This window comes from Mycobacterium sp. ACS1612 (assembly GCF_001667505.1).
Classification (GTDB): Bacteria; Actinomycetota; Actinomycetes; order Mycobacteriales; family Mycobacteriaceae; genus Mycobacterium.
Window position 1 is genome coordinate 1 of record NZ_LZHZ01000076.1, and the last position, 57,671, is coordinate 57,671.

The following is a 57,671-nucleotide window of genomic DNA, read 5'->3' on the forward strand; positions in this document are numbered from 1 at the left end:
AAGGGTTCGTCCACACCGACGCGGTCCAGCCCCAACACCTCGGCATAGATACCGGCCAAAATCTCCTCGACCACCGTGTCGGGCGCGCGATACCGGTCGAGGTCTCGATAGTCGGGTGCGGGCAACGCGTCCACGTTGACTTTGCCGTTGACCGTCAACGGGATTGCGTCGAGCACCACCACCGCGGCCGGCACCATGTACGACGGCAGCCGATCGGTCAGCGTCGCGCGCACCCCGCCCGGGTCGGCCGTCCCAGTGACATAGCCGATCAGGCGTTTGTCGCGGGCGATCACGACCGCCTGCGTCACACCGTCCAGGCCGGCCAGCGCGGCCTGCACCTCCCCGAGCTCGACGCGGAACCCGCGGAGCTTCACCTGTTGATCTGCGCGGCCGAGGTATTCGAGTTGGCCGTCGGGGCGCCACCGCACCAGATCGCCGGTGCGATACATCCGCGCGCCGGGTGCGCCGAACGGACACGCCACGAAACGCGCTGCCGTCAATCCGCCGCGACGCCAATAGCCGACGCCCACCCCCGCGCCTGCCACGTACAACTCGCCCACCACGCCGGGCGCCACGGGGCGTAGCCAGCGATCGAGGACGAATACCGCCGCACCCGACACCGGCGTGCCGATCGGTACCACGTCCGAATCCGGTGTCAGCGCAGCGCTCATCGTCGCGTAGACGGTGGTTTCGGTCGGGCCGTAGGCGTTGATCATCACGCGGCCTGGTGCCCACTGATCGACCAGCGCGGGCGGGCACGCTTCCCCAGCGACCACCAGTGCCGCCGATTCCAGCCCGCGAGGGTCCAACGTCGCGACAGCGGAGGGGGTTTGACTCACGACGGAAATGCGCTCGGCGGTGAGCAAGGCATGGAAGTCGTCCGGTGACGTGGCCACCGACTCAGGCACCACCACCAACCGCCCTCCGGAGCACAGAGTGCCCCAGATCTCCCACACCGAGACGTCGAACGAATGCGAATGCCACTGTGTCGCCGCGAATTGTGTGGCGGCGGGCCGGGACCCGAAGAACTTCCGCAGACGAAGCAGTTGCGTGACGTTGCGGTGTGTGATCGCCACCCCCTTCGGCACCCCGGTTGTGCCGGAGGTGTAGATGAGGTAGGCGATGTCGTCGGGCGCGGGTCCAGCCAAGCCGGAACACGGATTGCGGGCGACGACCCGGTCGTCGATGTCGATCACCGGCAGTTCATGCCCGGGGAGCCTGCCACGAAGATCAGCGGTGGTGAGCACCGCGACCGGTTCGGCGTCGGCGAGCATGAACTCGATGCGCGATTGCGGTAGGGCCGGGTCGATGGGCAGGTACGCGGCACCGGTTTTCAGCACCGCCGCCATCGCGACGATCGCGTCGGCCGACCGGGGAAACAGCAACGCCACTGAGCTGCCCGGCGCTGCCCCGTAGTGGGAAAGTAAGTGCGCCAACCGGTTCGACACCCAGTGGAACTCTTGGTACGTCATCGAGCGGCCTTGATAGCTCACCGCCACCGCACCAGGAGTGCGCGCCACCTGCTCGGCCAACGCGGCGGGAATCGACACCGCGGCAGGCTTGGGTTGGGTCAAGGTGGCGCGATTACCCCACCGATTGAGTTCGGTGTGCTCCTCATCGCTGACCGGGTCCACCGACGACACCCGCGCCGACGGATCGTCGGCCATCGCCAGCAGCAACCGCTGTAGCCGCTCGACGAGGGTCTCGATGCTGGCGGCGTCGTACACATCGGTGCGGAACTCCACCGTGCCGCCGATTCCCGCCGGTTCACCGCCGGCCGTCCAGCGTTCGGCCAGCGAGAAGGTCAGATCCATCCGGGCCGTGCGGGTGTGCACGGGCAGCGGTGTGACCTGCAGGTCGCCCAGCGTCAGCCCCTGTGCGGGCTCGTTGTGGTGCCCGGGAAAGTTCTGCCACGCCAACATGACCTGGATCAGCGGATGATGGGTCAGTGACCGGGTGGTCGTGAGGCGGTCGACGAGCACCTCGAACGGCACGTCCTGGTGTTCGTAGCCGGCGAGGCTGCGCTGCCGGACAGCGGCGAGCAGGTCTGCGATCGTCGGATCGTCGGACAGGTCGACGCGCAGCACCAGCGTGTTGACGAAGAAGCCCACCAATTCGTCCAGCGCCGAGTCGCGGCGCCCCGCTGTCGGGTAACCCACTGCGACATCGGCGCTGCCGCTCATCTTCGACAGCAGCACCGCAAGCGCTGCCTGGACGACCATGAAACTGGTGGCGTTGTGGTGCCGGGCCAGCTCGCGCACCCGCCGCTGCAGGTCAGCCGAGAAGTCCACTGCCACATGGTCGCCGCGGTAGTCAGCCACCAGTGGGTACGGCCGGTCGGTGGGCAGCTGCAGCCGGTCCGGGATACCGGCCAGGGTGTGTTCCCAATACCGAAGTTGCCGTGCCACGGGACTGTCGGTGTCCTCGATGTCGCCGAGTTGCGCCCGCTGCCACAGGGCGTAGTCGGCGTACTGCACCGGCAGGTCGTCCCAGTCGGGCGCCAGCCCCGCGCACCGGCTGGCGTAGGCCACCCCGAGATCACGCACCAGCGGCGCCACCGACCAGCCGTCTGCTGCGATGTGGTGGGCCACCGCCACCAGTACGTGCTCGTCATCGGTTATGCGAAACAGCTGCGCCCGCAACGGGATATCGGTGGACAGGTCGAACGGGCGCTGCGCCGCTTCGTCGATACGGCTGCGCACCCTGTCCTCAGGCCATCCGGTGGCGTCGACGATCCCCCAGCCGAAGTCGGCCCGTTGCGGTGACAACACGACTTGTTGCGGTGTGCCGTCGACTGCAGTGAACACCGTGCGCAGGGTCTCGTGACGGCTGACGACATCGGCCAGCGCCGCGCCGAGGGCGTCGGCGTCGAGGTGTCCGCACAGCCGCAACGCCACCGCCATGTGGTACATCGGCGACGCTCCCTGGAACTGGTCGAGAAACCACAATCGGCTCTGCGCGAACGACAACGGCAGCACCCCGGGCCGCTCGACGGTCGCCACCGGTTCCAGCCGGGTCGACTCATCGCCGAGATGCAGCGCCAACCGGGCGACGGTGGGCGCGTCGAACAAGGTGCGGACTGCCAGGTTCACGTCGAACGCCTTGTTGGCCGCGGCGATCACGCGCATCGCCGACAACGAGTCGCCGCCGAGGTCGAAGAACGAGTCGTCGATGCCGACAGTTTCGACGGCCAGCACCTGGGCGAAGATGCCCGCCAGGATCTCTTCGGTGACGGTGACCGGCGCGCGGTATCCGTCGGCGTCCTGGTAGTCCGGCGCCGGAAGGGCTGCGGTGTCGAGTTTTCCGCTCACCGTCAACGGCAGCGCGGCCACCACCACGACCGCGGACGGCACCATGTACGGCGGCAGGTGTTCGGCCAGCGCCGCGCGCACCGCAGCCGGATCCGCTTCACCGGTGACGTACCCGACCAACCGGTGCGTCCCCTGGCGGTCCTCGCGAACGACGGCCGCCGCCTGATCGACACCGTCCTGCCCGGCCAGCGCGGCCTGCACCTCACCCAACTCGATGCGGTAACCGCGGACCTTCACCTGCTCGTCGGCACGCCCGACATATCGAAGCTGACCGTCAGCGCCCCACGACGCCAGGTCTCCGGTGCGATACATCCGGGCACCCGGCCCGCCGAACGGACACGCCACGAACCGCGCCGCAGTCAACGCGCCGCGGCGCCAATAGCCCACTCCCACACCATGACCCGCGATGTACAGTTCGCCGACGACACCGGGCGGCACCGGCCGCAACCACTCGTCGAGCACGAACAACGCCGACCCAGGCACCGGAGACCCGATGGGCGCGGCACCCGAACCGGGTGCCAGCGGCGCGCTGAGCGACGCATATATCGTCGTCTCGGTGGGGCCGTATGCGTTGACCATCACCCGGCCCGGCGCCCATAGGTCCACGACGGACGCCGGACATGCTTCGCCACCCACCAGCAGCGCCGCCGACTCCAGCCCCTGCGCCGCCAACAGCCCCAGCGCAGAGGGGGTTTGAGTGAGGACGTTGACGCCCTCGGCGACCAGCAGATCGTGGAAGTCGCCCGGCGCGTGTACCACCGAATCCGGCACCACGACCAACCGCCCGCCGCGCAACAGGGCGCCGAACATCTCCCACACCGAGAAGTCGAATGCATAAGAATGCCATTGCGGCCAGACCTGTTCGGCTGCGGCGGCCAGTCCGGCATCGAACGACATGATCAGCTGGGTCAGGTTGTGATGGGTGATCGCCACGCCCTTGGGCACACCGGTGGTGCCGGAGGTGTAGATGACGTAGGCGATGCCATCCGGGCTTGGGGCCGCCGGTTCCATGCGCGGATACCCCGGTAGTTGCGGATCGTCGACGCCGATCAGCGCCATGCGTTGTCCGTCGAACCGGTCGGCGAAGGCGGCGGAGGTGACGGCCGCCGTCGGTGCGGCGTCGCTGAGCATGAACGCCACCCGTGCTGCGGGTAGCGTCGGGTCGATTGGCAGGTAGGCGGCACCTGCCTTCAGCACCGCCAGAATCGCGACGACGGCTTCTGCCGAGCGATCCAGTAAGAGCGCGACAGTCGCGCCGGCGCCGACGCCTTCGTCACAGAGCTTGTGCGCCAGCCGATTCGATGCTTCGTCGAGTTCGCGATAAGTCAACGACCTGCCACCGCAGACCAACGCGACCGCCTCGGGTGCGCGCCCGACCTGCTCTGCGAACGCGGCGGGTATCGACGTCGCCGCCGGTGCGGGCTTCGTCAGGGCTGCGCGATTTCCCCACGCGTCCAACCGCGCGCGCTCGTCGCCGTCGAGCAGATCCACCGTCGATAACCGTGCGGTCGGATCGGCGGTGACCGACGTCAGGACGCGGTGCAACCGCTGCACCAGCGTTTCGATGGTGGCGGTGTCGTACACATCGGTGCGGAACTGCACGGTGCCGCCGATGCCTGCGGGTTCACCGGTGTCGGTGAAGCGCTCACCTAGATAGAGCGCCAGATCCATTGCGGCCGTGTGCGTTTTGAGCGGACGTTGAGACACCTCGAGGTCGGCGACGGTCAACGCGAGCGAAGCCGTGTTCTGCCAGGCCAGCATCGCCTGGATCAGCGGATGGTGGGTCAGCGAGCGCGGCGGGTTGAGCCGCTCGACGAGCACCTCGAACGGGACGTCCTGGTGTTCGTAGGCGGCGAGGCTGCGTTCGCGGACCTGGGCGAGCAAATCGGCGAAGGTGGGGTCTCCGGCGAGGTCGACGCGCAGGATCAGCGTGTTGACGAAGAAGCCGACCAGACCGTCGAGTGCCGGATCGCCGCGGCCTGCGATCGGGAAGCCAACCGCCACATCAGAACTCGAGCTCAGCCTCGACAACAGCATCGCAAGGGCGGCTTGGACGACCATGAAGCTGGTCGCGTTGTGCTCGCGAGCCAACGCACGCACCTGCTGCTGCAACTGCGCTGTCCAGTCCACCGTGACGCTGGCGCCATGGTGATCGGCGACCGGCGGGTACGGGCGGTCGGTGGGCAACTCCAAGCGCTCAGGCATGCCTGCCAGCGCGTCCTCCCAGAAGCCGACCTGCGCGGCCAGCGGACTACTCGAGTCGGTGAGGTCGCCGAGGTTCTCACGCTGCCACAGCGTGTAATCGGCGTACTGCACCGGGAGGTCGGCCCAGCGAGGCGCACGACCGGCGTACCGATCGGCGTACGCGGCGCTGATGTCGGCGGCCAACACGCCGATCGACCAGCCGTCGCCTGCGATGTGGTGCACCACCACCACCAGCACATGCTCGTCGTCGGCGACTCTGAAAACCATTGCTCTGAACGGGATCTCATCCGCCAGAGCAAAGCCGTCGTGTGCGACGTCCTCGATCGCGCTGTCGAGCCGGTCGGTCGGCCATCCGGTGGCATCCACCACCGTCCAACCGAAGTCGAGGCCGTGCGCCGGTAGAACGATCTGCTGTGCCACCCCGTCGACTGCGGAGAACACGGTGCGCAGGCTCTCGTGACGGTCGAGGACGTCGGTCAGCGCGGTATGCAACGCCACGGCATTCAGGTTGCCGCGCAACCGCAATGCCACTGCACGGTTGTACACCGGTGAGGGGCCCTGCAACTGGCCGATGAACCACAACCGGCTCTGCGCGAACGACAGCGGCACCACTGCGGGCCGCTCGCGGGCCACCAATGGTTTGGCTGCGCCCGCGGCGACACCGATGCGGGCGGCCAGCTCTGTGACAGTGGGGGTGTTGAACAGCGCACCCAGCGGCAAGTTGGCTTCGAGCATGGCGTTGACGGCGGCGACCACCCGCATCGCCGCCAGCGAGTCCCCGCCGAGATCGAAGAACGACTCCCCGACATCCACGCTCTGCACGCCGAGAACCTCGGCGAAGATCTCCGCCAGGCGCTCTTCGATGGCGTGGTAGCGGTCGGCGTCGTCGTATTCGGGTGCGGGCAGCGCGCAGGTGTCGAGTTCACCGTTGGCCCCCAACGGCAGTGCTTCCATCACCACCACCGCCGCGGGGACCATGTACGACGGCAATCGCTCGGCCAGCGCCACACGCACACCCGCCGGATCAACCGTCCCGCAGACCACGGTCAGATAACCCACCAGGCGTTGATCGCCAGGACGATCCTCCCTGACGATCACGATCGCCTGTGCCACCCCGTCCAGACCGGCTAGTGCTGCCCTGACCTCCCCGAGGTCGATGCGATGGCCACGAATCGTGACGCGCTCGGCAGCCAGCCCGGACGGCTTAGGACTCAGAGCCCGCTCCCTGGGCCAGCCTCTCGCGCAGACTCTTCGGCCGGATATCGGGCCAGTTCTGTTCGATGTAGTCGAGGCAGTCGGCTCTGGTCGCTTCGCCGTATACCGTCCGCCATCCGGCCGGCACATCAGCAAACGTGGGCCAGAGGCTGTGCTGCTCCTCGTCGTTGACCAAGACGAAGAAGCTACCGGCGTCGTCGTCGAACGGATTCGTACTCACGCGTTCTCCTAATTGCCTACTAGAGATGGGTCAACGACCGACGCAGCGAGCGCGGCACCGTTCGCGAAGCGGTTATCGTTTCCAATTCACGCACCGGCGACGTCAACATAACACCGCTGACCTCCCCTTCGCGGGCTAAATCGCGGTGCCGGTCATGCGTCGATTCCACCCCGTCGGCGCGGCTACCGATCCCAACAACGAGCGGCCGTGATACGTCAGGGGCCGTCTGTGACAGCAGAACTCGGTCAGCTGGCGATGCACGCTGCCGCGAGGGTGCCCTGACCGCAGTCGAGGGTGCTCGACTGGTCTGGAATGAACGACGAGGCGGGCGGCGGAGGCAGCAGCGGGAAGATGCTCGCGCCGTACACACCCGTCAAGAGCGCCACGATCTGCGCGGGCACGTTGGTCACCACGTACAGGACGTCGATGATCGGCCCCGGCAGCGGCAGTCCCGCGTCGAGCAGGAAGTAGGGAATGGAGGCGAAGATGGTGCGCGCGCTCAGCGCCACGTTGGTGAGGAAGTCGGGGCTGTGGTTCGACGCGAGTTGCGCCTTGAGCGCGTCCTGCAGGTCTGACCGATCGCCGGGATCGACGCCCGCGCCAAGCGATGTCAGGGGCAGACCGTCAAAACTGCGGCGCAGCGGCGCGTCGAACAGATCGAGCACCGTCGGAGTGACGTCGACGATCTCGTAGTCGGTGTTGATGTACCCGTCGTTGAAGTCGGGGCCGCGGGCAATGACGAATGTCGCTGTCTCGTCGGGTGATTGGAAGCCGTGGCCGAAACCTTTCTGCGGCTGATGGCCATGGTCGGTGACGACGATGACAGTCCACTGCTCGCCGGTCGCCGCCTCGCGCGCCGCGACCGCATCCATGATCGCGCCGAGATTGTCGTCGGTGCGCTGGATGGCCTCTTTGTATTGCTCCGACGCACCGCCGAACATGTGCCCGTTCTCGTCCACCTGGACAAGGTAGGTGAACATGAATTCCGGGACGTCCTCGTAACCTTCGGCAGTGCCCAGAATCGACTTGACGGCTTCGGCGGTGACGGCGGCGTCAGTCGCCGACCAGTTGGTGTCGCCCGGTAATTGGGCGACATAGTGGACGTCGTCGGCGCCAATCCCTGAGGCGGCGATGGCGGCGATGACATCCCAGTCGGCGATGGCCTTGGTGTCGATGGCAGAGTTGAACGTCTCGAGTTGGGTGAAGACGGTGGGCCACTTGTCATAGGTCCACGGGGTGTAGACGTTGTTGATCACGCCGGTCTTGTTGTCCCACGCACCGGTCAGGATCGTTGTCCAGGACGGGTTCGAGATCGTGGTGTGCCCGACGATGCTCGGCGCGGAGTTGGTGCTGTCGTCCATCAGCTCGAAGAAATTCTCGTTGGTCGGATCGGCCATCACCCGGCTCAGGTTCGTGCCGTCGATGCCGATCACGAGCACGTGTTGATTGGGCTCGACCGGCTCGAGCAGAGCGGTGGGTTGCTGGGCCGCAACCGGTGAGGTGCGACGGAACAGATTGCGCTCCATCTCGTCTCGCACCGCGGACAACATCGCCCACAGCACCGGAACCTGCAGCGGCGATCCGGTGCCGAAGCTCAGCATCGGCTGCAACACGGTCGCGACGAGGTCGGAGACCACGGTGATCAGGGTCGGGCGGGGCCGCGGCGCCACCGGTGCCACGGCGGGTGTGGACAGCGCCGCGAAGGTGGTGGCCGTCGTCGTACCCGGGTCGTCGGCGGGGGGCTCCGAGAATGTCCGCGCCGTGGTGTCGTCGACCGCGGCGGGATTTTGTGTCTGCGCTCTCTTCTTCTGGGTGACCGTCGTGGTCGCCGCGGTGATCGACGAGCCCGCTTCGGCGGGTGGTTGATTCGGCGACGACCTCCACGTCTTGCGTTTGCCGGCGCCGTCGGTAACCGCGCTATGGTCGTCGTCGTCGCTGGCCGGTGGGGTGTCCGCGGTCGGCGGATCCTCGGTGTCAGCCTTATCGTCGGTGTCGGCCTGGTCGCCGGCGTCGGCCTGGTTGTCGGCGTCGGCCTGGTTGTCGGTGGCCGCCGTCGGCTTCGGGTCGGATGTCTGAGCCCCGTCGTCCCCATCGGGATCCGCCTTCTCGACTACCGCCGCTTTCTTCTTCTTCTTTTTCGGGGTGGTCTTCGCCGATGACGTGGACGTATCGGTGGTGGACGAGGCGGTGGTCTGCGAAGTTTCCCCGGTCGACGAGGGCTCCGTCGGGCTGGCGTACGCGATGCCCGGCGTGGTCGCCATGGCCACCCCCACTCCGAGGGTCACGGCAAGAGCGCCAACTCGACCGATGTGCTTCGCATAACCCATGACGATCCCTTTCGCTCCACTCACCGCAGAGGTGGACGTTGGCGTAAATTACGCCCTTCTCACAGCGGTTTGCCAGAAATCGACGGATTCGGTGTCACCGGCCCGGTGTCCTACTGGTCGCGCTGTTCGCGGTCGTCAGATCGGCCCGCCACCCGGGGAGGGTTGGTGGCGGGCCGACTGATTGCGGGGGTCAGTTCTGCTTCACGAACACAGGGAGCTTGCCGCCGCCGAAGACCGGCAGCCGGCCTGGGTTGCTCACTTTGCCCCCGCCATCGACGGTGCCAACGCCGCCTGTCTCGGCGCGTTGCGGTGCCGTGGTGATCGTGATCTTTCCGCCGCGGCAGCTGACGATCTTGCCGTCGACGAACACGTCCTGGCCGTCATCGATCGGGATAGGGTAGCCGTCGTTGTCGATGTGGGTGCATCCACCGCCGCCGCCGGGGGCCGGATCGTTGTCGGTGGCGAAGGCGGTTGCCGGGGCCATGGCGAGAATGCCGAAGGCGCCGAGGACGGCAGCTGCGTACTTGATGCCGGTCAGCTTGCGGGTCTGTGAAAGCGTCATCGTGGATTCCTTTCGGGAAGTTCGGGTTGGTGACTGTGGTGTTGTTGAGAGGAATCCTGCTGGTCGCGCGGCGCCCGCGTAATCGCCGAGGAGCCAGAATCCAGCTTGCCCAGGGGAAGAATTTCCTAACCGGGAGGTAAGCAGAAAACGCGTTCAGGCTGGCCCGGTGAGATTTCCCCGCCGGACGTCTTCACGGCACTCGACGCGGGGTTTGCCGGTTTGCTGCACGCACACGTCGACCTGCTGCTCGATGCCGGCCGGGTACACCGGATCGTCAGGGCCGTTGGTGACGGTCGGAGTCGGGACCACACCGGACACCAAGGACCACATGATGTCGCCGGTCGTCGGCAGACGCGCGCAGTAGGCCTGTTGACCGCTCTCGGTGACGCCCGCGGCGCCCAGCACCGCGCAATCGGCGCCGACGAGCACCACGGGCACTGCCGGCGCGGGGCTTGCCTCGTCGCGGGGCCGCTCGAACAGCAGGACCGCTGCGACCGCAGCCGCGACCAGCAGGACAGCCACCGCCGCTGACGCGATGAGCCACGGCCGCGCCCAGCGCTTGGGTTCGACCCTGTTGCGACGGTGCGCGACCGCCATCGCGTCCAAGGTCGCGTCGTCGGCGCCGAATTCGTCGAGCCCCACGTCGAGATGTCGGGCGAGGGCTCTGGCGAAGTCCATGCAGGTGGAGTACCGGTCGTCGGGTGACTTGGCCAGCGCTTTGCACAACACCGGACCGAGCGCGGACAGTTCGGGTTTGCGCTCCGCGATCTCAGGGGGCGGTGCGGAGACGTGCCGGCTGATCACCACAGCGGGGTTGGGGTCCAGGTAGAGGTGTGAGCCGGTCAACAACTCGAAAGCCGTTGCGGCGAGAGAGTATTGGTCGGCGCGGCCGTCGAGCGTCAGGCCCATCAGCTGTTCCGGCGCAGCGTAGGCAACGGTGCCCACCGCTATGTTGGTTTCGGTCAACGAATTGGTGTCGTCGACCCGCCGCGCAATCCCGAAATCGGCCAGCATCGCCCGCCAGCCCCCTGAATCAAGTTCGGCCAGAAGGATATTGGCGGGCTTGACGTCGCGGTGCAGCAATTGGCGCTGGTGGGCGTAGTCAAGAGCGTCGGCGACCGCGGCGATGATCCGCGCGACTTCGTCGGGCGGCATGCCCTTGCGATAGCGCTCCTGCAGCAGGCGCGCGGCGTCGGTGCCCTCGACGTAGGCCATCGAGATCCACAACCGCCCGTCGTGCTCGCCGCGATCGTAGACGGCGACGATGTTCGGGTGCGACAGCGTGGAGGCATTCCGCGCTTCCCGGTTGAACCGTTCGCGATATGTGGTGTCTGTCGAAACCTGTTGGGCCAGCACCTTCACTGCATCGCGCCGTGGCAGCCTCGGGTGCTGGGCCAGATAGACCTCGCCCATCGCACCGGAGCCCAGTCGCTGGATGATCGTGTACCCGGCGAACGTGTGGCCGGCTTCTAGCGACATGTCGGGATCCTATCTATGGCCGCCCCCGCTCAATGGTCGCGTCTCGTCTCGGTAACGCGCCTGTCTCGAAATGCCCCGCGCGCTGCATGCCGCCTGCGCCGAGCGGGTAATCGGCGATAGGAAGGACTCACAATGGCTATGTTCGCGAGAATCGCTTTGGTGTCGACGGTGTTCGTCGGCGCACTGGTCGCTGCGCCGACCGCCGCCGCTTCCCCGCAAACCGACTTCTGCCGGAGCATGGCCGGGGTGGGTTTCACGCAGGACTGCGCCACCCTCACCGCCCTGGCCCAGGATGTCTGCACGCAGTACAACCGCGGTGTCGATCTGACCACTGTGCTGCAGAAACTGGATCAGACGACCAAGAACGAGAACCTGTCGAACTACATCATCGCCGGCGCCCAGGTGTACTTGTGCCCTCAGCGTGCCGCGACGACCTGACGCGACTACTGCCGGTTCGGTGGGGCCGCGTCGACGAACCTACGCGCGATCTCGGCGACCCGGGTATTGGACTGCTGAGACAACCTGCGCAGCAGGCTGAACGCTTCGTCGGCGCTGATCTGGTGGCGCTCCATCAGCATGCCCTTGGCCTGCCCGATGATGTCGCGTGAGGCCAGCGCCTCACGGAGTTGGCTCTCGCGGCGGACCGCGTTCCATGCCAGCGCCGCATGCGCGGCATACACCAGCCCGACACGTTCTGCGTCGGCGTCCAAGGAGTGCGGTTGCTCGGCGTAGAAGGTGAGCGCACCCAGGAGTTGGCGCTCAACCACGAGCGGATATGTCAGCGCAGACCGAATCGGGGTCTGCGCCAACGCCTCCCGCTGGAAGTTCGGCCAGCGGGTGTCGGTGGTCAGGTCGTCGACACGGATGGTGTCGCGGTCCCGGACCGCGTCCAGGTAGGGGCCTTCCTGATAGCGCCGTTGAATGGCATCCAGTAGACCGGGATAGCGCCCGACGGTGTTGGCCGCGTCGGCGCCACCGCGACCGTCGGCGACGGTGATACCGGCGTACTGGGCGCCGGAGACGAATTCAAGGCCGCCGACAGCGAGTTCGTCGAGCAACCTGCCGCTTGACCGGGCGTGCCGGGCGTGTGCGTCGCGAATCGACTCCGCGAGTCGCACGTGGATGTCGGCGTCGGAAGCCGGCGCGGAATGTTCGTTGATGAGCCGAGACGCCACATCGGAGACCGGCAGCTGGTCGTGGGCGGCGGCGGCATCGATCTCCCGGGTCAAGAGCTCGACGGCGACGGTGACCCTTTCGGTACCAGTTGGGTCGCAACCGACTTCTGGTTGTCGCCGTATCCGCATTGTCAGCACTTCCTGTACCTAAACCGCTATCACGGGCACTACAGAATCTGTAGCTCACGATATAGATTTTTGGATAGTATCGCCTCAAAGCTTGTACAAGATCAAGAGCAGATGTTTACTGGTGCTCGCCAGATGTTTCTGCTGTCTAGCACTGAGTATTGGGGGCCGTCGCCTCGATGACCACAGACGACCGCAAGGTCGGTCCGCCAGCGTCTGACCGCGGGGTCTACCCGATCTCAGTGGTTGCCGAGTTGTCCGGCATCCCCGAGCAGCCATTGCGTTTGTATGAGCGCCGCGGCCTGCTGACCCCGGCGCGCAGTGCAGGCGGAACCCGACGCTACAGCGCCGACGATCTGGTCCGACTGCAGCGCATCAGCGAACTTGTCGCTGATGGGGTGAACCTCGCGGGGATCGCTCGAATTCTCGAACTCGAGGACCGCAACGAGGCGCTCGACGACCGCAACGTTCAGCTGGAAGGTGACAACGCCGCGCTACGGGCGAACCAGAGCGATTGATGGGCGTCCCTTCTGAGTAGTTGGGATCGGTAGCAAGCCGGCCCGGCTGTACTTGCCGAGACAACGACGCCCACCCGCGGCGCCTCAGAAGGGAAAACAAAGTGAAGATCGTGCCCACCGCCCTCGAGCAACAGATCAACCGCGTCGACCGCCAGCCGAGCCTGGCCATCGGGATCAGCGCCGGACTGGTCGCATTCTGGTCCTTGTACCGGGTGCTCTGGTCGCTGTATCTGGCAGTGACCTACAACTTCCTGTTCGGCTCGCTGGTTTTTTCGATCGTGCTGTGGGGCGTTATCGGCGCCGCGGCGGCCATCGTGGCCATCGGATTCCTCATCCGATACAGGGAAGGCGCCGCGGACACCGACGAGACGCACCACTCGTGATCCGTTGCGCGCCAACAAGACAGGCGTCGAGCGGCGCGTAACTTCAAACGGATCCATGTCGGCGCGCTGCTCTCAGGCTGGCAGTGAGCCTGGCGCAGGCACAACCCTTGCCCGGTGTCGGGCAGAGTGGAGGTCGGAAGGCCTCAACACGGCGACCGGGCATGGCGCGCCGGGTGTGCCGGTGAACTGGCACAGGATGGTTTGCCACACGTGGTATGGAACCAACTACGGCTACGAAAACATCACTGCCCGCCGATCGCATTCATGTGCCCAAGAGACGGCGACTCGGCGATCAGACGGGGATGCGATATGGGTACACCGTGGTCAACTGTCTTCGGAGAGGAATCGGTGAGTGATGGGTCAGGGTCCGACGAAGGTGTTGATCATCGGCGGTGGGTTCGGCGGACTGTTCTGCGCGCGCAGGCTCGGACGTGCCGACGTCGAGGTGACGATCCTGGATCGCGCCGCTTGTCATGTGTTCCAACCCTTGTTGTATCAATGCGCGACGGGGACGCTGAGCATCGGCCAGATCAGCCGGTCGCTGCGTGAAGAACTCGCGCGCCACGGCAACGTAACCACGCTCCTGGGGGAAGCGTTCGACCTCGATCCCGACAACCGCCGAGTAACGGCCCGCCGACCCGATGACACGACGTTCACCGTCGACTACGACGTCTTGGTCGTTGCCGCCGGTATGCGTCAGTCCTACTTCGGCCACGACGAATTCGCTCAATGGGCTCCAGGGATGAAGACACTCGATGACGCAGTGACCGTGCGTCGGCGATTATTCGGCGCGTTCGAGATGGCCGAGACGCTGCCTGCGGGTCCCGAAAGAGAGGCCTGGCTGACTTTTGCCATCGCCGGCGGGGGACCCACCGGCGTCGAATTGGCCGGGCAGATCCGAGAGATGGCCACCCGCACGCTCGCCAATGAGTTTCACAGCATCGCGCCCGAAGACGCCCGCGTGCTCCTGTTCGACGGGGGTCACTGTGTGCTGGACAGCTTCGCGTCCGATCTCACCTCCAGTGCCACCAAGACGTTGGAGAAGTTGGGGGTCGAGTTGCACATGGGTGTCCATGTGAGCGATGTACGGCGTGACGGCGTGACGGTCACGCCGAAAAACGGCGATGCGCCAGTCGAATTTGCCGCCCGGACGGTTCTGTGGACCGCAGGCGTCGAGGCGGTGCCCTTCGCGCGACGCGTCGCCGAGGTGCTGGGTGCAGAATCCGATCACGCCGGACGCATCGCCGTTGACCCCGAATTGTGCGTGCCGGGTCACCGCGAGGTCTTCGTGATCGGCGACCTCGCCGGGCGCGACCATCTGCCGGGCGTGGCAGAGAACGCGATGCAGGGCGGGTTGCACGCGGCCTCATGCGTCCGTCGCGATCTCGACGGTAAACCCCGCCGCCCATATCGATACCGCGACCTGGGCGCTGCGGCGTACATCAGCCGAGGACACGCATTGTTGCAAGCCGGCCCGGTCAAACTTTCCGGGCTGCTCGGGTGGCTGGGCTGGGGACTCATCCACATTGCCTTTCTCACCGGTGTGCAAAACCGCATCAGCACTCTCGCGACCTGGTTGATCACCATTGCGCGTGCCCACCGCACCGATCGAACGTTCGTTCTCGGCAGCACGACCTCGCCCGAGCATCCCTACAACTGGTTGAAGTTCGCCCACCCGCATCTGCGCCGCATTCAGGATCCGGCAAGCGCGGAACAGAGCGCGTGATGCCTGCCGCGCAGAAGTGGCCGCTTTCCATAGCCTGGGATGTATGACGACTTTCTACGAGGTGCTGCTCGCCGTGATGAGTGGCGTGATCATCTGGTTTGCGATCTACGTGCTATATCGGCTGTTGACCGACGACTCGTGACTGAGACTCGAGCACAGGTCGCACGTGAAGCCCGCGTTATCCCTGTGCCACAGGCGATTCTGATCACCGTGCACATGATGTCGTGCCTTCTAGCGGAGTCACACAAAGTGGTTGCCGCGTACTGATATCCGCCACCTACCGATTCCGGCACGACGAACTGTCCTGACGTGCCGTCCACGACGAAGTTCGACGGGTCCGGGAGACGATGGCCGCTGTCTCGGCATCGACATCGGTCCAGCCGGCGGCTTTACGAGGGCGGCTGGCATCACTCGCCGAGTACACACCTTTTCTGCACGAAGTATTGGGCACCAGCGACTAAGCGCCCCGGCTGTCCGCTTAGTTAACGTGCGCACGATCCACAGATGTGACCGTGCCCGCGGTTACTCGGTAGCATCCTTCCGATGAGCAACCACCAACGCGGTTTGCGGGGCGCCACCCACGGTGCCACCGCGGTGCTGACCGCCGGTCTTCTGCTGATCGCGCCAAGCGCTTTCTCGCACAGCTTGCCCTCGGCCAGCGCCGACGACTGCCCGGACGTCGAGGTGACCTTCGCCCGCGGCACCGACGAACCGGCCGGCCTCGGGCGCGTCGGCCAGGCCCTGGTTGACGCGCTGCGCCAACAGACCGGCATGAACATCGGTACGTATGCGGTGAACTACAAGGCAAGCCTTCTCCAGTTGCATACCGACGACGGCTCCAAGGACGCCGTAGCGCACATCAAATCCATGGCCGATAAATGCCCGAATACGCCGCAGGTGTTGGGCGGCTATTCACAGGGTGCGTCGGTGGTTGACATCGTCACCGGAAATTCGGTGGGGGGCCTCCTCAGAGGCACTACGCTGCCAGCCCCATACGCCGCTAACGTCGCGGCGGTCGTCACCTTCGGCAATGTGGCCGACCGCACCAAACAACCGATAACGACCCATAGTGCGCTGCTCGGTTCCAAGGCGATGGACCTGTGCAACCCGATGGACCCGATCTGTCACGAGGGTCCCGGTAATGAATGGAGCGGACACACCGAGGGCTACGTACCCTTCTACACCGACCAAGCGGCGAGCTTCGTTGTCGCGCAACTCCTGGGCGCCCAACTTCCGACTCCGCCGGATCCATATGCGGCGCCTGGGCCGTACGCGACGCCGAATCCATACGCGACGCCCGGGCCGTACGCGACGCCGAATCCTTATGCGACATCCGGGCCTTCTGGGACGCTGGCCCCGTCTGCGGCGGCTGACGGGCCCACCGCTTTCCACTGACCGCTTTCCACTGGGAGCGTCAAGGATCAGCCGAAGTAGGTGTAAAGCATCAGTCGAAACACTGTCAGCCATCACCCGACGTAATACAACGGCCGGGATTTCGACAGTGATCTACGGCCGCGACAACATCGTCATCATGTCCTCGCGGCCGGATTCCACATGGCTCGGTGCTGATCTTGGCCGATTGCGGGCGGCGGCTAGGGCCTTGAATCCAATCAGGCTGGCCCTCAGCGGCTTTAAGTGCCATGTGTGGCGGGCCAACGTCGGCCACGCTGCTACGCCGTCGTGTCACCAACGTGTTGAAACGCTAGTTGGTGAATTTGAGTGTGTCTCCCCAGTTTCCGATTTCCCAGGTGCCGTTGTAGCCCGAGAACCCGTGGTCTGTCTTGGTTGCTGTTCCGCTTGTCTGAGCGGGGTTATCTGCCGTGCCGGTGATCTCTGCGATCCTGATCCCGAATTGGGTGATTGAGCCCCACTGTTGTATTTGACTGTTCATCTGCTGGATGTCGCGTCCGGCACTGTTGCCGGAGTCGGGCTGGATTGCCGCCTTGTAGGCGCGTGCTGCCGTTTTTATTCCGTTGAAGTAGTCGAGGTAGCTTTGCTTGATGGGCCCGTCCAGTTGATCGCACATCTTTTGGCATTGTGTAACGACGTTCTCAATGTCCAGGATTTCGAACACCATGTCGGCCACCGACATGACCACGGCGACAACTGTGATGAACTTGCCGACAGCATCCATGGCGCCAAAAGCGGTGGCGTCTACTTCCTCCACGGGAAGGCCGGCGGCCTCTGCTTGCGCCCTAATGGTGTCGTTCGCAATCTTCAGTTTATAAAACATAATTGCTATGCACGCATTTTGGACCATGGATATTTCAGCTTTACCAGGGAAAGTCCAACCCGCCAGGAAGTCCATGAATTTTTTGACGTCGGCATCAGTCTTTTTGCTGAGGTTCAGGGTATCCAAAGCATCGTAGACCGCGTTTATCTCGTCGCTGTCGTATAGGCGTCGCGCGGAGCCGGCGTACTGTTTAAAGGTCCCGGCATCGAGCGTTGTGTTTCTCTGTACCTGCGCGAGGAATTGCAGGAGGAGGCCCCGACATGTTCGCGTGTCGAGGCCCACCGGAGCCTTGCTGACTATCAGGTCGTTGTTCTTTTTGTATGTAGCGACGTAATTACTCACGTTCGGGTTGATCTGAGCGGAAATATCAGTGTCTGCTGATGTCAGCTTATTGTTGAGTTCTGTTGATTTCGATGATATTACTTTTTGCTGAATTATCTCGGCGGCTTGGAGGGCGGCGAACGCTGCCATCCCAAGTCCGAAAGACCAGATTGCAGCTACCGCGGCTGCGTCGGCAGCGATCTGGGTGGCGTCGGCCGCAATGGTCCGGTCACGCACCTCGCACGCCAAGTCGTGCAACGTCGTGAACTCGGCATTGACCGCCTTGTCTGAATCGAACTCTCCAAGATTTACGAAGAGAGCCTGCTCAGAAATAATGCGGTCGATGTTTTCGTCTGATTCGGTCTCCCAGGTAGACATGTAGTTCAAGTAGGTGATGAGGTCCGTGCTGGCCATGTGAGGTTTGCCTTTCGAATTGACTATTCAACCGACGTACACGTCGGCCGTCGTGAAGCTGTGGTCTTGCTGACGCGGTGCGGTGGGGCGGCCGATTGCGGGCGGATGATGGTGCGGAAATCCGCGCCATCACCTCTTGCAGTAACCGGTCACGGTGTCTCGCACCGTATGGACGAGGAGCCCCAGGTGAAGAATCGGCGCGGCCGGTGTTCCGACATTGCCCGCTTCGAGGCCTAGTCGATAAAGCAACAGCGGTTGTGCGATTTTCGTACTATCGGTCGTTGTCATGTTTGCCCCCTTGTGTCCCCATGTCTGTCCATTGCGATGTGGGCCCGCGAGCGCAGGTCCTGGACATCCCCGCCGAAACGCATGCTTCGGAATCGAGCCTCGACGGCACGCACGTGCAATTTTGGCCCCAGCCGACGAGGCCTCTAACATATTGACGACTCCGTCAAGCTGTCGTCATCGTGGCATCGACGCGTTGGGTTGTCCAGCATTTCCACTTCATTCACAGATAACGATCAAAAACTGGATCTGGGTGAAACGTTCAAAACAGCAGCGTGTTTCGTCTAGGCGAGAAGTCCAGTGCGATCCTCGACCGCAGTCATCGGCAGGATCTCGATTTGCCCTGCGAACCGGCAATCGCACAAATACCATTCAGCACCATTGTTTGGGCGTGTGCCCCGTGTTGCCGTTATCGCGAGACTGAACGCGTCGCTCATCAAATTCGCCGCGTCGGCGCACGCCGGATGCGAGATGAAGCCGACCCTCGGCCTCATGGCGGGCCAACCAGGAATGCAGCGTCTGTCGCGAAACCCCTACCTTCGATGCGACCTGCGGAATCGACAACCCGTCACTGATCACCGCCAACGCGGCCTGATACGCTGCTCTGCCACGCTCAACTCCCTCATTTAGGGAGTGTCAAGAATCAACGGAAGCAACTGTCAAGCATCAGCCGACATAGAAACGTCAGCCATCACCCGAGGAAAAACAGCCTCTGACGTGGGGCGGGCGGGGCTCGAACCCGCGACCAACGGATTATGAGTCCGCGGCTCTAACCGACTGAGCTACCGCCCCTGCGCATAGTTTCGCGGCACCAATGTTCGCACATGCTTCGCGGCCTGCCGCTGTTGAGTTGTCGCCCGGAGCCGGGCGCGGGAACAGACCGCCGCCTCGTCCGCCAGCCGACCGTCTGCGCGTCAACATCGCCATCCGAGACTCAGCCGCTAGAGAAATCGACGGGACGGTTAATTCCACGGCGGGCGGGGTAGTCCGGCCGTAGCGAGGCGGCCAAGACCTATGTGCTTGCCAAGCGCGGAAGGAGGCGCAACATGAGCGGTCGTTGGTCCATTTTGCCGGGCGCAATATTGTTTGCCGTCGGAGCGGTAGGAGCGGCGATCTGGCTGTGGGTCAAGCGAAGGAAGCTGGCGCTCGCGGCGGCTGCATCGGCACCGAAGCAAGCAACTGCGGCGGCTACGGAACAGGCGTCAGCGATACCGAATGCGGTGCCGGATCCGGCAGTAACGGACTCGGCATCAGAACTTCGGCCGTCAGCGCCGTAAACCCCAGCCCCACAGGTGGATTAGCGAGTGGATTTTGACCCCTACGTCGTCTTGGGCGTGCCGTCAACCGCAACCGCCCAGGAGATTCGCCGCGCCTATCTCCAGCAAGTTCGGGAACATCATCCCGACGCCAAACCCGCGATAGGGCAGTCGACGCCGTCCGCCGATGAGGCGCTTCGCCGAGTGGTGGAGGCCTACGAGTTGCTACGTGACCCTGAACGACGGGCACGGTATGACCGCGCACACGCGCGTGCTGAATCCGCCTCCGCCTCCCTGCGGATCCCGGTCGTGGGCTTAAGCTTTCGCGTGAGGTGGCTTTCGGACTGAAATCCGTGGAATGTCGCTTCAAGCTGGGCGCCTAGCCGACCACCGTCTGCCCGTCGGCGTCGATCCGGAACAACTCCGTCCCCTCCGCCACCTGCGCCGCGTCCGCACCGAGTGCCACCATGATCTTGTTGCAGGCATTGCGCATCACGTCCAGCGTCAGCTCGAACGCCTCCTCCTCGGTGAACTGGACCCGCACCCCGGCCACCACGTCCCGGTCGATCCGCGACGGCGTCCAGATCAACGCGTCCACATACCTCAGCGCCGCCTTGTGCCGCTCCGACAGCCGCTCCGAAGTCCCGTAGTCCTCGATGTCGGCATACAGCGACTCCGATCCCCCGGCATCCAACGCCCCGCCCTCGCGCCGCGACTTACACAGCCGGCAGTTGTGCTGCGTCGCCCCGCGTAGCCGCACCACCTCCGTCGTCACCGGGTCCAACGCCCGCAGGCGCGCGACCGCGGGCACGAAGTCCTTCAGCAGCGCAGGGATCGGATCGGTGTCGTGATCCCAGTCCGGTGTCCCGCCGTTGCCCGGCTTGCCCATCCCCAATGCCTCGAAGCCCGCCCACACCCGAGGCACGAAATCGGCGATGAACATCGCCGCCACCGTGCGAAACGCGTTCTTGCCCAACGCCGCAACGAACTGCGCCCGCTGATTGTCCCCGATGCCCGACACGTCGACCGCGAACTGGTCGGCGAACGCCGCCACCACCGCGTCGTGCTCGCGCGCGTCGTCGATGAGGTCGACTTCCGTCGGCAACGGCGGCAGCGACAGCGCCCTGGCGCACGTCAGCCGGATCACCGTGTCGAGACGCGGATCACCCGACGACAACGCGACCAGTCCGGCCAGGCGTGAGGGCAAAGCTTCTTCGTCAGCCACCCATGGATTATTGCGCCTGACTCACCGACGACATGTGAAAGTCAGGGATCCGCAGCGACGGCATCGCCGCACGCGTCGCCCAATCGCCCCACTCCCGCGGCAGCGTCACCTCACTGACACCGGCCTCCGTGGCGCGCCGCAGCAGATCCAGCGGGCTCTCGTTGAACCGGAAGTTGTTGACGGCCGCCGTCACCTCGCCGTCTTCGATTAGGTACACGCCGTCGCGGGTCAGGCCCGTCAACAGCAGCACGGTCGGGTCCACGGTGCGGATGTACCACAGCGTGGTGAGCAGCAGCCCCCGCTCGGTCCCCGCGATCATGTCCGCCAGGCTGGCCGACCCACCCGTCATCAACAGATTCTCCGCGGGCACCGTCACCGGAGCCCCGAACTCGGTGGCCGCCGCGCGTGGATACGCCAGCGCGTTGATCGTCCCGTCCCGGACCCAATCCACCCGCCCGACGTCCATGCCGTTGTCGAACACCGACATCCGCTCCGACGAACTGGGCGCCACCACAAACGGTGTGCACTCCAACCCAGGGGCGGCCGGGTCGGAGTACAACGTCAGCGGCAGATCGGTCAGCCTCTCCCCGACCCGCGTTCCGCCGCCGGGCGCCGACAACGCCGTGCGGCCCTCCTGCGCACCCCGGCCACCCATCGACCAGGTCAGGTTGATCATCATGTCCGCCACCGTCGACGGCGGCATGATCGTCTCGTACCGCCCGGCAGGCAACTCGACGGTGCGCTTCGCCCACCCCAGTTGAGTGGACAGCCGCTCGAGCAGCGAATCAATTGGCACATCAACGAAATTCGGGGCGCCCACGCCTGCCCATGCGCTGGCGCCACCACGTTTGGCGTTGATCTCCATTGAGCCTGTCGGCTGCGTGTACCGCCGCCGCAACCCGCTCGAGGTGGCGACGAACGTCGTCTCCACGATGTGCCGGGCATACCCGTACAACCGGTCCGCGCCGCGAAACGCTTGCGCCAGCGGCTTCGCGATGCCCGCGAACACATGTGCCCCGGTACCGGGCACCGGCGCATCCCAATCGATCGGGACGTCACCACCCGGCAACGGCGGCGCGCCGTCGCTCGCCTCAGGAGCCGACGCCGCCGTCCGCTGTGACGCCGCGACCAGATCCGCGATCACGGCGGGGTCCACAGCGCTGGACCGCATCGACCCCACATGCGCGGTATCTCCCCGCCGCACAATCGAAACGACCGTTGTGGTCCGGCTCACCGATTCGCCGTTTGTGGTCATCGAATTGCCCGCCCACCGCAGTGCGGCGTCGGCGCGGTCGGTGACCACGACGATCGTCTCGTCGGCCCCACCCAGCCGCGCCGCCTCGGCCAGCGCAGTGTCAACGACCTGTTGCGCGCCGATCATCGTCCCGCCTCCGACACCGTGTTGAGCACGTTGATGCCGCGGAACAGCGCCGACGGGCAGCCGTGGCTGACCGCCGCCACCTGGCCCGGTTGCGCCTTACCGCAATTGAACGCACCACCCAGCCGCCACGTCGACGGCCCGCCAACGGCTTCCATCGCACCCCAGAAGTCGGTGGTGGTCGCCTGATACGCGACGTCGCGCACCTGACCGTCCAGCCTGCCATCGCGGATCCGGAAGAACCGCTGCCCGGTGAACTGGAAGTTGTAGCGCTGCATGTCGATTGACCAACTCTTGTCACCGACAATGTAGATGCCGTCCTCGACGCGGCCGATCAGGTCTTCGGTGGTGACGTCGGCGGCGGAGGGCTGCAGTGACACGTTGGCCATCCGCTGGATCGGCACGTGGTGCGGCGAGTCGGCGTAGGAGCAGCCGTTGGACCGCGCGACGCCGAGGCGCGGGGCGAACACCCGATCCAGTTGATAGCCGACGAAAACGCCGTCGCGCACCAGATCCCAACTCTGTGCGCGCACCCCCTCATCGTCGAAACCGACTGTCGCCAAACCGTAGTCGACGGTCCGGTCGGCGGTGACATTCATCACCGGCGAGCCGTAGCGCATAGTGCCGAGCGTGTCCGGCGTCGCGAACGACGTGCCCGCGTACGCGGCCTCGTAGCCGATCGCCCTGTCGTATTCGGTGGCGTGGCCGATCGATTCGTGAATCGTCAGCCAGAGGTTGGACGGGTCGATCACCAGATCGGTCGGCCCGGCGGTCACCGACGGCGCCTTGAGCTTTTCGGCGAGCAGTGACGGCAGCTGCGCCAGTTCGTCGGTCCAGTTCCACGGCTCGTCGTCGACGACGTATTCCCAGCCCCGCGCCGTCGGCGGCGCCAGCGTGCGCATCGACTCGAACATGCCCGCCGCGGCGTCGACCGTGACCGCCTCCAACGACGGCTGCACCCGCACCCGCTGCTGGGTGATCGACGTGCCGAAGGTGTCGGCGTAGAACGTCTGCTCCTTCGCCGTGTGCAACCCGGCCGAGACGTGGTCGACGCCGTCGGCCGCCAGCAGCCGGCCCGAGTACTCGCCCAGCACCGCGATCTTGTCGGCAACGCCGACGGTGAACGGGTCGATCCGGTAGTCCGACACCCAGGTCACGTCGGAGTAGACCGGTTCGGCGGCCAACTCGATGCGCTCGGCGTTCAACGGGGCCAACGTTCTGGCCACCTGCACGGCGCGTCGCGCGGTCTCGATGGCCACGGCCGGGTCCAGCTCCGCGTGGGAGGCGAAGCCCCAGGTGCCGTCGACGATCACCCGCACGGCCATGCCGATCTCCTGGTCGACCACCGCGGTCTCCAGTTCACCGTCACGCAACTGCATGATCTCGGTGGTGATGGCATGTATGCGCAGGTCGGCGTAATTGGCGCCGGCTTCGATGGCGGCGGTAAGGGCGGCGTCGGCGAGCTGATGTCGCGGCAACGCGAGGAAATCGGGGTCCACCCGGTGCGGCGCTGTCACGCCACCACCGTAGTGGCAGGCCAGCGGGTTCGTTTTAATGGCTCGGTGGCAGCAAACCGGATCCGGTCGACGGCTTTGGGTTACACGCTGCTCGCTCCCAGCCTGTTCGGCGTGGTGACCTTCCTGCTGCTGCCCATCCTGGTGGTGTTGTGGCTGAGCCTGCACCGCTGGGACCTGCTCGGCCCGATTCGGTATGTCGGACTGGACAATTGGCAGTCGGTGCTCACCGACTCTTCGTTTGCGACGTCGCTGCTGGTGACGCTGGCGTTCATTGCGATGGTGGTGCCCGTCCAGACCGTGCTCGGATTGATCGCCGCCGCGATGTTGTCTCGCGGGCTTCCCGGCAGCGGATTCTTCCGGACGCTGTACGTGCTGCCGTGGATCTGCGCGCCGCTGGCCATCGCGGTGTTGTGGCGGTGGATCCTGGCGCCCACCGACGGCGCCGTCAGCACCCTGCTCGGCCATCAGATCGAATGGCTGACCGATCCGGATCTTGCGCTGCCCGTGGTCTCCGCGGTCGTGGTGTGGACCAACGTCGGCTACGTCACGCTGTTCTTCCTGGCGGGCATCCTCGCCATCCCCGAGGACATCCACAACGCGGCCCGCACCGACGGCGCGACCACCTGGCAGCGGTTCCGCCGCATCACACTGCCGATGCTGCGACCCACGTTGTTCTTCGTGACGGTCACCGGGGTCATCAGCGCAGCGCAGGTTTTCGACACCGTGTACGCGTTGACCGGCGGCGGCCCGCAGGGTCGCACCGATCTGGTGGCGCACCGCATCTACGCCGAGGCGTTCGGAGCGGCGGCGGTCGGCCGCGCCGCGGTGATGGCGGTGGTGCTCTTCGTGTTGCTGGTCGGCGTGACGACCGTGCAGCACTTGTATTTTCGGCGACGGATCACCTATGACCTCACTTAGCCGCGTCGTCATCTATCTCGGGCTGGCGATCGGCGCGGTGATCACGTTGGCGCCGTTCGCGTCGGGCCTGCTGACGTCGTTCACCTCGGCGCGCCAGTTCAACACCACGTCGCCGCTGTCGTGGCCCGATCCGCCGACGCTGCATAACTACACCGGTCTGGCCGACGCAGGGTTCGGTCGGGCGATACTGGTCACCGCGTTGATGACGGCGGTGATCCTGCTCGGGCAGTTGACGTTCTCGGTGTTCGCCGCGTATGCCTTTGCCCGACTTTAGTTTCCGGGTCGGGACGCGCTGTTCTGGGTGTACATCGCCACGCTGATGGTGCCGGCGACGGTGACCGTGGTGCCGCTGTACCTGATGATGGCCGAGGCCGGGCTGCGAAGCACGTTCTGGGCGTTGGTGTTGCCGTTCATGTTCGGCTCGCCGTATGCCATCTTCTTGCTGCGTGAGTACTTTCGCGGAATTCCCGCCGACCTGATCAACGCCGCCCGCGTCGACGGCGCCCACACGCTGGACATCATCTGGCATGTGGTGGTGCCCGCCAGTCGACCGATTCTGGTGACACTGGCGCTGATCACGACTGTCAGTCAGTGGAACAACTTCATGTGGCCGCTGGTGATCACCAGCGGAAGCAAGTGGCAGGTGTTGACGGTCGCGACCGCGGGCCTGCAGTCGCGGTACAACGCGCAGTGGACGTTGGTGATGGCGGCGACGACGGTGGCGATGGTCCCGCTGATCGTGTTGTTCGTGGTGATGGGCCGCCACATCGTCCGCTCGATCGTCGTCACGGGGCTGAAATGACCTGGCGGCCACGCGCTTCGACGCTCGTGTTCACCGGGTTGGCGCTGACGCTGACGGTGCTGCTGGTGTTCGCGACGCTGCTGGGCCGATCCGGGGAGCCCGCAGGGCGGACGGTGGTGACGGTGCGGTTGTGGGACGAGCAGGTAGCCGCCGCCTATCGGGAGTCGTTCGCCGCGTTTTCTCGTGAGCACCCCGACATCGAGGTCCGCGTCAACGTCGTGGCCTACTCGAGCTACTTCGACACCTTGCGCACCGACGTGGCGGGCGACGGCGCCGATGACATCTTCTGGCTGTCCAACGCCTACTTCTCCGGCTACGCCGACAGCGGTCGGCTGATGAAGATCGACCGTTCGCCCGCATGGGAGCCGTCGGTGGTCGAGCAGTTCACCCGGCACGAAACATTGTGGGCCGTACCGCAACTCACCGACGCCGGCATCGCGTTGTATTACAACGCTGACCTGCTGGCCGCCGCGGGCGTCGATCCGCGTGAACTGTCGTCGCTGCGCTGGTCACTCGGCGGCGACGACACGCTGCGGCCGCTGCTGGCCCGGTTGACGTTGGACGCTGACGGCCGTCGGCAGTGGGGCTACAACGCCGCCAACGATCTGCAGGGCATCTATCTCAACTACATCGGGTCAACGGGCGGGGTGTTCTCCGACGGCGACCGGTTCGCGTTCGACAACCCGCAGGCGGCGTCGGCGTTCGAGTATCTGGTCCGGCTGATCAACACCGATCACGTCGCTCCGCCTGCGTCGGACACCAACGACAACGGCGACTTCTCCCGCAACCAGTTCCTGCAGGGCCGGATGGCGCTGTTCCAATCCGGCACCTACAACCTGGCCGCTGTCGCCGATCAGGCGCCGTTCCGCTGGGGGGTCGCGATGATGCCCTCCGGGCCGAAGGGCCGCGTCAGCGTGACGAATGGCATTGCTGCGGCAGGCAATTCGGCGACCAGACATCCCGACGCGGCGCGGCAGGTGTTGGCGTGGATGGGCAGCCGGCGCGGCAACGAGTTCCTTGGCGCGAAGGGCGCCGCGATTCCGGCTGTACTTGCCGCGCAATCCGTCTACCACAAGTACTGGGCCTCGCGCGGCGTCGACGTGAGCCCGTTCTTCCGGGTGCTGCAGGGTCCACGCATCGCCGCGCCGGGCGGGGAGGGCTTCGCGGCCGGATTCGATGCGCTGAAGCCGTACTTCGACGAGATGTTCCTCGGCCGCGCCGATGTGCCGACGACCCTGCGCGAGGCGCAGAAGGCGGCCAACGCCGCCGCCGCGCGCTGACTCTGCGCCGCTAGTCCGTTGTTGTCACTGTGCAGGCGGTGTCGCCGACGCAGGTGGTGGGGCCGAAGCGGCGGGTTTTGCCGGCCGCAAGACCTTGACGAACCCTGTAACCGCAGTGATCAACCCGGTCACAGCGACGACCAGTGTCGTGACAAGCCCGATTGTCGCGGCGGTGCTGTTGAGAAGCCCTCCGCCGGGGGCAGCAGTCGCGCTCGGTGCGGGCGCCTGAGCACCCGCCGGGGTGGCTGCTGAGGGCGCGGTCACAGTAACCGTGGCTGGCGCAACTACGGTCACCGTGACTGGCTCTGGCATGGACGGACCAGGCTCGAAGGAGGGGGCTGGACCTGGTACAACTTCCGGAATTGTTGTTTGAGGTAGGCCCGTAGCGGTCGATGGCGGTAATGGCGGCTGGACTGGTCCTCCCGCTATCGGTCCGTCGCTCGGCTGCTCAGACGTCGTCGGTAGATAGGTTGGCTTCGGTGACGCCCGCACCGCAGAGTCAGCGTCCGCGTCACGGCATCGCCGCAGCCACCGCGAGAAAGCCTTCGGCCTGAAGCGACGTCGCCATCTCTCGAAAGCCGGTGGCGCAATCCCGGTAGACCGCCTCGTCGCCGTCCGCCTGAGCCAGAAAAGCCCGGACGATGAACGACACCATCCGATCGAGCGCGTAGCGCGGGCTGCCCAGTTCGTTGACCGACGCCACCACCCGGTGCGCCTCGCTCAGATCCGCTGCGCCGCCACGAGTCAGCAGTAGCTGCACAAGCGTCGCCGCGACGCCTCCCCGGCTCATCAATTCGCCAGAGTCCGACAGCCGGGCAAGGTTCGATCGCGCTGACTCGATGGCACCATCGAGGTCGGCACCGGCCGCTCGCTCCTTGGTGAAGACGTCCTCGATGTAGGGCAGCGTTGTGCTGCTGAACCGCTCCCGCAGGCAGGCGTCGCGAACCTGTCGAAGCAGAGCAAGCCCAGCCTCATGGTCCGCCCCGCTGAGGAACGTCAACGTGACGCCCCGGACGAACCGCGCAGCGGTCAACGCGAAGTCGTCGCTTGATTTCTCTGCCAGCTGCAGCGCTTCGGCCGTCTCCCGCAGAGCCACCTCATCGGCTATCAACGCGCCGGCGGCGATGCCGAGGTACTTGTACATGACCGCGAAGACGAAACATGCCGGATCCTTGACACGGGCCATGTCGACGGCCTGATCCACGTCGTCGCGCCAGCCGGCGATACCGATGCGATAGCGCAGCGTTCCGCGGATCGCGAGCAGCAGTGACAGCGGTGAGCCGAAGATCAGATTGCCCATGGTGGCGTCCCCGTCGGCCAGATCGATGGCGTGCTGCGCCATTTCGAGCCCCTCCGTCAATTCGCCGGCCTCGTACTTGGCGAGAATCAGCGGGAACGCCAATCCGACCGTCAGCGCGGGGTCGCCGATCGCCTCGAACAACGCCATGCATTCCGATGCGAGCCGTGACGACTCCCGATGGCGTGAATGCACCGTCAGCGCCATCACGAAACCGGACATCCCCATCGACAGCGAACGCTTGTCGTCGGTGCGGCCGGTCAGTTCGCGCAGTTCATCGAAACCCGAGTCGGCGACGCTGCCCCCAACTCGGAACGCCGAGGCACACAGCAGAGTCCGTGGGGCTATCCGCATCGCGTCGATATTCGGTGTGTCATCGGGCATTTGATCGGCGACCTGGCTGGCCCGCCGCCAACTGACGCGTGCGCCGAGGATGTCTCGGGTGGCCAACCACCCCGCCGCGCGCATGTGCCAGCCGTATGCCTGCTGCAGATCGCCTGCCGCTTCCGCGTGTTCGGCGATCAACGCCGCGTTGGCGTCGAGGGCTCCGGCGTGCCGTTGCTCGATCGCGGCCGCGCATCGCCGGTGCCAGTCCGCCCGATCGGCTTTCAGTTGCGATTCGTAAGCCACGGTCTGAATCAACGGATGTCGGAACGTGTACTCCGGTGGCGGGCCCGCGAGCACCTCCTCGATCAGCTCCGCGTCGGCCAACGCCGCCAGTGCAGGCGGCACGCCCAGGGTTTCGAGTATGTCTGCGGTGAACCGCGACCCGACCACCGCTGCCGCCCGTAGTGTCCGCTTGGCGTCTTGACCCAGGCGATCGATGCGCGCGGCGATGGTCGCTTGCAACGTCGCCGGGACGCTGATGTCGGCCACACCATCGCGACAGGTGTACTCGCCGCGGCTGCCGACCAGCACACCGCGGTCAGCCAGATCGCGCACGATCTCTTCGGCGAAAAACGGGTTGCCTGCGGCGCGTTCGGTGATCAAAGCGGCGACCCGAGCGGTCGACGAATCGGCTCCCACCAGTTCCGCCGTCAATGCGCTGGCCTGCGAAACATCCAGCGGCGTAAGCGCAATCCGGGTTGCGTCGGCCAGCTGTGCGAGGGTCCCGCGGTATTCGGGTCGATAGGAGATGATCGCCATCGACTGCGAGCGCGGCACAACCGCCAGGAAGTCGGCCAGCATCGCCTCACTGACTTCGTCGATCCAGTGCGCGTCTTCGATCACGTACAGCGCGGGGCGTGGGCGCGACTGCAGGGCGGCAGTCAGCAGCGCGGTCAACCGTCGTCGACGGGCGTCCGGGTCGATGTCCGGCATCGCCGCATCTGGGTCGGCGATACCGAGCAAGTCTTCGAGCAGCAACAGGTCCTCGGTGTCGCTTGCTACGAACTGCGACCGGACCCGTTGGCGTGCAGCGCTATCGGGCAGGTCGACGACACCGCATGCGGCACGCAACAGATTCGCGACGGCATGAAATGCGATGTCGGCGGCATGCGCATCACAGAACCCGACGTACACGTCGACGCCGGCATCGCGCGCCAACGCGGTCGTCTCCCCGATGAATCGGCTTTTCCCGATGCCGGCGTCCCCGACCAGGCAGACGATCCGGCCGTGGCCACCGGTCGAGTGTGCGACGGCCTCGGCGATGTTGCGCATCTCGGCCTCGCGACCGACGAACGTCGACCGCGACGGCTGGGGCCGTAGGGAATGGACCGCCAACAATCGACGGGCCAGCACGCCCGCATCCCGACCTTTGATCTGGACGAGTTCTGACTCGCCCAGCGCGGCAACGGCTTCCACGAGCCTCGCGGTCGATTCGCTGAGCATCACCTCGCCGGGTGGTGCGACGGATTCCATCCGTTGAGCCATGCCGACGTGTTCACCGATCGCGGTGTATCCGGCGGCGCCGGCGGGCATTTCACCGGCGACCACCTGCCCCGAATTCAGGCCGACACGCACCTGCAGTTCGACGCCGTCGCGGACGCGCACTTCGCCCGCTTGGCGTCGCACCGCCTGCTGCAGGTCGATTCCCGCGCGGCAGGCGCGTAACGCGTGGTCTTCCAAAGCCGCCGGCGCGCCGAACAGCGCCATGATTCCGTCGCCGGTGAAACTCTGCACCGTGCCGCAGTGGCGCGCCACCACCGCGGCGGCGGCATCGACCAGTTCGGCGATGATCTCTCGCATCCGCTCAGGACCGACCGCACTCGCAATGTCCATCGAACGCACCACATCGGCGAACAACACCGTCACCTGCTTGAACTCGGCGGCCTCACGTGCGACGGCGATCGGCGCGCCGCACGAGTCGCAGAACCGAGCGCCGTTGCGCGGTCGGACGCCACACGAGTCGCATACGGTCGCCATCGCCATCGATCTCCTTCGGCCAAGAATAAAGCGACGGCGCCGTCCCCAGACTCAGCGTGTGGAAATTGTGCCTCCCACCGTCAATTCGAGCGTTATCGCGGCAGCGCACATCATTGCCACGATCGCCAGCGCCACCCAGTCGGCGCGTTTCGGGCCCGACGGGACCGCCGAGATCTGCCCGGCGCCGCCTCGCGCGGTGATCGCGTCGCCCATCTCGTCGGCGCGGCGCAGCGCCACGGTGATGCCCGCCGCGAGGATGTCGACAACTTCGAGAGCCCACCGCTTGCGGCGCTGACGTCGGGTGGTCGGCACCATCTTCGGCCGCAACCTACGGGCCGCATACAGCACCCGGAACTCGTCGATCAGCATCGGAAACGCCCGCAGCGCCAAGGCCAGCGCCACCGCCCAGTCATCGACCGGGACGCGCAGCGGCCGCAGCGGACGGCCCAATTTGGCTACCGCAGGCGCGATTTCGGCGACGTTTGTCGTCCACGACACCATCGCGCCGAGCCCGAGCAGCACGATCGACACCGCCGTGATGCGTAGGAAGGTGAGCAGCCCACCCAACTCGAGGTGCACCGAACCCACGTCGATTACCGGACTGTCTCCTGAGAACGCCGCCGTCGCACCGCCGATGAACAGCAGCACCCAGAGCCAGCGCGGAATCGACGGCAACGCGCCACGCTGAATGTGCGCCAGCCGAGCCGCCGTCAGTATCAGGGCGGCCACCAATCCGATGGGCACCCAACCCGGGTAGAACGTCAGCAGCACACCGATGCCGGCGACGGCGATGAGTTTCGTTCCGGCCCAGAGCCGATGGATGACGGTGTCGCCCGGCACCGGCCGCAACAGCACGACGGGTGCGCGCTGCTTGGCTGCCGTCGGCGCACTCACGACATCTCTCCCGCCGCCGTCGGCGCCGCCAACTGACCGTTGTGCAGGCGCAGGGTGCGCGGGCACAGGTCTTCGAGGCCCGAGAAGTCATGCGAGATGACGACGACCGTCAGGCCGGCGTTGCGCCGCAGATCCTCCAACAGGCGCAGCAGGCCACGCTGGCTCGCGGCGTCCAGTCCAGCCAACGGCTCGTCGAGGATCAGGGCCCGCGGGGACCGGGCCAGCAACCCGGCAAGTACGACGCGGCGCATCTGGCCGCCACTGAGTTGATCGATGCGACGCGTTGCCATTGCGGGGTCCAGCCCGACGGTGCCCAACGCCGTGACCACCCGGTCCCGGTCACGGTGCGAGAACCCGGCCGCCGAAGCGATCTCCAGGTCGACGCGGCTGCGCATCAGCTGCAGCCGGGCCGCCTGAAACGAAATGGCAACGCCGCCAACCTGATCGGAGACCGGTTCGCCGTCGAGCAGGCAGCTGCCGACCGTCGGCACCGTCAGCCCCGCCATGATCCAGGCCAGCGTGGACTTGCCCGATCCGTTCAGACCGTGGATCAACACCCCGTCACCCTCATGGACGGCGAAGTTGATGTCGTGCAGAGCCGTTGTTGCCCAAGGAGTTCCGCTGGCGTACTCGTGGCCGACGCCGATCAACTCGAGCACCGCGTCTTCGGAACGCACAGCGGCGGGAGTTGTCCCGGTCGGAGCCGCAGCCGTCTCGACCATCTCTGTGTTGTCCGAGGCACCACCGTTACCGGTCAGGTTGATCACCCGGTCCGCCGCGTCGGCCTCGCTGTTGTAGTGCGTGATGTGCACCAGCGACATGCTGTGGTGCTGGGTCAGACCCGACAGCACCGACATCAATCCCTCGCGACCGTCCTGGTCGACCATGCTGGTGATCTCGTCGGCGATCAACAGCGACGGCTCGCGGGCCAGTCCCGCGGCGACCGCGAGGCGCTGCAACTCTCCGCCGGACAGTCCGCCGGTGTCCCGTTCGGCGAGCCCGTCGAGGCCCACCTCCGCGAGCAGTTGATGCACGTCGATGGTCTTTCCGGGCGGCAACCCCCACACCACGTCGTCGGCGACGCGGGTGCCGAGCACCTGGCTTTCCGGGTGCTGCATGACCACCGCGGTGCCGCCGAGCTTGCCGAGGCCGACGGCGCCGGGCCGGTCGATGGTCCCCGAGGTCGGCTCGCGGCCTGCGAGCATCAGCATCAACGTCGTCTTGCCCGAGCCGTTGGCGCCCGTCACCGCGACGTGCTCACCGGGTTCGACGCTCAGCGACACCGGACCGAGGGCGTCGTGGTCGGCCTTCGGATAGCGGAACCGGACGTCGTTCAGTCGCACCGGCACCGGCGCGATGGGTCCGGCATCGGCCGACGACTCCAGCTTGTGCACATCCGGGATCCCGAGCAGCCGGGTCAGCACCCGTGACAACGCCCACCAACCGATGAACGTGACCATCACGATGGACAGCACCGAGGAGCCGAAGAACAGGAACGGCCAGTAATGCAGCGCGGTGGCGAAGTCGTTCTTCAGCCGTTCGGCGGCGGGCTCGAGATTCGGAATGCGGGAGAGCACCACGGCGAGGCCGTTGATGTTTGCGGTCACCGTGTCGAACATCAGATGGCGCAGCCGCGACAGGATGGCCAGCGCCGTCACCGTCAAGACGCCGAACAGCGCGCCGGCGACGACGGCCGCGGCCAGCACGGTCAGCAGTCCCCGCCCGCGACGTTTGACGGTGCCGGTCAGTCCGCCGATGTAAGCGCAGTTGACCACGGTCATGAAGCCGCCGAGGCCTGCGATCAGAAACGCGATGACCGCACCCGCGACCGTGGCGGCGATCAATACCCGGAACCGGTACCGGTAGGCGAGCAGACCCATCGGCACGGTGCCCAGCAACGACACGCCCGCGGCGAACGGGACGACGACGGCGATGATCGCGGTGGCTGCGCACAGCGCCGCCATCACCGAGGCCTGCGCGAGTTCGACCGGTTGCAGCGAGCCTGCCCGACGCGGGGCCCCCGGCTCGGTTACGGTCATTTCTCGATTCTGCCAGTCGCCCCTCGCAGCCCCTCGCCCCCGATGCTGTGAGCGGCGACACGCCCGGCAAAATTTGAATCGCATAGTAAACCTATGTAATCTTCAAGGCATGTCCCCGACGCTCGGAGCCGATCTCCTGTCCGTGGTGGCCCGGATCAACCGGCTGGCCACCCAACGGGTTCGCATGCCGCTGGGTTACGCCCAGGCGCGGCTGCTGTCGACGATCGAGGATCAAGGCGCGACCCGGATCTCGGATCTGGCCGCGCTGGACCACTGCTCGCAGCCGACGATGACCACCCAGGTCCGCCGGCTCGAAGACGCGGGCCTGGTATCGCGCAACGTCGACCCCGACGATGCGCGGGCGGTGCTCATCCGGATCACGCCGAAGGGCGTCGACACGCTGCGCCAGGTGCGCATCGATCGAGCCGCGGCCGTCGATCCGTACCTGGAGCGGCTCGATGCCGCGGACCGGCAAACGCTCACCGACGCGGTGCGCGTGATGCGACGACTTCTCGAGGATGCGGCCGCCCCCACCCCAGCCAAAAGATAACCGCAAAGGAGTAGCCGCACCGTATGTGGCGCCAACCCAAGGCTGTTTGGGCCGTTGCCTTCGCGTCCGTCGTGGCGTTCATGGGCATCGGTCTCGTCGACCCCATCCTCAAACCGATCGCCGACAACCTCGACGCGTCGCCGTCGCAGGTGTCGCTGCTGTTCACCAGCTACATGGCGGTGATGGGCGTGGCCATGCTCATCACCGGTGTGGTGGCCAGCCGCATCGGCCCCAAACGCACCCTGCTGATCGGGCTGGTGGTCATAATCGCGGGCGCGGGCCTGGCGGGACTGTCCGACTCTGTGATGGAAATCGTTGGCTGGCGGGCACTTTGGGGTCTTGGCAACGCGCTGTTCATCGCGACCGCGCTGGCCACCATCGTGGGTTCCGCGCGCGGCTCCGTCGCCCAGGCGATCATCCTCTACGAGGCCGCACTGGGCCTCGGCATCGCGGTGGGGCCGCTGGTCGGCGGAGTGCTCGGCTCGATCTCGTGGCGCGGCCCGTTCTTCGGGGTGTCGGTGTTGATGGCGGTCGCGCTGATCGTCACCGCGTTCCTGCTGCCGTCAACGCCGCGCGCCGAACGCGCCACCACGCTGGCCGACCCGTTCCGTGCGCTGCGCCACCGCGGTCTGCTGGGCGTCGCAATCACCGCGCTGCTGTACAACTTCGGCTTCTTCACGTTGCTGGCGTTCACCCCGTTCCCACTCGACATGGGCGCGCACGAGATCGGGCTGATCTTCTTCGGCTGGGGTCTGGCGCTGGCCTTCACGTCCGTGGTCGTCGCGCCGCGGTTGCAGCACCGCTTCGGCACGGTGCCGACTCTGATCGTCAACCTGCTGGCGATGACCGCGACGCTGGCGGTGATGGCCGTCGGCACCGACAACAAGGCCGTGCTGGCGACGTGCGTGGTGGTCGCGGGTCTGTTCATCGGCATCAACAACACGCTGATCACCGAGACCGTCATGAAGGCGGCGCCGGTCGAACGCGGAGTGGCTTCGGCCGCTTACAGTTTCGTGCGGTTCGCCGGCGCCGCGCTGGCACCCTGGCTGGCCGGTGTGCTTGGCGAGCGGATCAGTGTGCATCTGCCGTTCTGGGTCGGCGCCGCAGCCGTGCTGGTGGGCGCGGGCGTGCTGTTCGCCAGCCGACGTCATCTGGCCGGGATCGACGTCGAGGAGTCGGAACTCGACGAGACGGTCGAGCAGGCAGAGGCCATCACGGTCGGCAGCGACAGCTGAGTCAGACGACCGTTCCGACCAGATGCCCGACTAGGTACGTCGCGGCGATCGCCACCATGCCGAACACCAACTGACGCAACGACGCAAACCACAACGCCTTCTTGGTGAAACGGGCCGCAACTCCCCCTGCGACCATCAGGCCGATGCCGCCGAACAGCAGGCCGAGCCACAATGCTTGGAAGCCGAGGAAGTACGGGATCAGCGGCACGATGGCGCCGATGGCGAATGTGACGAAACTGGAGCCTGCCGCGACCCAGGGCGACGGTTTCTCGTCCGGGTGGACGCCCAGTTCCTGCGCCACATGCACGTTCAACGCGCGGGTCTCGTCGCGGTGAATCTCCTCGGAGGCCTTCTCTGCGGTTTCCGGGCTCATGCCCATCTCGACGAGCATCCAGACCAGTTCGGTTTCTTCCGCCTCTGGGTGCTTGCTCAGCGCGCGGCGCTCCATCCGCACCTCGGCGTCGAGTTGCTCGTTCGCGGTGGTGACGGAGGTGTACTCGCCGAGTGCCATGGAAAACGCGCCGGCTACCAGCCCGGCGAAACCGCTGATGACCACGGTGTGTGCATCGGCCGCGGCGCCCACACCGGCGATCAGGGCGGTGTTGCTCACCAGTCCGTCCATCGCGCCGAACGTCGCGGCGCGCAACCACCCGCCCGACACATCCGAGTGTCGATGGTGCGGGATGTGCGGCATGCCCGTCGGCGATACCGGTGCCTCGTCTGACTCGGTCATAACCAAATTCAACGTCACCGATTTCCGCTGGTCCAGCAAGGCTAGGTTTGCCACATCACAGTTTCCGCGGGGGCCGAAAGGGCTACCGTCTGAATATGACCACCACTGCGGAGCATCTACGCAACACGCTGGACGGCCGTTGGCGCGATGTGAAGAACAGAATGCGCGAAGAACTCGCCAACGAGGTGTTCCGACCGCACTACACACCCAACACCGTCATCGCGCGCACCAAAGCGATGGAGCAGATGAAGATCATGGCGGCCCACGGCGCCGCCGAAGACGGATTCAAGAAAGAGCACGGCGGCAACGGTGACGTCGCGGCCGCCGTCACCCGGATCGAAATGCTGGCGATGTCGGACCTGTCGCTGATGGTCAAGGCCGGCGTGCAGTGGGGCCTGTTCGGGGGCGCGATCGAGAACCTCGGCACCGAGCGCCACCACGAGGCATACGTACCGCGGATCATCAACCTCGACCTGCTCGGCTGCTTCGCCATGACCGAGACCGGTCACGGCAGCGATGTGCAGTCGCTGGAGACGACGGCCACCTATGACCCGTCCACGCAGGAGTTCGTCATCGACTCCCCCACCCCGTCCGCACGCAAGGATTACATCGGTGGCGCCGCCGAGACGGCAACCGTGGCAGCGGTATTCGCGCAATTGATCACGCCCGACGGCGAACGCCACGGCGTGCACTGCTTCGTGGTGCCGATCCGCGACGAAGATGGCAACGACCTGCCGGGGGTGACTACCGGTGACTGCCACTACAAAGGCGGCCTGCCCGGCGTTGACAACGGCCGCATCCAGTTCGACCACGTGCGCATCCCTCGGGAGAATTTGCTGAACAAGTATGCCGACGTGGCGGAGGACGGCACGTACTCCTCGCCGATCGAGAATCCCAACCGCCGGTTCTTCACCATGCTTGGCACGCTGATCCGCGGCCGGGTCACCGTCGGCGGCAGCGCCGGTGCGGCAGCCCGTGTGGCACTCGACATCGCAACGCGATATGCGTTGCAGCGCACGCAGTTCCAGGCACCAGGCGATGACCACGAGGTGCTGTTGATGGACTACCTCGTGCATCAGCGCCGGCTGTTCCCGCTCATCGCGAAGTCGTACGCGCTGCAGTTCGCGCAGAATGAACTGGTGGCCAAGACGCACGAACTGCAGAGCGCCGAAGACCCCGACCGGGAGGAGCAACGCGAACTGGAGTCACGCGCCGCCGGGTTGAAGGCCGCCAATACCTGGCACGCCACCGCCGCCATCCAGGAGGCCCGCGAAGCATGCGGCGGCGCAGGGTATCTCGCCGAGAACCGGCTCATCGCGCTGAAGGCCGACACCGACGTGTTCACCACGTTCGAGGGCGACAACCACGTGCTGACCCAGTTGGTGGCCAAGGAACTGCTGACCGCCTACGCCGACGACATCAAGGGCATGAGCCCTGTCGAGTGGGTGCGCTTCGCAGCCAACTTCGCGGGTGAGCGAGTGTTGAAACGCACTGCGGCTGAGACGATCATGCAGCGCATCCTCGACACCCGGCAGGACAACGAGGAAGAGGGCAGCCTGTTCAACCGCGGCACCCAGGTCAAGATGTTCGAGGACCGCGAGGAGTACATGATCGCGACGGTGGCCCGCCGGCTACGGGGCAAGTCGAAGGAGATGAGCGCCTTCGACGCGTTCAACGCGGTGCAAGACCACGTGCTGCACGCAGCGTCGGCACACATCGACCGGATCATTCTCGAGGCGTTCGTCGCAGGCATCGATTCATGCGAGGACGACGAGGCACGCAAGATCCTCGAGATGGTGTGCGACTTGTACGCGCTGTCGGCGATCGAGGACGACAAGGCCTGGTTCATCGAGCACCAGTTCCTGTCGACCGAACGCGCGAAGGCCGTCACCCGCGGGATCAACGAGCGGTGCCGCACGTTGCGGCCTTACGCGGAGGTCCTCGTCGACGGCTTCGGCATCCCCGAGCAGTTGCGCTACGCCGAGATGCTGCATCCAGAGAACATCGTCGACACGTAAACATGTCGGTGGCGGGTGGCAGGCTCGCCGTGTGTCTGATTCCCCCGAATTCTCTGGTCGTACGGCGCTCATCACGGGCGGCACCCGCGGTATCGGCAAGGGCATCGCCGACCGGTTGCGCGCGGGTGGTGCGCGCGTCGTGGTGGCGGCCCGGTCCGCGCCGGACGGGCGCCCCGATGACGTGATCGCCGCCGACGTCACCACCGCCGACGGTGTGGCAGCCCTGGGTGTCGAGGCGCTTGACCGCCTCGGCCGCGTCGACATCCTCGTGCACAATGTCGGCGGGTCGGGTCAGAAGGACGGGGGCGTCACAGCGCTCACCGAGGAGGACTGGCAGGCGGCGCTGAACGCCAATCTGCTGGCGGCCGTGCGGCTCGATCGACAACTCGTCCCTGGCATGGCGGCACGCGGCACGGGCGCCATCGTGCACGTCACATCGATCCAGCGCCGAGCCCCGCTGCCCACCACCATCCCCTACGCCGCAGCGAAGGCCGCGCTGACCAACTACAGCAAGGCATTAGCCGATGAATTGGCGCCCAAGGGTATTCGTGTCAACGCCGTCTGCCCTGGCTACATCGAGACGGAATCGGCATACCGGATGGCCGAGGAAATCGGTCGGATCAACGACATCAGCGTCGACGAAGCGCGCGCACAGATCATGGCATCGATCGGCGGCATCCCGCTGGGTGCGCCCGGCCGACCGGCCGACGTCGGTGAACTGGTCGCGTTTCTCGTCTCCGATCGCGCGGCCTACATCACCGGCGCCGAGTATGTGATCGACGGCGGCAGCGTGCGGGGCGTGTAGCTATTGGGCGGGAATCGGGTCCAGCGCCTTGAGTTTTCCGCCTTCGACCTTGAACCGAACCGTGGCGGCACCGCTCGGGCAGCAGGCCGGATCCTGGCCCTGCCGCCATTTGTATTGCACCGCAGCGACGTCGCCGCCCGCGGCGCTGATCGTGACGTAGGGCCGTGGCTCGGGGGTCGCGGTGCCGATTGGTGTCTTGCGGTCGAAGAACAACACCTGGCCCGGGCTGTCGGACGCATCGCCCGACGTGACTACGACCCAGTGCAGGCTGCAGTCGTCGGTATGCCCTCTGACGACTTCCAGCCAGGGCGCCGAGGGCAGTTTGGCGATCTCGGCCGTGACCATGTCGTCGCTGGGTCCCTCGGCCGCGGTGCATGCGGCCGAGGTGGTTGGTGACGATGACTGCTGCTGCTTGTCAGACCCGCAACCCGCGACGAGTAGGCAGGCGAAGACAACGGCGATCAGCCGGGAGGGGCGCATGGCGACAACCATACGTGGGGCCATGCGACCCTCGACGCCCGGCCCAAAATGCTTGGGCGCAGCGGTTATCCAGCGGCGAGTTGTTTCTTGCCGTAAACCCGCTCCAAGAGGGCGGTGTCGCCGTGCACTTCCATCCGAACGGTCTTGCCGTCCCGGATCGTCATCACGTCGGCGTCCTCACCGGATTGGCCTTCAGCCGTTACCTCAGTGATCGCTACGACGACGTCATCTTCGGCAATGAGCCTCTTGACCGTTACGGTTGGCGCCTTCTCTGCCAACCGTTGCATGTGCTCCATCACTTCGGTTTTGCCATGGAAGGTGCCGCTGACAGTGCTATCGCCTGGTTGCACCCACTCGATGTCGTCATCGAACAGGTTCATCAGCGTTTCCATGTCGCCGGCGGCAAAGGCGTCGTAACCCCGCTGGACGAGTTCTTTGTTCTCTTGCGCTGACATTCAGTTCCCCCTTCGTGCGTGCGCTGACGTCGGCCGCGAATGTCGTGGCCGGTCCGGGGAACCCGCGATGTGCAGCTCCCCGGTCCGTCAGACCGCTCGCCGCCGCATCGATTATCGCCCCGCCATGATCAACGACGAAAGCGTTCGACCACAAATCGATTGACGCCGTTGACCACGCAAGCACATCGCACCGCAGCCTTACCCGGCGGATAACAAATCCTTCCTCGTCGGAACTGAATTCTGGCTTGCCGGTGATTACGAAACCACCTGTGCGATCACGACTATTGACAAGTACCAGCCGCCCAAACCGGGTGACGCCATCACAACTCAGGAGAAGAAATGACCAACAGTGTCGCGGGTTCCAGCCGGTTGCGGCGCCTCGTACCCTCAATCCTCATCGCGACAGCCGCGTTCGGGGCCATCGCGGGCGCGTCCGTCGAGGCCGCCGGCATCGCCTCGGCGCGGCCGAATCAATGTGAAGACGGACAGTGCCCTCCACCGCATCCGCCGAATGAATCGACGCATCCTGCTGGGTCCACGCCTAACGTGCCATCGGGGCCGTCGATCAACCCGCCAGCCCCGACCCAATGGTTTGTCTGCGACGGCATGTTCGACATCAGTCCCTGCTTCGGTGGTCGCATATAGGGCCAGGAATTTGACGACGGCGGCCAAGTGAGAAATCGTGGCTCCCCCGGCTGGACTCGAACCAGCAACCCTTCGGTTAACAGCCGAATGCTCTGCCAATTGAGCTACAGGGGACTGCGTGCCTCGCGCGGACTGCGCCGCGAACCAAGACTGTAGCGTACCTGCCGGTCGCGTCGCCAATACGATCCCCCCCCCGCCCTACACAGCCAAGTGAGGCAGGATGGAGGCCGATGCACCGTCGACCGGGAGGGGCCCTGTGATCCGGTATCTCGTCGTATTGGCTGTCGGCTACGTACTGGGTTCGAAGGCGGGCCGACGCCGTTATGAACAGATCGCCGGAACCTACAAAGCGGTCACCGAGAGCCCGGCCGCCAAGGCCGTGATCGACGCGGGACGCCGCAAGATCGCCGACCGGGTCTCCCCCGATCCGGCGATGGTCAAGCTGACGCCCATCGACTCCCAGACCGACGTGTTGCAGCCGGAGGCGATGGCCAAGAAGGACGGCTAGGCTAGTCAGCCGATCGGCTGCGTCCAGGACTGCGACGGCAGCAGCGGCCCGGTGCTGAACCCGATGCCGCCACCCGGGTTGCTACCCGCGTTGGGGCCGTAGATTCCCCAGTCCGGGGTACCGGCGAAGACCGGCTGACCGTTGGAGTACGACAGGCACTTGCCGTCCGCTTTGTTGCCGAACCACGCCAGGCAGGCCGGCGACGCCGTGACCTGCGAGTGGTCCGAGGTCACCGTCGAAGCATAGAGCGGAACGGCCACCGCCGCAGCCACAAAAGCGCCCGCGACCAGCCGATTAAGGTTTGACACAAGCCTTCCTCTCCACTCAGGCCCCGACAGCCCATCCACCATAACCTGATTAGCGCATTTACGCAGTAAGGTCGTCGCCGCTGGCCTGCTCGAGCAGGCTGCGCCGATAGGCCTCCATCGCGACCAGATCACCGAACAATGCGTGGTACTCGTCGCCCTGCTCCACCGGCGACATCCGCTGCAATTTCGACTTGACCTCGGCGATCTGCCGTCCGACCCATACTTCCTGCAGCCGGGCCAGCACTCCGCCGATGTAGCGCGGCAGTTTCTCCTCGTCGTCGACGTTGATGGCCTCGACACCGAGTTCGTTGACCAGGCTGGCGGCCGCAGGCGTCGCCGTCTGCGCGCGCACTGCCTCGATCCACTGCGCGCCCGCCAGACCCGCCGACGTACCGCCCGCCGCGTCGATGGCCGCGCGCACCGCCGCGTAGCCCGGGTGCGTGAAACTCTCCACCGTCAGCGAGTCGAACACCGGTCCCGCCACCGCCGGATACTGCAGCGCGGATTTGAGCGCCTCACGCTGCGGCCACAGTGTGGGATCCGCCGGATCCGGCCGCAACGTTGCGGCGTTCTGACCGCGGGCCTCACGCGGCTGCGACGTCTCGGTGCGTCGCCTGCCCCTCTCCGGCATGCCACGCTGCTGCGCCTCCTCGCGCACTCGGCCGATCACCTGGGCTTCGTTCGCCCAGCCGACCCATCCGGCCAACCGTCGCGCGTACTCGTCGCGCAGCATGCTGTCTTTGATGCGCGCCACCATCGGCACGCACTGCCGCAACGCGTTGACCCGGCCCTCGGCGCTGTCGAGATCATGTTCGGCCAGCGCTGTGCGAACGGCGAACTCGAACAACGGAGTCCGCCGCGCCACCAGGTCGCGCAGCGCGCCGTCGCCGGAATGAAGCCGGATGTCACACGGATCCATCCCGGCCAAATCCTCCTCGGAGGCCACCGCGACGAACGACTGCCCGGCCAGATTCTGTTCGCCTTCGAAGGCCTTCACCGCCGCCGCACGTCCGGCGGCATCGCCGTCGAACACGTAGATCAGTTCACCGCGAAAGAAGTTGTCGTCCATCATGAGTCGGCGCAGCATCGACAGGTGCTCGTCGCCGAACGCGGTGCCGCACGAGGCCACCGCGGTGGTGACCCCGGCGAGGTGCATCGCCATCACATCGGTGTAGCCCTCCACCACGACGGCCTGATGGCCCTTCGCGATGTCGCGCTTGGCCAGGTCGAGTCCGAACAGCACCGACGACTTCTTGTACAGCACCGTCTCCGGGGTGTTGATGTACTTGGCTTCCATCGTGTCGTCGTCGAAGATGCGCCGCGCACCGAAGCCGATCACCTCACTGCTGCTCGCCCTGATCGGCCACAGCAGCCGCCGGTGGAAGCGGTCCATCGGCCCGCGCCTGCCCTCCCGCGACAAGCCGGCGGCCTCGAGCTCCTTGAACTCAAATCCCTTACGCAGCAGATGCTTTGTCAGCGAATCCCAACCCGACGGGGCGAACCCGCAGCCGAACTGGGCCGCGGCCTGCATGTCGAAGTTGCGGTCGAGCAGATACTGCCGCGCGGGTGCGGCTTCGTCGGACTGCAGCGCCTCGGCGTAGAACTCCTGCGCGGCGGCATTGGCGGCGAGCAGCCTGCTGCGGCTGCCGCGGTCGCGCTGCACTTTCGTCGCCGACCCACCGGTGTAGGTGACCGTGTAGCCGACCCGGTCGGCGAGCAGTTCGACGGCCTCGACGAAGCTGACGTGTTCGATCTTCTGGACAAACGCGTAGACGTCGCCACCCTCGCCGCAGCCGAAGCAGTGGAAGTGCCCGTGGTTGGGCCGCACGTGAAATGACGGCGACTTCTCGTCGTGAAACGGGCACAGCCCCTTCAGCGAATCGGCGCCTGCCCGGCGCAGTTGCACGTAGTCGCCGACCACGTCTTCGATGCGGATGCGTTCACGAATGGCCGCGATATCGCGATCAGGGATTCGGCCGGCCACTGGGTCAGTCTAGAGCGCCGGACGTCCGGCGCGATCACAGCTCAGCCGGTTCGAGGCGCTCCAATCGGCCTTCCGTGAACGACGCGATCTGGTCGATGACCACCCGCAACCGCGCACCGTCATCGGCGGCGTCGTTGAAGGCGGGCACGAAGATCGAGTCGAGTGTGGCCGGTGCGCCCGCGAGCACCCACTGTGCAACGCGGTGGATCCGGTCCCGCTGCCTGGCCTGCAGTTCGAGGTGGCGCGGGTCGGACATGATGAATTGCAGCGCCAGGATCTTGAGCACCGCGACCTCGGCGCGCACCAGTTCGGGCACCCGTAACTCGGCCTCATACCGCACCAACGGGCCCGGCCCGTGATCCTGTCGGGTGGCGGCGATGGCCGCGGACGCGAACCGGCCCACCAGCTCGCTGGTCAACCGCTTGAGAGCGACGGACGCCGCGAGCGTGCCGTCGTACTTCCCGACGGCGGCGACGATCGGCAGGGCCGACAGCCGCTCGGCGGCGGCCACCAGGTCGTCGGCCAGCAGCCCCGCCCCCATCCCATGCGACTCGCCGAGACGCCCCAGCACCGCGGCGGCATCGTCGTCGGCCAGCACCCGCATGTCGATGCGGCCCGAAACGACGCCGTCCTCCACGTCGTGCACCGAGTACGCCACGTCGTCGGCCCAATCCATCACCTGCGCCTCCAGGCACGGCCTGCCCTCGGGAGCCCCCGACCGCACCCAGTCGGCCGCGGCGGCGTCGTCGTCGTAGAAGCCGAACTTGCCGTTCGCGGTGCCGCGGCGCCACGGATACTTGGTCACCGCGTCCAGCCCCGCCCGGGTCAGGTTCAGCCCGGCACTGTGCTGTTGGGAGTCAAGCACTTTCGGTTCCAGGCGGGTCAGGATGCGGAAGTTCTGCGCGTTGCCCTCGAAGCCACCGTGCTCGGCGGCGAGTTCATCGAGCGCGCGTTCGCCGTTGTGGCCGTACGGCGGATGGCCAATGTCGTGGGCCAGCCCCGCCATGTCGACGAGGTCGGGGTCGCAACCAAGACCGATGGCCATGCCGCGACCGATCTGGGCCACCTCAAGCGAGTGGGTCAACCGGGTGCGCGGCGTCTCGCCCTGCCGCGGCCCGACAACCTGCGTCTTGTCGGCCAGTCGACGCAGCGCCGCGCTGTGCAGGACGCGGGCCCGGTCGCGCGCGAAGTCGGTGCGGTGCTCGGTGTCTGTGCCAGGAAGCGCGGCACCTTTCGGCGGTTCGACCACCACCCGCTCGCGGTCGAACTCGTTGTAGGGATCTCCAATCACGGCCACCGACGGACAGTCTGCCAGTACTACATTGACGACCATGCGCATCGCCCGTTTGCTCGGCCTCGTGTTCGCGGTGATGACCCTCGGCGCCCTGCTGGCGCCGACCGCGACCGGCCAGCCGCCGTTTCGGCTGCCCAGCTATGTGAACGACGGCGCCGACGCGCTCAGCGGTTCGGAATTCAGCGATGTGCAACAGGCCGTCGACAAGCTGTACAACGACAAACGCATCCGATTGTGGGTCGTCTACGTCGACACGTTCTCCGGGATGGACGCCACCAGATGGACCGATGCCACCATCCGCGCCAGCGGCATCAACCCCGACGATGATGCGGTCCTGGCGGTGGCAACCGGGGACCGCGCATACGCGTTTCACGCGCCGTCGAGCATGAGCCGCAGCACCGCCGACGACTTGCGCCGCAACCAGATCGAACCCGCATTGCGTGAAGGGAATTGGGGCGCAGCGGCGATCGCCGCCGCCCAGGCACTCGACCCACCGGACGCGGACATCTCCTGGTTCGGCATGCTGGTGGCCCTGGCGGTGCTGGCGCTGGTCGCGGTGGTGGTGTGGCTGTGGCTGCAGCGGCGCAGGCGCAAGCGCCGCGAGGCGGAGTTCGCGGCGGCGCAACGGGTGGATCCCACCGACCCGAGCGCACTGGCCGCCGTTCCACTCGATGCGCTCGACGAGCTGTCCAAGTCCATCGTCGTCGACGTCGACAACGCCGTCCGCACCAGTGACAACGAATTGAGTTTGGCCGTCGACGAATTCGGCCCCGGGGAGACCGCACCGTTCTCCACCGCGGTCGCCAACGCCAAGACGACGCTGGCGCAGGCGTTCAACGTGCGGCAGATCCTCGACGACGCCGTGCCGGAGTCGCCGCAGCAGCGCCGCGACCTGTTGACGCGGGTCATCGTCGCTGCCGCCAAAGCGGACCATGAACTCGACGCCCGGCGCGAGGCGTTCGAGCAATTGCGTGATCTGGTGATCAATGCGCCGTCGCGGCTCGACGCGCTGACCCAGCAGATGGTCGAACTGACCGCGCGGATCGGCCCGTCGGAGCAGACGCTGGCGTCGCTGCACAACCAGTTCTCCGACACGGCGTTGGCGTCGGTGGCGGGAAACGTCGAAACCGCCAAGCAGCGACTGGAATTCGCCGACCAGAACATCACCAACGCCCGCACGCTCGTCACGCGCCCCGTCGGTCGGCAGACCGGGTTGATCGACTCCATCCGCGCCGCCGAGTCCGCGTTGGGTCAGGCTCGCACACTATTGGACGCCATCGACAGCGCGGGCATCGACATCACCAGGGCCGTGGCCAACCTGCCCGCGGTCGTCGCCGACATCCAGAACGGCATCGATCAAGCGGGAACGATATTGGCTCAGTCCAAAACGGCGCATGCAACGGACCTCAGCGCCGCCCGCGACGCCGCGGTCAAAGCGGTGGCCGACGCGCAAAGCAGCGGCGACGCAGATCCGTTGGGGGCGTTCACCAAACTGACGCAGGCCGACGCCGAACTAGACCGGCTGCTGGCCAACATCGCCGAGGAACGCGAAGCCACCGAGCGGCTCAGCCGCGCGTTCGACCAGGCGTTGTTCACCGCGCAGTCCCGGGTGCGGGGCGTCTCCGACTACATCGACACCCGGCGCGGCAGCATCGGTCCGGAGGCGCGTACCCGGCTCGCCGAAGCGGTGCGCCAACTTCAGGCCGCCCAGGACAAGAGGTCCGTCAACCTGAACGAGGCCATCGCACACGCGAACGGCGCGTCGGTGCTCGCGGCACAGGCGCAGGACCTCGCCAACGCCGATGTCCGTGCGGCGCAACGGTCCTACGCCGGACACTACGGGCAGACCGGCGGCTCGAACATGGGCGCGGTGCTCGGCGGCATCATCATCGGCAACATCCTGTCCGGTGCGCTGCGCGGTGGGATCGGCGGCAGCATGGGAGGGGGTTGGAGTTCGACGTCGTTCGGCGGTTCGTCCGGCTCATCCGGCGGCGGCTACACCGCGGGTGGGCGGTTCTGACTACTTCCAGGCGAACACCGGTTGTTCGAGGCCGGCGACCGGGTCGTCGCGGCCTTCGAGGCACAGCCACCGCAGTTGCAGCAGCACCGCGCCCGTCGGCGCGTGGATCAGGTCATTGCCCAGCGGGATCTGCACCACGGGCCGCGGACTCTCCGGAATCGAGATGAACCGCGGCGAGTCGTCTCGTTGCAGTTGGTGCAGTCCCACCCGGTACACGGCCGCTACTTCGGCGGGCGCGGGCCGCAGGTCGAGTCGGCCGCCGCCCCACAGCACGACCGGGGTGATCACGTATCCCGACCGGGTCGGATAGTCGTCGAGCAGGCCCAGCACCGCCGACTCGGACAGCGTGACCCCGACCTCCTCCTCGAGTTCGCGCAGTGCGGCTTGGACGACGGTCTCCCCCGGATCCACCCTGCCGCCGGGCAGCGCCCACTGCGCGGAATGCGAATTGAGGCGAATCGCCCTGCGGCACAAGATGAACGCCGCGCCGCCGGACACGTCGACCATCCGCCCGTCGAGGCCGGCCTCCATCAGCAGATCCGCGATGAAGTCGGCCGCGCCGACCGGATCGACCCTGTCCTCGCCGACCTCGGAGTCGACCAGCACGATGGCGACGGCGGCGTGTCGCTTCGTCGGGTCGATCACGGTGCGGCGGTCGTGGGCGGCAAGGCGTTCGGAGATCTGGTGCCGCAATGACTCGTCGTAGGAGAACGTCACCCCTCGACCATAGGGAGCGCGGCAAACGACCCGTCGGCCGAGGGACAATCTGTGAGCAGGTGCTCAACCAATTCGGCCCCCAGCCCGCTACTGAATCCGTCGCCAAGAGGACACTTTCGGCTCGGATGTAACGTCGTTCAACGGATAAGTTTCGCTAAATGTCCTGCTAGTAACGCGTTGATGAGAGTTCTCTGAACTTTGCCATGGGCCACTGAATCCGTATTAGAGTCCACTGTGATGGCTGTCACAACTCTGCGAACGCGCCGCCCAGAGACCGCACCGATCGATGATTCACAACGCTGCGGCAGAGCGACCTTCGCCGTGCGGCACCCGTCATCCACCCGCGTGGCGGTCGCCGTCCTCGGCGACGTCGACGCGTCGAATGCCCGCGAACTCGGCCGCTACGTCGAGAGCCACATCCACTTGTCCAAACAACTCGTCCTCGACCTGCGTGCCGTCGAGTTCTTCGGCGCCCAGGCCTTCACGGCGCTGTACTACATCAGCGTCTACTGCGCCCGCGGCGACGTGGACTGGATCATCGTCGGCAGCGGGGCGGTCCGGCGACTGCTGGCGCTCTGTGACCCGCAGGGCGAGTTGCCGTTGGTCGACGACCTGTCCTCGGGGCTGTGCCGACTCGACCGCCTGGCGCACTGCCGCTACGCGATCTAGCAGCCCTTCAGTCGGAGCGCCAGATAGTCACTCACGCCGTCGAGCGGGACGCGGTCCTGGGTCATGGCGTCGCGCTCGCGGATGGTCACCGCGTGATCCTCGAGCGTGTCGAAGTCGACCGTCACGCAGAACGGCGTGCCGATCTCGTCCTGTCGGCGGTAGCGCCTGCCGATCGCGCCAGCGTCGTCGAATTCGACGTTCCAGCACTTGCGTAATTCGGCGGCCAGATCGCGGGCCTTCGGCGACAGATCGGCATTGCGGGACAACGGCAGCACCGCCGCCTTGACAGGTGCCAGCCGCGGGTCGAGGCGCAACACCGTGCGCTTGTCGATCCCGCCCTTGGCGTTGGGTGCCTCGTCCTCGGCGTAGGCGTCGACGAGGAACGCCATCAGCGAGCGCGTCAGGCCCGCTGCCGGCTCGATCACGTACGGCACGTAACGGGTGTCGGTGGTCTGGTCGTAGAACGACAGATCGACTCCGGAATGCATTAAGTGCGTTGACAAGTCGAAGTTCGTGCGGTTGGCCACACCTTCCAGCTCACCCCACGGGTTGCCGTGGAAGCCGAACTTGTACTCGATGTCGACCGTGCGGTCGGAGTAGTGCGACAGTTTGTCCTTCGGATGTTCGTACAGCCGCAGATTGTCCGCGTCGATGCCCAGATCGATGTACCACTGCAGCCGGGTGTCGATCCAGTACTGATGCCACTCCGGCGCGCTGTCCGGTTCGACGAAGAACTCCATCTCCATCTGCTCGAACTCGCGGGTGCGGAAAATGAAGTTGCCAGGGGTGATTTCGTTACGGAAGCTCTTGCCGATCTGGCCGATGCCGAACGGCGGCTTGCGCCGCGCGGTGGTGACGACGTTCGCGAAGTTGACGAAGATGCCCTGCGCGGTCTCGGGCCGCAGATAGTGCAAACCCTCTTCGGTCTCGATCGGACCGAGGTAGGTCTTCAACATCATGTTGAAGTCGCGCGGTTCGGTCCACTGGCCCTTGGTGCCGCAGTCCGGGCAGACGATCTCCGACATCGGCACGTCGTCGGGGCTGCCGCCCTTCTTCGCCGCGTAGGCCTCCTGCATGTGATCCTGCCGATGCCGCTTGTGGCAATTCAGGCATTCCACCAGTGGGTCGTTGAACACCTCGACGTGACCGGAGGCCACCCACACCTCGCGCGGCAGGATGATCGCGCTGTCGAGGCCGACGACGTCGTCGCGGCCGGTGACCACGGAGCGCCACCACTGCCGCTTGATGTTCTCCTTGAGTTCGACGCCTAATGGGCCGTAGTCCCAAGCAGATTTGGTGCCGCCGTAGATCTCGCCGGACTGGTAGACGAGGCCACGACGCTTGGCCAGATTTGCAACGGTGTCGATGATCGACGAAGAAGCCACGGGTGAAACCTTAGCGACCGCGTCGTCATCGTTGACATGCGCGGTCGTGCATGTATTCTGACGGCATAATGAAAACCGTTTCCACTTTGCCCGGCGCGGAGGTGCACGACCACGGCGGCGCGCCCCTTCCGGACCTGCCCCCGCGCGATGTTCTGGACACCGCCGGTGACCTCTTGCGGGCGCTGGCCGCGCCGGTGCGGATCGCGATCGTGTTGCAACTGCGCGAATCGGCGCGCTGTGTGCACGAACTCGTCGACGCGCTGGAGGTGCCGCAACCGCTGGTCAGCCAGCACTTGCGGATCCTCAAGTCGGCGGGCGTGGTGGCAGGCGAGCGGACCGGTCGCGAGGTGATGTACCGACTGGTGGACCACCACCTCACCGATATCGTCGTCGCGGCGGTGACCCATGCGAGCGAGGGCGGCACGTGAGCGCGACGGGGGTGCGGGCCACCCGGCAGCGCGCCGCGATCTCTGCGCTGCTGGAGAAGCTCGACGATTTCCGCTCAGCCCAGGAGTTGCACGACGAACTGCGCCGCCGCGGCGAAGGCATCGGGTTGACGACGGTGTACCGCACGCTGCAGTCGATGGCGGCCAACGGTCTGGTCGACACGTTGCGCACCGACACCGGCGAGTCGGTCTACCGACGCTGCTCCGACGATCACCATCACCACCTGGTCTGCCGCGCGTGCGGCTCCACCGTCGAGATCCAGGGTGGTGACGTCGAGGCGTGGGCGGCTCAGGTCGCCCGCGAGCACGGCTTCTCCGACGTCAGCCACACCATCGAGATCTTCGGCGTCTGCGGCGCCTGCGGCGCCACGTCGCGGTGATCTACGAGGCGTTCAACAGCGCCGGCGTCAGCGTGGTGATCAGCGACGCCGATCTCGACAAGGCCGCACACCATGGCGGGCCGTTGAGCGCCGAGCTTGCCGATGCCGCCGGAGCTGCCCGCCGCACCGACATGGCCGGGCAGCTGCGCAGGAGCCTCGACGGTGCCGAGCGGGCGCGAAAACTGGCCGCCGCCAAGGCACTCCTCGCTCTGGACGACCGCGATGCGGGCCCCCTGCTTGAGTCGCTCGCCGCGTCGGAGGCCGACACCGTCGTCGCGAAGAGTTTCACTGCGGTGGCGACGCGATTGCGCGGATCGCGCGCCGCACTGGAAGTCTTCGAAGATCCCGGCACCGACCCACAATTGGCCCGGCTCCTGCTGTCCAACTACAACAGCCACCTGCGGCCGAACGGCGATGACATCCGGTTTCTGGTCGCCGCGTTGCGGCACTACCTCACCCGCGGCCTGCCATGGCTGACCCGGCTGCGCCCTGACCTGTGGGACAACGGGGTCTTTTTGATCGTCAATGCGCTGTCCAACGACAGGGCGGTGCGCCTGCTGCGCGATGACGTGGCCGCGCGGTCAGGGCTACTGCGACTGCTGACGGTATTGCCGGAGCACACCGATGACGATGACATCGCCTCCGGGGCAACAGATCTGCGCGCGGCGCTGTCAGACTAGGTCGCGGCCCACCTAGCCGAGCAGGTCTCGACGGATGTCGACGCCGGTGGCAAGCACCAACAGGATCAGCGTGCGCAGCGCCTCGTCCGCCAAACCCGCTCCCGGGAAGTTGTACCGCAGCAGCACGTCGCCAGCCTTCTTCGAATTGCCTTTGGCGCCAGCGCTTTTCTCCACCAGCGACACTGTGCCGAGCAGCGTGTTGCGAGCATGCCGTGCGACCTTGTTGCGCAGTTTGGCGTCCACCGGCAGGTCCCAGGCCAGGATCTGGGTCAGCGACACCATGTCGAGTCCCTCGGCGATGGTCACGACACGCAGGGATGCGATGGTGTCGTCATGGCGAACGGTGAGCGCACCGTCGTCCTCCTGCTGAACCGACAGAACGTCGTCGAGGACCGTCGCGAGCCTCTCCTCCAGCGCCATCAGGCCCGCCCGAATCTGCGGTTGCGGTTGACGTACTCCTCGCAGGCGTCCCAAAGGTCACGTCGGTCGTAGTCCGGCCACAGCTTGTCCTGGAAGACGTATTCGGCGTACGCAGCCTGCCACAACAGGAAGTTGCTGGCCCGCTGCTCGCCCGACGTGCGGATGAACAGGTCGACGTCCGGGATGTCGGCGCGATGCAGATGCTTGGCGAACATGGCCTCGCTGATCCGGTTCGGGTTGACCTTGCCGTCGACCGCTTCCTGGGCGAGCGCGCGGGCCGCTTCGACGATTTCGGTGCGGCCCCCGTAGTTGACGCAGTAGTTGATGGTGATGACGTCGTTGCCGACGGTCATCTGCTCGGCGATGTCGAACTCTTTGATGACACTGCGCCACATCCGCGGACGTGAGCCGACCCAGCGCATGTTCACGCCCATGTCGTTGAGGTTCTCCCGCCGCCTGCGGACCACCTCGCGGTTGAATCCCATCAGGAAGCGCACCTCCTCGGTGCTGCGTTTCCAGTTCTCGGTGGAAAACGCGTACACCGTCAGGTGCTTGATGCCGATCTCGATGGCTCCGCAGGTGATGTCGATGAGCACCGCCTCGCCCATCTTGTGTCCCTCGGTGCGGTGCAGTCCGCGTTGCGTCGCCCACCGCCCGTTGCCGTCCATGACGACGGCGACGTGATTGGGCACCTGGTCGGCGGGGATCTGCGGGGCGGCGGCCTTCGAGGTGTGTTGCGGTGGCCGCGCGAATCTGCCGTTGGTATGCGGCGGCAGGTCGGGAAACACCACGGGCCAAGACGACTTATCGGGGAACGTCGGATAGTCGTCAGGCGCCGGGGGCAGCTGTGGGTAGCTGGTCTTCGCCCGCTTGATCGCCATGGCTGACATCCTGCCCGAACACCGAAACGCGATGCTCAGCAGCCACCGCGGTGCGGTGATCGGCAAGTGTGCGATCGATCCGGTAGCCCCGTTCGACCAGCGGCAATGTCCGCAGCTGACGTTCCAGATGCCACTGCAGATGCGCGGCCACCAACCCGCTGGCCTGGCTGCGGTACGACGGCGTCGACGCCTGCGCATGCTCCCAGTCGCCGTCATAGAGCGCAGCCATCAGGTCGAGCACGCCTTGCGGCGGGGTGGCCGACCCGGACGGCCTGCAGTGCACGCACACGCTGCCGCCTGCCGCGACGTGAAACGCCCGATGCGGACCGGGTGTGGCGCAGCGGGCGCATTCGGTCAGCGCAGGCGCCCAACCCGCGATTCCCATGGCGCGCAACAGATAAGCGTCGAGCACGAGTTCACGGGGACGACTGCCGTCGGCGACCGCCCGCAGCGCGGCCACGGTGAGTCGATGCAGCGCGGGCACCGGGGCCCGCTCCTCCCCCGCCAGCCGCTCGGCGGTCTCCAGCACCGCGCACGCGCAGGTGTAGCGGCCGTAGTCGTTGACGATGTCGGTGGCGAACGCGTCGATGGCCTGCACCTGGGTGACGATGTCGAGGTTGCGGCCGGGATGCAGCTGAACGTCGATGTGCGCGAACGGTTCCAGCCGCGCCCCGAACTTGCTGCGGGTGCGCCGCACCCCCTTGGCCACCGCGCGCACCAACCCGTGGTCACGGGTGAGCAGGGTGACGATCCGGTCGGCCTCGCCGAGCTTGTGCTGGCGCAGCACCACCGCCCGGTCTCGATACAGCCGCATTAAGAAAGTCTCTCACCGTGCTCTGACAGTTGCTGTTGGCAACGCCGATATTCTTGTACGTGATGGTCGAATCCTCGAAACGCCACGCCCGATTTCCCACGATCACCACCCAGCTTTACCAGCTTGCCGCCGGCACAGTGACGTCGGATCAACTGGTACGGCGATCACTTGACGCCATCGACGCGAGCCAATCGACGCTCAACGCGTTCCGGGTGGTGTTGCACGAGAGCGCCTTGGCGGAGGCCGAGGCCGCTGACCGGAAACGTGAAGCGGGAGTAGAACTTCCGTTGCTGGGCATCCCGATCGCGGTCAAAGACGACGTCGACATCGCGGGTGTGCCCACCCGCTTCGGCGCCGACGGGAACATCAGGCCGGCGGACCGCGACTCCGAGGTGGTGCGCCGGTTGCGGGCCGCGGGCGCCGTCATCGTCGGCAAGACCAACACCTGCGAACTGGGTCAATGGCCGTTCACCAGCGGACCCGCCTTCGGGCACACCCGCAATCCGTGGTCGAGCGAACACACCCCGGGCGGCTCGTCGGGCGGCAGCGCGGCAGCCGTCGCGGCCGGATTGGTGGCCGCGGCCATCGGTTCTGACGGCGCGGGCAGCGTGCGGATTCCCGCGGCGTGGACACATCTGGTCGGCATCAAGCCGCAGCGCGGCCGCATCTCCACGCGGCCGTTACCCGAGGCGTTCAACGGCATCACGGTGAACGGGGTGTTGGCGCGGACGGTGACGGACGCTGCGCTGGTGCTCGACGCCGCGTCCGGTAACGCCCCGGGTGATCTGCATCAGCCGCCGCCGGTGCGGGTGTCGGAGTTCGTCGCGCAGGCACCGGGCCCGCTGAAGATCGCGATGTCGACGAAGTTCCCGTTCACCGTGTTCAAGGCCAAACTGCACCCGGAGATCCGGGCGGCCATGGAGACGGTCGCCGGTCAGCTCGAACAGCTGGGGCACACGGTGGTCGAGGCCGACCCCGACTACAACCTGCAGATGTCATGGAGCTTCCTGTCCCGGTCGACGGCAGGGTTGCTCGAGTGGGTGGATCGCCTCGGCCCGAACGTGAACCTGGACAAGCGGACGTTGGCCAACACCAGGACCGGGTGGTTGTTGTCGCAGCACACGCTGCGCAAGGCCCGCGCCCGGGAGGCGAAGGCGCAGCGCCGGATCGGGTGGACCTTCAACCTGTTCGACGTGGTGCTGGCGCCGACCACCGCGCTGCCCCCGCCGAGGGTCACCGACTTCGACCACCGCGGCGGGCTGTCCACCGACCGCGCGATGATCCGCGCATGCCCGGTGACCTGGCCGTGGAACCTGTTGGGGTGGCCGTCGATCAATGTGCCAGCCGGGTTCACCTACGGCGGGCTGCCGATCGGGCTGCAGCTGATGGGGCCCGCCAACAGTGAGCCGCTGCTGATCTCGCTGGCCGCCGAGTTGGAGGCCCTCAACGGTTGGGCGCTGCGCCAACCTGAGGTGTGGTGGGACCGCACGCAACCGGCCGCGACGCCTCTGCCGGTTCCCGAGCCCAGTTTGGGCAATCTCGTCGCCGACGAGCCGGTTCGCGACGAGGTCGCGTAATCTCCCGAACGTGGCACTTATCCGGCGCGCGCTGCCTGTAGCGGCGGTGGTGGCTGCGGCCGTAGCCGGCATGCCCGCAGCGAGTGCCGACAACAAGCGGCTCAACGACGGTGTGGTGGCCAACGTCTACACCATCCAGCATCAGGCCGGCTGCACCAACGACGTGAAGATCAATCCGAAGCTGCAGTTGGCCGCCGAGTGGCACGCCAACGACGTGCTGAACAACCGCGCGTTGGACGGGGACATCGGATCAGACGGGTCGACGCCACAGGACCGGGCCCGCAACGCCGGCTTCGTGGGCGTCGTCGCGGAGACGGTGGCCATCAATCCCGCGCTGGCGATCAGCGGCGTCGAGATCATCAACAACTGGTACTACCGGCCCGACTACATGGCGATCATGTCGAACTGCGCCAACTCCCAGATGGGTGTCTGGTCGGTCAACAGCCTGGACCGCACCGTCGTCGTTGCGGTGTACGGCCGGCCCGCTTAGCGCAGCCTGATTCTTCTTCGCGCAAGCGCTCAGAAGCCCAGTCGCCCAAGCTGTTTCGGGTCGCGCTGCCAGTTCTTGGCGATCTTCACCCGTAAATCGAGGTACACCTTGGTGCCCAGCAGCTTCTCGATCTGGGTGCGCGCGGCAGTGCCCACTTCCCGCAGCCTGGCGCCGCCCTTGCCGATCACGATGCCCTTCTGGCTCTCGCGTTCGACGAACAAGGTGGCGTGTACATCAACAAGCGGGCTCAGGTCGTCGCGGCCGTCGCGCGGGCTGACCTCCTCGATGACGACGGCCAGCGAATGCGGGAGTTCGTCGCGCACCCCTTCCAGCGCCGCCTCGCGGATGAGCTCGGCCATCAGCGTCTCCTCAGGCTCGTCGGTCAGCTCACCGTCGGGATAGAAGGCCGGGCCGGGCGGCAGTTGGGTAGCCAGCACATCGGTCAGCACGTCGAGGTTCTCGCCGGTGGTCGCCGACACCGGCACGATCTCGGCATCCGGTCCGGCCAGCTCGCTGACCGCGATCAGCTGCGCGGCCACCCGGTCCTTGGCCACCTTGTCGATCTTTGTGACGATGGCCACCAGCGTGGTCTTCGGAGCGATGGTGCGGATCTGCTCATAGATCCACCGGTCCCCCGGCCCGATCTTCTCGTCGGCCGGAATGCACAAGCCGATGACGTCGACCTCCGAATAGGTGTCCTTCACCAGATCGTTGAGCCGCTGCCCCAACAGCGTGCGGGGCCGGTGCAGGCCGGGCGTGTCGACCAGGATGATCTGGAAATTCTCTCGGTGCACGATCCCGCGGATGGTGTGCCGGGTGGTCTGCGGTCGGTTCGACGTGATCGCCACCTTCGCGCCCACCAGCGCGTTGGTCAGCGTCGACTTGCCGGTGTTGGGCCTGCCGACGAAGCAGACGAACCCCGAGCGGAATTCGGTCACAGCGGGGTGCCGCCGCGGTCGGCGACGATCACCGCGGCGTCGGCCGACAATTCGCGCACCGCCGCCACGCCTGCGTCGTCGGCAGAACCGCCGACCAACGCCGCGGCCTCGAGCCCCGTCGCCCCGCTGGACACCGCGGCGGCCACGGCCGCCTGCAGCGCGGTCAACTGCAGAGCCTGCAGTGCGACGGGCGCACCCGCATACGTGCGCCCGTCGGCGTCGCGGACTGCCGCGCCGCTGGACGCTTCGGCCCGGCCCATCGCGCCGCGGGCCAACGTCACCAGCTTGGCGTCCTCGGCGTCGAGTTCACTCATCATGCTCCTCGGGTTTCTCCGTCGGACTGACCAGGACCGTACCGATCCGGACCCTGCCGCGATGGTCGGGCCCGCCTTCGGCGCGCAGGCGCAACCCGTCCCACGTCACCTCGGCGCCCGGCAGCGGCACGCGGCCCAGTTCCAACGCCAGCAGGCCGCCGACGGTGTCGACGTCGAGGTCCTCGTCGAACTCGACGTCGTACAGCTCCCCGAGATCCTCGATCGGCAGCCGCGCCGATACCCGGAAATGCTTGTCGCCCAAATCTTCTACGGGCGCCACCTCGTCGGTGTCGTATTCGTCGGCGATCTCGCCGACGATCTCCTCCAGCACGTCCTCGATGGTGACCAGGCCGGCGATCGCGCCGTACTCGTCGACAAGCAGCGCCATGTGGTTGCGGTCGCGCTGCATCTCGTCGAGGAGCGCGTCGAGCGGCTTGGAGTCCGGCACGAACACCGCAGGGCGCATCACATCGGATACCTTGGTGTCGCGGCCGCCGTTGGTCGAGTAATACGTCCGCTGCACAAGGTCTTTGAGGTAGACCACGCCGACCACGTCGTCGACGTTCTCGCCGATCACCGGAATCCGCGAATGTCCGCTGCGCACCGCCAGCGAGGTGGCCTGGCCCGCGGTCTTGTCGCTCTCGATCCACACCATCTCCGTGCGCGGCACCATCACCTCACGTGCGGGGGTATCACCGAGTTCGAAGACGGACTGGATCATCCGGCGTTCGTCGTCGGCCACCACGCCGCGCTGCTGGGCCAGATCGACCACCTCACGCAGTTCGATCTCGGAAGCGAACGGGCCGTTGCGGAAACCGCGGCCGGGCGTCAGCGCGTTGCCGATCAACACCAGCAGTCGACTGATCGGCGTGAGCAACACCGAAATCGCCTGCAGCGGAAGGGCTGCCATCAGTGAAATGCTGTAGGCGTTCTGCCGTCCGACGGTGCGCGGGCCGACGCCCATCACGACAAAGCTGACCACCACCATGATGGCGGCGGCGGTGAACATCCCCCAGCCGACGCCGAGCAGGCCGTCCAGGTAGGCGACCAGCAGCACCGTCGCCGTCACTTCGCATATGATGCGCAGCAGCACAACAAGATTGATGTACCGCGGCCGTTCGACCATCACCCGGGCCAGCCGCACGGCGCCGGGGCGCTCGTCGCGCACCAGCTCCTCGACACGGGCCACCGACACGGTGCTGACGGCGGCGTCGATGGCCGCGAACAGGCCGCCGAGACCAATGAGCGCGATCGCGCCGATCAGGGGGCCGATGCCGGTCACGGTTCGTCGAAATATCGGGACTTGTCCAGCAGCCGCCGGTCCTTCTCGGACTGGCGGTCCTGGTGGTAAGCCTCGACCTGGTCGGCCACCCACTCCTCGAGCAGTTGACGCTGCAGCGCGAACATCTCCTTCTCCTCGTCCGGCTCGGCGTGGTCGTAGCCGAGCAGGTGTAG

Annotated in this window: 46 protein-coding genes, 2 tRNA genes and 4 pseudogenes (1 of these 52 running past the window's edge); 21 read left to right on the top strand and 31 right to left on the bottom strand. The window is 66.2% G+C overall.

Translation table 11 applies throughout. From position 1 onward, the window contains the following. The 5 genes and pseudogenes from A5724_RS32200 to A5724_RS32220 form a co-directional block, all read right to left on the bottom strand. A pseudogene (locus A5724_RS32200) lies at positions 1 to 6,713 on the bottom strand (amino acid adenylation domain-containing protein); the annotation flags it as partial. A 7-nt stretch (positions 6,714 to 6,720) separates the two neighbouring features. Next, positions 6,721 to 6,951 carry an MbtH family protein gene (locus A5724_RS32205; protein WP_067812143.1) on the bottom strand — a complete coding sequence of 77 codons (231 nt, stop codon included), beginning with the start codon at positions 6,949 to 6,951 and terminating at the stop codon, positions 6,721 to 6,723. 245 nt (positions 6,952 to 7,196) lie between these two features. Next, entirely contained in the window at positions 7,197 to 9,278 is a 2,082-nt protein-coding gene (locus A5724_RS35045; RefSeq protein WP_067812145.1) for an alkaline phosphatase family protein, read from the bottom strand. Between the two features lie 190 nt (positions 9,279 to 9,468). Next, complete coding sequence (locus A5724_RS32215; RefSeq protein ID WP_067812147.1) at positions 9,469 to 9,840, bottom strand: hypothetical protein; 372 nt, start codon at positions 9,838 to 9,840, stop codon at positions 9,469 to 9,471. A gap of 153 nt (positions 9,841 to 9,993) precedes the next feature. Next, positions 9,994 to 11,319, bottom strand: a complete 1,326-nt coding sequence (locus A5724_RS32220; protein ID WP_067812149.1) for a serine/threonine-protein kinase — start codon at positions 11,317 to 11,319, stop codon at positions 9,994 to 9,996. A gap of 132 nt (positions 11,320 to 11,451) precedes the next feature. On the opposite strand from A5724_RS32220, the gene A5724_RS32225 reads away from it, so the two are divergent. After that, on the top strand, positions 11,452 to 11,757 hold the full coding sequence (locus A5724_RS32225; RefSeq protein ID WP_067812151.1) for a DUF732 domain-containing protein: 306 nt from the start codon (positions 11,452 to 11,454) through the stop codon (positions 11,755 to 11,757). Between the two features lie 5 nt (positions 11,758 to 11,762). On the opposite strand, the gene A5724_RS32230 is transcribed toward A5724_RS32225, so the two are convergent. Further along, positions 11,763 to 12,548 carry a GAF and ANTAR domain-containing protein gene (locus tag A5724_RS32230; protein ID WP_197518877.1) on the bottom strand — a complete coding sequence of 262 codons (786 nt, stop codon included), beginning with the start codon at positions 12,546 to 12,548 and terminating at the stop codon, positions 11,763 to 11,765. Between the two features lie 251 nt (positions 12,549 to 12,799). Here A5724_RS32230 and A5724_RS32235 point away from each other — a divergent pair, with 251 nt between their 5' ends. From A5724_RS32235 to A5724_RS32250, 4 genes are all read left to right on the top strand, one after another. Then, entirely contained in the window at positions 12,800 to 13,138 is a 339-nt protein-coding gene (locus A5724_RS32235; protein ID WP_067812153.1) for a MerR family transcriptional regulator, read from the top strand. 101 nt (positions 13,139 to 13,239) lie between these two features. After that, complete coding sequence (locus tag A5724_RS32240) at positions 13,240 to 13,521, top strand: hypothetical protein (RefSeq protein WP_067812155.1); 282 nt, start codon at positions 13,240 to 13,242, stop codon at positions 13,519 to 13,521. Between the two features lie 355 nt (positions 13,522 to 13,876). Further along, positions 13,877 to 15,247 (top strand): NAD(P)/FAD-dependent oxidoreductase, encoded by a 1,371-nt coding sequence (locus tag A5724_RS32245; RefSeq protein ID WP_067812157.1) that lies wholly within the window; start codon positions 13,877 to 13,879, stop codon positions 15,245 to 15,247. 543 nt (positions 15,248 to 15,790) lie between these two features. After that, positions 15,791 to 16,642: a cutinase family protein gene (locus tag A5724_RS32250; RefSeq protein WP_067812159.1), complete on the top strand. Its 852-nt coding sequence runs from the start codon at positions 15,791 to 15,793 to the stop codon at positions 16,640 to 16,642. Between the two features lie 307 nt (positions 16,643 to 16,949). Here A5724_RS32250 and A5724_RS32255 read toward each other — a convergent pair whose 3' ends face one another. From A5724_RS32255 to A5724_RS32265, 3 genes and pseudogenes are all read right to left on the bottom strand, one after another. Then, positions 16,950 to 18,215, bottom strand: coding sequence for a hypothetical protein (locus A5724_RS32255; protein ID WP_067812161.1), 1,266 nt, complete (start codon positions 18,213 to 18,215; stop codon positions 16,950 to 16,952). Positions 18,216 to 18,980: 765 nt separating this feature from the next. Further along, positions 18,981 to 19,126, bottom strand: a pseudogene (locus A5724_RS33490) (helix-turn-helix domain-containing protein); the annotation flags it as partial. Positions 19,127 to 19,218: 92 nt separating this feature from the next. After that, positions 19,219 to 19,292 (bottom strand) — tRNA-Ile (locus A5724_RS32265). Between the two features lie 512 nt (positions 19,293 to 19,804). Between A5724_RS32265 and A5724_RS35270 the strand changes: the two genes are divergently transcribed. Continuing rightward, a complete protein-coding gene (locus A5724_RS35270; protein WP_082965396.1) occupies positions 19,805 to 20,104 on the top strand; it encodes a J domain-containing protein in 300 nt (99 codons plus the stop codon). A gap of 31 nt (positions 20,105 to 20,135) precedes the next feature. Here the strand turns inward: A5724_RS35270 and A5724_RS32270 are convergent, their stop codons facing one another. The 3 genes from A5724_RS32270 to A5724_RS32280 are packed head-to-tail and all read right to left on the bottom strand — an operon-like array spanning position 20,136 to position 23,876. Beyond that, positions 20,136 to 20,981: a carboxymuconolactone decarboxylase family protein gene (locus tag A5724_RS32270; protein ID WP_067812165.1), complete on the bottom strand. Its 846-nt coding sequence runs from the start codon at positions 20,979 to 20,981 to the stop codon at positions 20,136 to 20,138. Between the two features lie 7 nt (positions 20,982 to 20,988). Continuing rightward, positions 20,989 to 22,362 carry a TldD/PmbA family protein gene (locus A5724_RS32275; RefSeq protein WP_067812167.1) on the bottom strand — a complete coding sequence of 458 codons (1,374 nt, stop codon included), beginning with the start codon at positions 22,360 to 22,362 and terminating at the stop codon, positions 20,989 to 20,991. Next, positions 22,359 to 23,876 (bottom strand): TldD/PmbA family protein, encoded by a 1,518-nt coding sequence (locus tag A5724_RS32280; RefSeq protein ID WP_067812169.1) that lies wholly within the window; start codon positions 23,874 to 23,876, stop codon positions 22,359 to 22,361. Before A5724_RS32280 ends, A5724_RS32275 begins: the two co-directional genes overlap by 4 nt. Positions 23,877 to 23,921: 45 nt before the next feature. On the opposite strand from A5724_RS32280, the gene A5724_RS32285 reads away from it, so the two are divergent. The 3 genes and pseudogenes from A5724_RS32285 (at position 23,922) to A5724_RS32295 (ending at position 26,876) form a co-directional block, all read left to right on the top strand. Then, a complete protein-coding gene (locus A5724_RS32285) occupies positions 23,922 to 24,794 on the top strand; it encodes a carbohydrate ABC transporter permease (RefSeq protein ID WP_067812171.1) in 873 nt (290 codons plus the stop codon). Further along, a pseudogene (locus A5724_RS32290) lies at positions 24,781 to 25,596 on the top strand (carbohydrate ABC transporter permease). Before A5724_RS32285 ends, A5724_RS32290 begins: the two are co-directional and overlap by 14 nt. Continuing rightward, positions 25,593 to 26,876, top strand: a complete 1,284-nt coding sequence (locus tag A5724_RS32295) for a sugar ABC transporter substrate-binding protein (RefSeq protein WP_067812173.1) — start codon at positions 25,593 to 25,595, stop codon at positions 26,874 to 26,876. Before A5724_RS32290 ends, A5724_RS32295 begins: the two are co-directional and overlap by 4 nt. A 511-nt stretch (positions 26,877 to 27,387) precedes the next feature. On the opposite strand, the gene A5724_RS32300 is transcribed toward A5724_RS32295, so the two are convergent. The 3 genes from A5724_RS32300 to A5724_RS32310 are packed head-to-tail and all read right to left on the bottom strand — an operon-like array spanning position 27,388 to position 33,470. Further along, on the bottom strand, positions 27,388 to 30,537 hold the full coding sequence (locus tag A5724_RS32300) for an adenylate/guanylate cyclase domain-containing protein (RefSeq protein ID WP_232005047.1): 3,150 nt from the start codon (positions 30,535 to 30,537) through the stop codon (positions 27,388 to 27,390). 51 nt (positions 30,538 to 30,588) lie between these two features. Then, a complete protein-coding gene (locus tag A5724_RS32305) occupies positions 30,589 to 31,431 on the bottom strand; it encodes an energy-coupling factor transporter transmembrane protein EcfT (protein ID WP_067812177.1) in 843 nt (280 codons plus the stop codon). Next, the gene (locus A5724_RS32310; protein ID WP_067812179.1) at positions 31,428 to 33,470 is read right to left on the bottom strand and encodes an ATP-binding cassette domain-containing protein; all 2,043 of its coding nucleotides are present in this window, start codon (positions 33,468 to 33,470) and stop codon (positions 31,428 to 31,430) included. Before A5724_RS32310 ends, A5724_RS32305 begins: the two co-directional genes overlap by 4 nt. Positions 33,471 to 33,579: 109 nt before the next feature. Between A5724_RS32310 and A5724_RS32315 the strand changes: the two genes are divergently transcribed. Then, entirely contained in the window at positions 33,580 to 34,020 is a 441-nt protein-coding gene (locus tag A5724_RS32315) for a MarR family winged helix-turn-helix transcriptional regulator (RefSeq protein ID WP_067812181.1), read from the top strand. 23 nt (positions 34,021 to 34,043) lie between these two features. After that, positions 34,044 to 35,255, top strand: a complete 1,212-nt coding sequence (locus A5724_RS32320; protein ID WP_067812184.1) for an MFS transporter — start codon at positions 34,044 to 34,046, stop codon at positions 35,253 to 35,255. A 1-nt stretch (position 35,256) separates the two neighbouring features. On the opposite strand, the gene A5724_RS32325 is transcribed toward A5724_RS32320, so the two are convergent. After that, a complete protein-coding gene (locus A5724_RS32325; protein ID WP_067812186.1) occupies positions 35,257 to 35,988 on the bottom strand; it encodes a VIT1/CCC1 transporter family protein in 732 nt (243 codons plus the stop codon). A 95-nt stretch (positions 35,989 to 36,083) separates the two neighbouring features. Here A5724_RS32325 and A5724_RS32330 point away from each other — a divergent pair, with 95 nt between their 5' ends. After that, a complete protein-coding gene (locus tag A5724_RS32330; RefSeq protein ID WP_067812188.1) occupies positions 36,084 to 38,006 on the top strand; it encodes an acyl-CoA dehydrogenase in 1,923 nt (640 codons plus the stop codon). Between the two features lie 31 nt (positions 38,007 to 38,037). Next, the gene (locus A5724_RS32335; protein ID WP_067812190.1) at positions 38,038 to 38,811 is read left to right on the top strand and encodes an SDR family oxidoreductase; all 774 of its coding nucleotides are present in this window, start codon (positions 38,038 to 38,040) and stop codon (positions 38,809 to 38,811) included. Here A5724_RS32335 and A5724_RS32340 read toward each other — a convergent pair whose 3' ends face one another. The 3 genes from A5724_RS32340 to A5724_RS32350 all read right to left on the bottom strand — a co-directional run bounded on the left by A5724_RS32340 (position 38,812) and on the right by A5724_RS32350 (position 40,505). Continuing rightward, positions 38,812 to 39,291 (bottom strand): LppP/LprE family lipoprotein, encoded by a 480-nt coding sequence (locus tag A5724_RS32340; RefSeq protein WP_067812350.1) that lies wholly within the window; start codon positions 39,289 to 39,291, stop codon positions 38,812 to 38,814. 65 nt (positions 39,292 to 39,356) lie between these two features. Next, positions 39,357 to 39,746: a nuclear transport factor 2 family protein gene (locus A5724_RS32345; RefSeq protein WP_067812192.1), complete on the bottom strand. Its 390-nt coding sequence runs from the start codon at positions 39,744 to 39,746 to the stop codon at positions 39,357 to 39,359. 683 nt (positions 39,747 to 40,429) lie between these two features. Continuing rightward, a tRNA-Asn gene (locus tag A5724_RS32350) sits at positions 40,430 to 40,505 on the bottom strand. Positions 40,506 to 40,647: 142 nt separating this feature from the next. On the opposite strand from A5724_RS32350, the gene A5724_RS32355 reads away from it, so the two are divergent. Beyond that, a complete protein-coding gene (locus A5724_RS32355) occupies positions 40,648 to 40,899 on the top strand; it encodes a hypothetical protein (RefSeq protein WP_067812195.1) in 252 nt (83 codons plus the stop codon). A gap of 5 nt (positions 40,900 to 40,904) precedes the next feature. On the opposite strand, the gene A5724_RS32360 is transcribed toward A5724_RS32355, so the two are convergent. The 3 genes from A5724_RS32360 to A5724_RS32370 all read right to left on the bottom strand — a co-directional run bounded on the left by A5724_RS32360 (position 40,905) and on the right by A5724_RS32370 (position 44,524). Beyond that, positions 40,905 to 41,132 carry a hypothetical protein gene (locus A5724_RS32360; RefSeq protein WP_369830693.1) on the bottom strand — a complete coding sequence of 76 codons (228 nt, stop codon included), beginning with the start codon at positions 41,130 to 41,132 and terminating at the stop codon, positions 40,905 to 40,907. Between the two features lie 133 nt (positions 41,133 to 41,265). Beyond that, on the bottom strand, positions 41,266 to 43,191 hold the full coding sequence (gene dnaG / locus A5724_RS32365) for a DNA primase (protein WP_067812199.1): 1,926 nt from the start codon (positions 43,189 to 43,191) through the stop codon (positions 41,266 to 41,268). 34 nt (positions 43,192 to 43,225) lie between these two features. Next, positions 43,226 to 44,524, bottom strand: coding sequence for a deoxyguanosinetriphosphate triphosphohydrolase (locus A5724_RS32370; RefSeq protein WP_067812352.1), 1,299 nt, complete (start codon positions 44,522 to 44,524; stop codon positions 43,226 to 43,228). On the opposite strand from A5724_RS32370, the gene A5724_RS32375 reads away from it, so the two are divergent. After that, the gene (locus A5724_RS32375; RefSeq protein WP_067812201.1) at positions 44,523 to 46,505 is read left to right on the top strand and encodes a YgcG family protein; all 1,983 of its coding nucleotides are present in this window, start codon (positions 44,523 to 44,525) and stop codon (positions 46,503 to 46,505) included. The genes A5724_RS32370 and A5724_RS32375 overlap by 2 nt on opposite strands. Here the strand turns inward: A5724_RS32375 and A5724_RS32380 are convergent, their stop codons facing one another. Continuing rightward, entirely contained in the window at positions 46,506 to 47,222 is a 717-nt protein-coding gene (locus A5724_RS32380) for a CoA pyrophosphatase (protein WP_067812203.1), read from the bottom strand. It abuts the gene before it with no gap. Between the two features lie 237 nt (positions 47,223 to 47,459). On the opposite strand from A5724_RS32380, the gene A5724_RS32385 reads away from it, so the two are divergent. Next, the gene (locus tag A5724_RS32385; RefSeq protein WP_156752552.1) at positions 47,460 to 47,891 is read left to right on the top strand and encodes an STAS domain-containing protein; all 432 of its coding nucleotides are present in this window, start codon (positions 47,460 to 47,462) and stop codon (positions 47,889 to 47,891) included. On the opposite strand, the gene A5724_RS32390 is transcribed toward A5724_RS32385, so the two are convergent. Then, positions 47,888 to 49,276, bottom strand: coding sequence for a glycine--tRNA ligase (locus tag A5724_RS32390; protein WP_067812207.1), 1,389 nt, complete (start codon positions 49,274 to 49,276; stop codon positions 47,888 to 47,890). The two genes, A5724_RS32385 and A5724_RS32390, sit on opposite strands and share 4 nt — an antisense overlap. Before the next feature lie 68 nt (positions 49,277 to 49,344). On the opposite strand from A5724_RS32390, the gene A5724_RS32395 reads away from it, so the two are divergent. From A5724_RS32395 to A5724_RS32405, 3 genes are read left to right on the top strand one after another with little or no spacing between them, the layout of a single operon-like run. After that, positions 49,345 to 49,704 (top strand): metalloregulator ArsR/SmtB family transcription factor, encoded by a 360-nt coding sequence (locus A5724_RS32395; RefSeq protein ID WP_067812209.1) that lies wholly within the window; start codon positions 49,345 to 49,347, stop codon positions 49,702 to 49,704. Next, entirely contained in the window at positions 49,701 to 50,102 is a 402-nt protein-coding gene (locus A5724_RS32400; protein ID WP_067812211.1) for a Fur family transcriptional regulator, read from the top strand. The genes A5724_RS32395 and A5724_RS32400 overlap by 4 nt, the downstream gene beginning before the upstream one ends. After that, positions 50,099 to 50,782, top strand: a complete 684-nt coding sequence (locus A5724_RS32405) for a hypothetical protein (RefSeq protein ID WP_067812213.1) — start codon at positions 50,099 to 50,101, stop codon at positions 50,780 to 50,782. Before A5724_RS32400 ends, A5724_RS32405 begins: the two co-directional genes overlap by 4 nt. Positions 50,783 to 50,794: 12 nt before the next feature. Here A5724_RS32405 and A5724_RS32410 read toward each other — a convergent pair whose 3' ends face one another. From A5724_RS32410 to recO, 3 genes are read right to left on the bottom strand one after another with little or no spacing between them, the layout of a single operon-like run. Next, positions 50,795 to 51,202, bottom strand: a complete 408-nt coding sequence (locus A5724_RS32410) for a hypothetical protein (RefSeq protein WP_067812216.1) — start codon at positions 51,200 to 51,202, stop codon at positions 50,795 to 50,797. After that, positions 51,202 to 52,092 (bottom strand): decaprenyl diphosphate synthase, encoded by an 891-nt coding sequence (locus A5724_RS32415; RefSeq protein ID WP_197518879.1) that lies wholly within the window; start codon positions 52,090 to 52,092, stop codon positions 51,202 to 51,204. The genes A5724_RS32410 and A5724_RS32415 overlap by 1 nt, the downstream gene beginning before the upstream one ends. Next, complete coding sequence (gene recO / locus A5724_RS32420) at positions 52,031 to 52,897, bottom strand: DNA repair protein RecO (protein WP_067812221.1); 867 nt, start codon at positions 52,895 to 52,897, stop codon at positions 52,031 to 52,033. Before recO ends, A5724_RS32415 begins: the two co-directional genes overlap by 62 nt. Before the next feature lie 62 nt (positions 52,898 to 52,959). Here recO and A5724_RS32425 point away from each other — a divergent pair, with 62 nt between their 5' ends. Next, entirely contained in the window at positions 52,960 to 54,474 is a 1,515-nt protein-coding gene (locus tag A5724_RS32425; protein WP_067812355.1) for an amidase, read from the top strand. Between the two features lie 70 nt (positions 54,475 to 54,544). Beyond that, a pseudogene (locus tag A5724_RS32430) lies at positions 54,545 to 54,958 on the top strand (CAP domain-containing protein); the annotation flags it as partial. Positions 54,959 to 54,993: 35 nt separating this feature from the next. On the opposite strand, the gene era reads toward A5724_RS32430, so the two are convergent. The 4 genes in view from era to ybeY are tightly spaced (each overlapping or abutting the next) and all read right to left on the bottom strand, a layout consistent with a single transcriptional unit that may run on beyond the window. Beyond that, positions 54,994 to 55,902 (bottom strand): GTPase Era, encoded by a 909-nt coding sequence (gene era, locus A5724_RS32435; RefSeq protein WP_067812226.1) that lies wholly within the window; start codon positions 55,900 to 55,902, stop codon positions 54,994 to 54,996. After that, complete coding sequence (locus A5724_RS32440; protein ID WP_067812228.1) at positions 55,899 to 56,216, bottom strand: cytidine deaminase; 318 nt, start codon at positions 56,214 to 56,216, stop codon at positions 55,899 to 55,901. Before A5724_RS32440 ends, era begins: the two co-directional genes overlap by 4 nt. Beyond that, positions 56,209 to 57,498 (bottom strand): hemolysin family protein, encoded by a 1,290-nt coding sequence (locus tag A5724_RS32445; protein WP_067812230.1) that lies wholly within the window; start codon positions 57,496 to 57,498, stop codon positions 56,209 to 56,211. The genes A5724_RS32440 and A5724_RS32445 overlap by 8 nt, the downstream gene beginning before the upstream one ends. Beyond that, positions 57,495 to 57,671, bottom strand: partial view of an rRNA maturation RNase YbeY gene (gene ybeY, locus A5724_RS32450; RefSeq protein ID WP_067812357.1) — the final stretch only. The gene runs 360 nt beyond the window's last position; 177 of the gene's 537 nt are visible here — the last part of the coding sequence; the start codon falls outside the window, past its right edge; its stop codon occupies positions 57,495 to 57,497. The genes A5724_RS32445 and ybeY overlap by 4 nt, the downstream gene beginning before the upstream one ends.

Coding starts and splice junctions, on each gene's coding strand:
- A5724_RS35045 (WP_067812145.1), bottom strand. CDS start 9,278: ATGGGTTATGCGAAGCACATCGGTCGAGTTGGCGCTCTTGCCGTGACC.
- A5724_RS32215 (WP_067812147.1), bottom strand. CDS start 9,840: ATGACGCTTTCACAGACCCGCAAGCTGACCGGCATCAAGTACGCAGCT.
- A5724_RS32220 (WP_067812149.1), bottom strand. CDS start 11,319: ATGTCGCTAGAAGCCGGCCACACGTTCGCCGGGTACACGATCATCCAG.
- A5724_RS32225 (WP_067812151.1), top strand. CDS start 11,452: ATGGCTATGTTCGCGAGAATCGCTTTGGTGTCGACGGTGTTCGTCGGC.
- A5724_RS32235 (WP_067812153.1), top strand. CDS start 12,800: ATGACCACAGACGACCGCAAGGTCGGTCCGCCAGCGTCTGACCGCGGG.
- A5724_RS32245 (WP_067812157.1), top strand. CDS start 13,877: ATGGGTCAGGGTCCGACGAAGGTGTTGATCATCGGCGGTGGGTTCGGC.
- A5724_RS32250 (WP_067812159.1), top strand. CDS start 15,791: ATGAGCAACCACCAACGCGGTTTGCGGGGCGCCACCCACGGTGCCACC.
- A5724_RS32255 (WP_067812161.1), bottom strand. CDS start 18,215: ATGGCCAGCACGGACCTCATCACCTACTTGAACTACATGTCTACCTGG.
- A5724_RS32275 (WP_067812167.1), bottom strand. CDS start 22,362: ATGATCGGCGCGCAACAGGTCGTTGACACTGCGCTGGCCGAGGCGGCG.
- A5724_RS32295 (WP_067812173.1), top strand. CDS start 25,593: ATGACCTGGCGGCCACGCGCTTCGACGCTCGTGTTCACCGGGTTGGCG.
- A5724_RS32300 (WP_232005047.1), bottom strand. CDS start 30,537: ATGGCGACCGTATGCGACTCGTGTGGCGTCCGACCGCGCAACGGCGCT.
- A5724_RS32310 (WP_067812179.1), bottom strand. CDS start 33,470: ATGACCGTAACCGAGCCGGGGGCCCCGCGTCGGGCAGGCTCGCTGCAA.
- A5724_RS32315 (WP_067812181.1), top strand. CDS start 33,580: ATGTCCCCGACGCTCGGAGCCGATCTCCTGTCCGTGGTGGCCCGGATC.
- A5724_RS32320 (WP_067812184.1), top strand. CDS start 34,044: ATGTGGCGCCAACCCAAGGCTGTTTGGGCCGTTGCCTTCGCGTCCGTC.
- A5724_RS32325 (WP_067812186.1), bottom strand. CDS start 35,988: ATGACCGAGTCAGACGAGGCACCGGTATCGCCGACGGGCATGCCGCAC.
- A5724_RS32330 (WP_067812188.1), top strand. CDS start 36,084: ATGACCACCACTGCGGAGCATCTACGCAACACGCTGGACGGCCGTTGG.
- A5724_RS32340 (WP_067812350.1), bottom strand. CDS start 39,291: ATGCGCCCCTCCCGGCTGATCGCCGTTGTCTTCGCCTGCCTACTCGTC.
- A5724_RS32345 (WP_067812192.1), bottom strand. CDS start 39,746: ATGTCAGCGCAAGAGAACAAAGAACTCGTCCAGCGGGGTTACGACGCC.
- A5724_RS32375 (WP_067812201.1), top strand. CDS start 44,523: ATGCGCATCGCCCGTTTGCTCGGCCTCGTGTTCGCGGTGATGACCCTC.
- A5724_RS32370 (WP_067812352.1), bottom strand. CDS start 44,524: ATGGTCGTCAATGTAGTACTGGCAGACTGTCCGTCGGTGGCCGTGATT.
- A5724_RS32385 (WP_156752552.1), top strand. CDS start 47,460: ATGGCTGTCACAACTCTGCGAACGCGCCGCCCAGAGACCGCACCGATC.
- A5724_RS32395 (WP_067812209.1), top strand. CDS start 49,345: ATGAAAACCGTTTCCACTTTGCCCGGCGCGGAGGTGCACGACCACGGC.
- A5724_RS32410 (WP_067812216.1), bottom strand. CDS start 51,202: ATGGCGCTGGAGGAGAGGCTCGCGACGGTCCTCGACGACGTTCTGTCG.
- A5724_RS32415 (WP_197518879.1), bottom strand. CDS start 52,092: ATGTCAGCCATGGCGATCAAGCGGGCGAAGACCAGCTACCCACAGCTG.
- recO (WP_067812221.1), bottom strand. CDS start 52,897: ATGCGGCTGTATCGAGACCGGGCGGTGGTGCTGCGCCAGCACAAGCTC.
- A5724_RS32425 (WP_067812355.1), top strand. CDS start 52,960: ATGGTCGAATCCTCGAAACGCCACGCCCGATTTCCCACGATCACCACC.
- A5724_RS32440 (WP_067812228.1), bottom strand. CDS start 56,216: ATGAGTGAACTCGACGCCGAGGACGCCAAGCTGGTGACGTTGGCCCGC.